The organism is Microcoleus sp. Pol12A5, assembly GCF_036701435.1.
Classification (GTDB): domain Bacteria; phylum Cyanobacteriota; class Cyanobacteriia; order Cyanobacteriales; family Microcoleaceae; genus Microcoleus.
This window is the reverse complement of record NZ_JAUBQU010000047.1, coordinates 1-46,810: the sequence shown is the minus strand read 5'-3', so window position 1 is coordinate 46,810 and position 46,810 is coordinate 1. Positions and strand designations below refer to the sequence as shown.

16 protein-coding genes and 1 pseudogene are annotated in these 46,810 nt (G+C 45.5%); 13 read left to right on the top strand and 4 right to left on the bottom strand.

Annotated features, from left to right (window positions below; all coding sequences use genetic code 11):
* The first annotated feature begins 1,231 nt into the window (after positions 1–1,231).
* The 8 genes from QUA45_RS14665 to QUA45_RS14630 all read left to right on the top strand — a co-directional run bounded on the left by QUA45_RS14665 (position 1,232) and on the right by QUA45_RS14630 (position 14,252).
* A complete protein-coding gene (locus tag QUA45_RS14665; protein ID WP_333221267.1) occupies positions 1,232–3,775 on the top strand; it encodes a CBS domain-containing protein in 2,544 nt (847 codons plus the stop codon).
* A gap of 59 nt (positions 3,776–3,834) precedes the next feature.
* Positions 3,835–4,233: a response regulator gene (locus QUA45_RS14660; protein ID WP_333100025.1), complete on the top strand. Its 399-nt coding sequence runs from the start codon at positions 3,835–3,837 to the stop codon at positions 4,231–4,233.
* Entirely contained in the window at positions 4,230–7,388 is a 3,159-nt protein-coding gene (locus QUA45_RS14655) for a PAS domain S-box protein (protein ID WP_333221265.1), read from the top strand. The genes QUA45_RS14660 and QUA45_RS14655 overlap by 4 nt, the downstream gene beginning before the upstream one ends.
* A 289-nt stretch (positions 7,389–7,677) precedes the next feature.
* Entirely contained in the window at positions 7,678–9,618 is a 1,941-nt protein-coding gene (locus QUA45_RS14650; RefSeq protein ID WP_333221263.1) for a response regulator, read from the top strand.
* Positions 9,619–11,526, top strand: a complete 1,908-nt coding sequence (locus QUA45_RS14645) for a PAS domain S-box protein (RefSeq protein WP_333221261.1) — start codon at positions 9,619–9,621, stop codon at positions 11,524–11,526.
* Between the two features lie 271 nt (positions 11,527–11,797).
* Entirely contained in the window at positions 11,798–12,016 is a 219-nt protein-coding gene (locus QUA45_RS14640; protein ID WP_333100029.1) for a hypothetical protein, read from the top strand.
* Complete coding sequence (locus QUA45_RS14635; RefSeq protein ID WP_333100030.1) at positions 12,013–12,465, top strand: response regulator; 453 nt, start codon at positions 12,013–12,015, stop codon at positions 12,463–12,465. Before QUA45_RS14640 ends, QUA45_RS14635 begins: the two co-directional genes overlap by 4 nt.
* Before the next feature lie 38 nt (positions 12,466–12,503).
* A complete protein-coding gene (locus QUA45_RS14630; protein WP_333221259.1) occupies positions 12,504–14,252 on the top strand; it encodes a diguanylate cyclase domain-containing protein in 1,749 nt (582 codons plus the stop codon).
* 42 nt (positions 14,253–14,294) lie between these two features.
* Here the strand turns inward: QUA45_RS14630 and QUA45_RS14625 are convergent.
* Positions 14,295–15,138: pseudogene (locus tag QUA45_RS14625) on the bottom strand (IS630 family transposase).
* Between the two features lie 288 nt (positions 15,139–15,426).
* Entirely contained in the window at positions 15,427–20,448 is a 5,022-nt protein-coding gene (locus tag QUA45_RS14620) for a PAS domain S-box protein (protein WP_333221257.1), read from the bottom strand.
* Positions 20,449–20,643: 195 nt separating this feature from the next.
* Between QUA45_RS14620 and QUA45_RS14615 the strand changes: the two genes are divergently transcribed.
* On the top strand, positions 20,644–20,796 hold the full coding sequence (locus QUA45_RS14615) for a hypothetical protein (protein ID WP_333100033.1): 153 nt from the start codon (positions 20,644–20,646) through the stop codon (positions 20,794–20,796).
* Between the two features lie 336 nt (positions 20,797–21,132).
* Here the strand turns inward: QUA45_RS14615 and QUA45_RS14610 are convergent, their stop codons facing one another.
* Together QUA45_RS14610 and QUA45_RS14605 are read right to left on the bottom strand one after the other, a co-directional pair.
* Positions 21,133–22,353, bottom strand: coding sequence for a hybrid sensor histidine kinase/response regulator (locus tag QUA45_RS14610; RefSeq protein WP_333100034.1), 1,221 nt, complete (start codon positions 22,351–22,353; stop codon positions 21,133–21,135).
* 248 nt (positions 22,354–22,601) lie between these two features.
* Entirely contained in the window at positions 22,602–29,099 is a 6,498-nt protein-coding gene (locus tag QUA45_RS14605) for a PAS domain S-box protein (RefSeq protein ID WP_333221255.1), read from the bottom strand.
* 1,030 nt (positions 29,100–30,129) lie between these two features.
* On the opposite strand from QUA45_RS14605, the gene ppsA reads away from it, so the two are divergent.
* From ppsA to QUA45_RS14585, 4 genes are all read left to right on the top strand, one after another.
* Positions 30,130–32,607, top strand: coding sequence for a phosphoenolpyruvate synthase (gene ppsA / locus QUA45_RS14600; protein ID WP_333221253.1), 2,478 nt, complete (start codon positions 30,130–30,132; stop codon positions 32,605–32,607).
* Between the two features lie 448 nt (positions 32,608–33,055).
* The gene (locus QUA45_RS14595) at positions 33,056–33,376 is read left to right on the top strand and encodes a DUF6464 family protein (RefSeq protein ID WP_333071646.1); all 321 of its coding nucleotides are present in this window, start codon (positions 33,056–33,058) and stop codon (positions 33,374–33,376) included.
* A 1,499-nt stretch (positions 33,377–34,875) separates the two neighbouring features.
* Positions 34,876–42,039 (top strand): DUF4347 domain-containing protein, encoded by a 7,164-nt coding sequence (locus QUA45_RS14590; protein WP_333221251.1) that lies wholly within the window; start codon positions 34,876–34,878, stop codon positions 42,037–42,039.
* Positions 42,040–42,695: 656 nt separating this feature from the next.
* Positions 42,696–46,810 (top strand): DUF4347 domain-containing protein (locus QUA45_RS14585; RefSeq protein ID WP_333221249.1); only part of this gene is annotated, 4,115 nt, incomplete at its 3' end.

The following is a 46,810-nucleotide window of genomic DNA, read 5'->3' as shown; positions in this document are numbered from 1 at the left end:
GTCTGACTGCTTTTTCTTTGAAGCATCTTCTCAAATCCCCTTGACAACTGCCATCCAAGCTTAACTTGTTACGAATGCGGGCACCGTGATTTTCTGGGCTGCTACTTACTGCAACACGTAGCTACAGTTATCGAGGTTAAATGCCCACAGCCTCTGAGGCAAGATATTATATTTAGTAGCAGCTTGTATAGCTCACAGCAAGTTTCATGTCAGGGAAACCCGGCCAGTGTTCCGAGAAAGCTATTAAAGTGCTCTCAAAAATGCTGAGTTTGAAGTTATCGGTTATTGTGCCAAAAATCTCAATATTCCTATTTTGTAGGGCAAGAACTTACAGAAATAAAACGCGAAATTGCTGAATATAGTAACCTACTTGCTCAACAGAAGCAATCCCTAAAGTTGCACGGCTATCACATATTTCATCAAAGGCTGCTTAAATGACTGATTCAGGCAGATATTCTCTGTCATTTGTTCACATATTGTCAACAAAATTTGCTAGAGAGCCATACAAGTAATTTTTAATTAAAAAAATTGATATAGCAAGTCTATTTGAGTCGTGAATGTAGAATAACCTGAAACGCTTGTGATGATTGAATCGATTATTTACAAATCCAATGGTTTTGCTATATAAATCTATGATAGTAGCAAACTGATTTCCCAAATTACTGACCCATTAAAACTATACTAACTTTTAATCAAAATAACTAAAATACTTAGTAAAACTTGTCATAAATTCTCAAATTCAACTGCCCCAATTGTTGTCGAGTCCAGACGAAGTAAAACAATTTTCGATAAATCTGAGGCACAATGCTTTACAAGCTATAGAGAATTGCCGATTTTTCAAAGTAGAGGTGAGAGCAGAAAATCCAAGCCTGTTCGTCAGTGGCAACTGAATAAGTCGGTAATTTGGCCACGAATATTTGAGCCGTTCTTTACCACCATACCCGCCGACTAAGGCAGCGGGTGGGAAAAGGAGATTGTTAAAAAAAGTGTGAAAAAACATTTGGGTAAAATAGAAGTAACATCAGTTATCGGCCAAAGGACGTGTATGGTATCAATTCCGATCGCCGTTTAGCGCGATCGCACTAAAAATCATACCAATGCGCTAGTAAAAATGCAACTCTAGACCGATGTCAAATCTCGATTGCGGTGAGCGTGCTGTGACTGTAAAATCGGAAATCTAAAATCGTATTAAGTGCCGGTTCCACCTGCATCTATCCCCCTTAATTTGCCCATGTCAACAATAATTTCTGATGCCCAAAGCTTGCTAGAACAGGCGATCGACCCCAAACCGCCGGTGCTGCCTCCAGACACACCCTTGAAAGTCGCAATTGCTGCCATGACGGAGGCGAGTGCCAGTTGCATTTTAATCGGGTTTGAGCAGCAATTGCTCGGAATTTTTACAGAACGCGATGTTGTGAAAATAACTGCTAGCGGTATTTCGCTAGCAGGGGTGGCAATTTCTGAGGTGATGACTGAAAACCCGATCGCTATTTCCCTCGATAAAGCGGGGAATATCTTCAAGGTATTAAATATATTGCACTCAAAAAGAATCCGTCATTTACCCCTCCTAGACGAAGGTGGCAACTTGCTAGGGGCTATCACCTGCGAAAGCATCCGTCAACTCCTCAAACCGGCAGACTTACTGAAAATGTGGCGCGCCGAAGAAATTATGACCGCACAAGTAATAGTTATCTCAAGCAGCGCCTCAGTTTTAGAAGTCGCAAAACAGATGATATCCCAGGGAAAAAGCTGCATAGTCATTGGCACTGACAGCGGCAACAAAAATCAGAAACCTGTGGGCATAATTACAGAACGCGACATTGTTAAATTCCAAGCTTCTGGACTAGATTTCGCAGGCACTCCCGTCACCGCCGCGATGAGTTTTCCGCTGATACAGTTGCAGGTAAAAGCCACTTTGTGGCAGGCTCATCAGTTAATGCAGCAGCACCGCATCCGGCGCTTGGTGGTAGTGGACGAAGAAGGATATTTAGCCGGAATTGTGACTGAAATTAGCCTGCTGCAAGCCTTAGATCCGGTAGAAATGCACGCAAATGTCGAGCTTTTGCAGGAAACAGTTGCACACAAAACTCAGGAGTTGAACAAAATGAACGAAGAATTGCAAAAAGAAGCGTTGCGGAGAACAGAAGTAGAGGAAAAATTGCGAACTTTAAATGATAATTTGGAAGAACAAATTAAACAACGAACTTTAGAATTAATTAATGCCAACAGTCAGTTAAAAAAGGAAATAGAAGACCGCACCACCGCTGAAGCTGAAGTTCGCCGCCTCAACACCGAACTCGAACAGCGAGTTCTAGACCGCACGGTTCAACTAGCAGCCAGTAACGAAGAATTGCAGCAACAAATTAGCGGTAGAAAATTGCTCGAAGAAAAATTACACTTTTCAGAAAAGAAAGTCCGCGCCGTTTTTGAAGCGATGACAGACATCGTTCTCGTGCTAGACAGTCAGCGGAATATAGAAGTTTTGCCAACGAATGTGGCAGCGGCTTCTGAGCCTGATTGTGATATAGTCAGCTTGACCATAGAACATTTTTTTGACGACGACAACCCGGATGATTGGTGGGTGTTAGTTCAGCAAGTGTTAGAAACACAACAAACTCTCAATTTTGACTACAGCTTAACAGTTTCTGGTCGCGAAATTTGGTTTTCCGCCTGCATTTCTCTGTTCTCAAAAGATGCAGTCATTTGGGTTGCCCGCAACATCAACGCCCGCAAAATAGCCGAGTCAGCCCTGTGCCAAAAAAATGCAGAGTTATCTCATACCTTAGAAGAACTGAAGCGGACTCAGAAAGAACTCATTCAATCAGAAAAAATGGCAGCCCTCGGACAGTTAATTGCCGGAGTTGCTCATGAAATCAATTCTCCTTTAGGGGCGATTCGCTCTTCTGTGCAGAACATCGCCGACTTCTGGACGGAACAATTGCAGCAGTTGCCGATATTTTTTCAACAACTATCCCCGGAACGGCGACAGGATTTCTTTGCTTTGCTACACAAGTCCAGCCAAGAAACAGATAGATTATCTAGTAAAGAAAAACGTCAGTTAAAAAAACTTTTGCAGGGGCAATTAGAATCAGAAAAAATTGACGACGCCGCCAGTCTTGCTTGTACATTATTAGATATCGGCATCGGCAATAATGTAGAACCTTTTTTACCTTTGTTGAAAGACAGCCAAAGTCGAAATATTGTACAAACCGCCTACCAATTTGCTACGGTACAAAAAAGCACTAAAAATATTGCTACTGCCACAGATCGGGCAGCCAAAATCGTTTTTGCTTTGAAAAGCTACTCTCGTTACGACCAGTCTGGTTCCAAAGTTATCGCTAATATTACCGACGGTATTGATACTGTTTTAACGCTTTACCACTACCAAATCAAACACGGTGTGGAAGTAGTCAGAAACTATGGTACTAATTTGCCCTCTGTGCTATGCTATCCTGATGAACTAAATCAAGTTTGGACAAATTTGATTCACAATGCTTTACAAGCGATGGGCAACAAAGGAGTGTTAAAAATTGATGTCAAACACCAAGCGAACGTAATATCAGTCAGTATTACTGACAGTGGTCCAGGGATTCCCCCAGAGATTATGCCGAGAATTTTTGAGCCGTTTTTCACAACTAAACCTCCAGGGGAAGGTAGTGGTTTGGGATTAGATATAGTTCAAAAAATCCTGGAAAAACACCAAGGTGAACTGAACGTAGAAAGCGTGCCTGGTCAAACAAAATTTACTATATTCTTGCCTATCGAAATTCCTTGAGAGCAATAAAAAAAAGAGGGGAATACCGAAGTTTTAAATTTTAATAGAAGTGAAGCTTTATGCCTAAACCAGTAATTTTGTGCGTTGACGATGAAGTTGTGGTCTTAAATAGTTTAAAAATTCAACTTAAAAAAGAATTTGGGGATGCTTACCTCTATGAAGTAGCAGAAAATGCAGATGAAGCTATGGAAATTATGGAGGAAATTCAAAAAGAAGATGAAAGTGATATTTTGGTCATAGTATCTGACTGGTTAATGCCAGGGATTAAAGGAGATGATTTTTTGATTATGGTTCACCAAAAATATCCTAAAATTGTGAAAGTCATGCTGACAGGGCAAGCCGACGAAGTAGCGATAGCACGGGTGAAAGAGCAAGCAAACTTGCACCGTTGTTTGTACAAGCCATGGGAGCGCAAAGAATTAGTAGAAACTATAAAATCTGGTTTGACAAAAATATGAATAATAAACCTGTGATTATTTGCGTGGATGACGAACCGATAATTCTTCAAAGTTTGAAAATTGAGTTAAAAAAAACCCTGGGGGAAGAACATTTATTAGAAACCGCTGAAGGCGGGGAAGATGCTTTAGAGTTAATCGAGGAATTACTGGCAGAGGGCTGCGAAATTGTAGCAGTAATTTCCGACTATCTGATGCCGAATATTAAAGGGGACGAATTGCTGAAGCAGATTCACAGAATTTCGCCAAAAACTATCAAAATTATGCTGACGGGGCAAGCAGACCTAGAAGCAGTGGCGAATACTATTAAATATGCTAAATTGTACCGATACATCTCGAAACCTTGGCAGTCGGAAGATTTGAAGTTGACGGTAAAAGAAGCGATTAACAGCTATTTTAGGGAGAAGCAATTAGCGGAACAAAATTCTCAACTCCAAAAGCTGAATCAAGAACTGGAAACTTTAGTCGAGGAGCGGACTGCACAACTGCGCTTGTCTGAGGAAAAGTTTGCTAAAGCTTTTCGTTCTTCTCCCAACCCGATTGCTATTACCAGACTTAATGACGGTCGTTATTTAGAAATTAATGAGGCTTTTTGCCAGAGCATCGGTTATTCAGCCGCAGAAATCCTCGATCGCACGGCGCTTGATTTGAATCTTTGGGAAAATATACAAGCCCGCGCCGAGTTGTTTAAAATGTTAGATGAAAAACAAATTATTCTCAACTACGAATTTGATTTTCGCACTAAAACAGGGGAACTCAGAACCGGGCTGTTGTCAGCAGAAATCATTGACATTCATGGCGAGACTTGCGTAATTTCTGTAATTCAAGATATTAGCGATCGCAAATTAGCCGAAGAAAAACTCCGAGCTGTAGCAGCTTCTTTAGCAGCAGCCCAAAGAATCGCCCGTGTCGGTAATTGGGAATGCGATTTCTCTGCCAACACAACTACTTGGTCGGAAGAGTTATCTCGGATTTTTGGGCTCGATCCAACCCAGCCTGCGCCAACACTAGCTGAGTTTTCGCAATACGTACATCCGGACGATCGACAAAAGTGGCAAACAACGATCGACACTGCTATTGCTAGCGGGCAATCTTACAGTTTGGAATATCGAATTCTGCGACCGGAAGCCCAAATTGCTGCGGATAATTCCCCGTCACAAATAAGTGAAGCCGGCTTTATCCGCTACATCGAAGCCAGAGGAGAAGTAGTTGTCAACCAACAAGGGCAAGTGACAAAACTCTTCACAACTTTGATGGACATTACCCCACGCAAGCTAGCAGAAATAGCCCTAGCAGAGAGCGAAGAAAAATACCGTCATTTAGTTGAAACTTCCCAAGATATTATCTGGTCTTGTGATGCTCAAGGACACATTACTTTTGTGAACCAAGCAGTTAAACAAATATACGGTTACGAGCCTGAAGAAATGCTCGGCTGTTCTTTTAACGATTTTTTAGCTCCAGGAGAAATAGACTGGAAATGGGAACTTCAGCAGCGCTTGCTAACGGGAAAAAATGTGTTTCAGTACGAAAATATAGTATTAGGAAAAGACGGCAGAAAGATTGATGTAAATACCAAGGCGATCGCGCGCATGGACGCTGAAGGAAACATCATCGGCACAACAGGAACTGCTAGCGATATTACCGAACGGAAGCAAGCTGAAATAGTTCTACGAAAAGCTAAAGAAGAAGCCGACAGAGCGAACAGAGCAAAAAGCGAGTTTCTCTCGAATATGAGCCACGAATTGCGAACTCCCCTCAACGCCATTCTCGGTTTCAGCCAACTGCTAGCCCGCGACCCAGACCTCGGTGCCGATCAACAGCAATACTTAGGAATTATTATTCAGAGCGGAGAACATTTGCTCGTTCTGATCAACAATATTCTGCAAATGTCAAAAATTGAAGTCGGCCTGGTCACACTTAATAACAGCACTTTCGACTTGCACAAAATGATAAAAAATACTGAACATATGCTGAAGCTGCAAGCCGAAAAAAAAGGTTTGCAGTTGATTTTTGATTGCCCACCAAATCTACCTCAATATATAGAAACTGATGAAAGTAAGTTGCGACAAGTATTGATAAATGTCGTCGGGAATGCTATTAAATTTACTGCGGAAGGTGGTGTTAATTTGAGAGTCAAACATGAGCTGCTAAAAAATAAAAGCTCTGCAGAAAATTCGCTAAGTGAGAGGTGCTCATTGCTATTTGAAGTGGAAGACACAGGTTCAGGAATTTCTGCGGAAGAAATGGAGAATTTGTTTAAACCTTTCGCGCAAACAGAAAGCGGGAAAAAAGCTCAAGAAGGAACCGGTTTAGGCTTGCCAATCAGCAAGCAGTTCGTTCAGTTAATGGGAGGGAAGATGACGGTAACAAGCACCCTCGGTCGCGGCAGCATTTTTAGATTTGATGTTAAAGTCTCGCTCCCTAATGCAGTGGAAATTCAGGTTGCTCAAACAGCTCGCCGAGTGGTTGGTCTCGAACCCGGACAGCGAGAATACCGGATTTTAGCTGTTGACGATCGCCTGGAAAGCCGCTTGCTGTTGGTCAGAATGCTGACATCGCTCGGCTTTGCGGTGCAGGAAGCTGAAAATGGCGTTCAAGCTGTGGAAATGTGGTCGAGTTGGGAACCTCATTTGATTTGGATGGATATGCGGATGCCGGTGATGGACGGTTACGAAGCTACTAAACAGATTAAAGCGCATTTGAAAGGTCAAGCAACGGTGATTATTGCTCTGACTGCAAGTGCTTTTGATGAGGAGCGATCGCTGATTTTGTCTGCTGGTTGCGATGATTTTGTAGCGAAGCCTTTTCGGGAGCAAGTGATTCTGGAAAAGATGGCTAAGTATCTGGGAGTCCGCTATGTTTACGATCGAGAAGCTTCACTAAGTTCTGATGCTGCGATGTCTGCGGAGGTTTCCACGGCCACTGAAACGGCTGATTTGGCTTTTACGCTCAATACTTCATTTTTGGAAGGTATGCCTGCTGAATGGGTTGATGAATTGTATTCTGCGGCGGATGCGGTTGATAACGAGGAGATTTTTCGGCTGTTGTTGTCGATTCCTCCTATTAATGCGAGTTTCCGCAGCGCGATCGCCGATTTGGCGAATAACTTCCGGTGTGATCGGATTATCGATTTGATTGAGGAGTTTAGAAATTGTTGAAGGATGAAAGAAGAAGGGATAATAGGGGCAGGTTCAGGATTATTGATGATGTAGGTCGATCGCCGATTTGTAAACTCGTCCGCAGGCGATCGGCTAATTTACTTGTAGCCAAGCTCCACACCCTGGTAATCATCAGTCATTCCCAATTCTTTAATCTCACATCTCAAATCTTAACTTGGATAAGTTCTGTAAATATAAAAGGAGTTGATTGAGGAGGGAGTGCTATAATGAATATTTAACCAGTTTTCATAATTTCAACAATTCTTAAATTAACAAAAAATAGCCAGCGATGACCAACAATCAAATAGAAGAAAATAAAGGAAACATATTAATTGTTGACGATACTCCAGAAAATTTGCAAGTTTTATCAGCAACGCTGTGCGATCGGGGCTACAAAGTCCGCGGCGTAATTAACGGCAAAATGGCAATCAGAGCCGCGCGCTCTGGTTCTCCCGATTTGATTTTGCTCGACATCAAAATGCCGGAAATGGACGGCTACGAAGTCTGCACACAGCTCAAAGAAGATCCGAATACTTCAGAAATTCCCGTTATTTTTATCAGTGCTTTAGATGAAGTATTGGACAAAGTAACCGCGTTTAAAGTTGGAGGGGTAGATTATGTCACAAAACCATTTCATGTAGCAGAAGTTTTAGCACGAATCGAACACCAACTGACTATCCAGAGACTGAAAAAACAATTGCTCGATCGCAATAAAGAACTGCAAGAAGAAATAATAGAACGCAAAAAAGCCGAAGAAGCAGCAGCCGCCGCATCGCTCGCAAAAAGTCAATTTGTTGCCAACATGAGCCACGAATTGCGGACGCCCCTGAACGCCATCCTGGGTTTTACCCAAGTCATGAGTCGCGACTCTTTGCTCAGCCACGAAAATCTTGAAAACCTCCGAATTATTAACCGCAGCGGTCAACATTTGCTGGAACTAATTAACGATGTTTTAGACTTGTCGAAAATAGAAGCAGGGATAATTGGCTTAGATGAACGCAGCTTTGACCTTTATCAACTCCTCGACACTCTCGAAGAAATGTTTCAAATCAAAGCTGAAACAAAAAAAATGCAACTGAGATTTTCCGTCCAGGCAAATGTTCCCCAATATATAAAAACTGACGAAAACAAGCTGCGCGTCTGCTTAATTAACCTGCTGGGAAATGCCATGAAATTTACTCACGACGGGGGCCGTATTTGGCTGCGCGTGAGCGTGGAAACCAACCAGCAGCAGCCGACAGAATCGGAAAGTCATCCTAACTCTACCTCAGTCGAACCCTTGTTAATTTTGTTTGAAGTTGAAGATACGGGAGTTGGCATAGCAGCAGCAGAAATTGATACTTTATTTGATGCTTTTGTGCAAACACAAGCGGGGAGAAAAGCGGCTGATGGTACGGGGTTGGGTTTGACAATTACTAAAAAATACGTGCAGATAATGGGTGGGGATATTTGGGTAAAAAGTGTTTTAGGTGAGGGAACAAGTTTTAAATTTAATATCCGAGTATTTGCCGCTATTTCGTCTGAAATAACAGTGGCGACATTGCAGCGCGTGATCGGGCTAGAAGCAGATCAACCGATTTATCGGATTTTAGCAGTTGACGACAATCAAGAAAATCGGCTGCTGCTGGTTAAAATGTTGCAACCAATTGGTTTTGAAGTCCGAGAAGCGGAAAATGGCTACCAAGCGGTTGAACTTTGGGAAAGTTGGCAGCCTCATTTAATTTGGCTGGATACGCGAATGCCGGTAATGGACGGTTTTGAAGCTGTCAGACAAATTAGAGCGAAAGAGAAACAAACTCAGTGGCGAACTGTAATTATTGCTCTGACTGCTAGCACTTTTGAGGAAAAAAAAGGCGAAATTATCGCCGCAGGTTGCGACGATTTTGTGCGAAAACCTTTTCAAGAACAAATCCTCTTTGATAAGATGGCTTGCTACTTGGAAGTGCGCTATCTTTATCAAGAGTTGCCCCGGCTCCCAGTCGGGGCTTTACGGCGTTATTGTGTGAACGAAAAACCCGATTCATTTTTCGGAGAGCTACTGGCTCAAATGCCTCAAAGCTGGGTGCAGGAACTCTACGAAGCAGCTAATGATGTTAATGAAGAGCTGGCGATTCAACTTGTCGATCGCATCTGGGAAAGTCATCCAACTTTAGCTGAGGCTTTAAAAGATTTGCTTGCCGATTACCGACTCGACAAGATAATGGATTTAACTCAATCGAGTTTAAAATAAATGGATAATAGCGAAATTAAAGTATTGGTGGTTGATGACCAACCAAGCAATCTGCGGTTTTTATCCAAACTGCTAACATCCCAGGGGTATCAAGTTTACCGAGCTATTTGCGGTCCACTGGCGTTGAATGTTGCGATCGGCCATTGCCCGGATTTAATTTTACTCGACATTAGAATGCCGGAAATGAACGGTTATGAAGTTTGTCGGAGACTGAAAGCGACACCGGAAACCGAACAAATCCCCGTGATATTTTTAAGCGTATTAGATGAAATGAACGATAAGTTACAAGCTTTTCGAGTAGGAGGTGCTGACTATATTACTAAACCATTTCAAGTAGAAGAAGTTTTAGCACGCATCGACAAGCAAGTCCGCTTGCAAAAACTGCAACAGCAATTAAAAGAACAAAATTATCAACTGCAACAGTCCCAGTCGCTGCTTTCTAGCATATTAAATAGTTCATTAGACTGTGTGGTGGCTTATTCTGCTGTCCGCAACAATGAGGGAAATATTGTAGATTTCCAGTGGCTCTTGATCAACCCGGCCGCTGAAAAATTTTATGGTCTGCTATTAAATGACATAGTTGGCAAAAATTTGTTAGCGAAAGTTTCCCAAGTTAGCCATAACGGGTTATTTGATTTGTATGTGTCTGTAGTAGAAACAGGAGAAACTGTAGACCAAGAATTTTATTACGAACAGGAGCGAGATACTATTGTTTGGCTGCACATTGTGGCTGTGAAATTAAACGATGGTCTGGCAGTAACATTTCGTAACATTACCGATCGCAAACGAGCAGAAATTGCCCTACGAGACAGCGAAGAACGCTTCCGCGCGATATTCGAGCAAGCTGCGGTCGGCATAGCTAAAACCGCGCTTTGCGGTAAATTTATGCGGGTAAATCCCGGCTTTTGTCAAATTGTCCGCTATGCACAATCCGAATTGTTACAGCAAAATTGGGAGGCAATTACTCACCCAGATGACAGAGAAGTGGACAGAGAATACCTGCGTTCACTGTTATCCGGGAAGATTCAAACTTTTTCTGTGGAAAAGCGTTTGCTATGCAAAGATGAGGCAGTGCGCTGGGCAAATGTTACTGTTTCGGCAATGCGCGATGTCAAGGGGACGCTGCAGTATTTGATTTGTGCGATCGAGGATATTTCCGAGCGCAAGCTGGTACAAGAATTGCTGCAAGAGAGTTTAGACACTCAAACCCGCTACGCTCAAGAATTAACTTGTTCTAATGCGGAACTAGAACAGTTTGCTTACGTGGCTTCTCACGATTTGCAAGCGCCTTTGAGTACGATTGCCGGCTACGCTCAACTATTAGAAAAACGCTTTACCAACCAACTTGATGCCCAAGGGAATAAATTCATCCGCAATATTGTTAATTCTTGCGAGCGGATGCAGGCGCTGATTGATGACTTGCTGGAGTATTCGCGGGTCGGCCGCAGTCAGAAACCTTTTGACATGATAGATTGCAATCGGGTTTTTGAGGATGCTTGTGCTAATTTGCATTTGGCTATCCGCGAGAATCAAGCTTCAGTTACTAAGGGGAATTTGCCAAGGGTAACAGGTGACTGTTTTCAACTGCTGCAACTGTTTCAAAATTTAATTGGTAACGCCATTAAGTACCGCAGCAGTGAGGCGCCGGTGGTGCAGGTGCAGGCTTCGCATCAGGGGGATAGCTGGGTTTTTTCAGTCCAGGATAATGGTATTGGGATTGCCTCACAGTACCATCCGCGAATTTTTCAGATTTTTCAGCGCTTGCACACACAAAAACAGTATTCGGGAACTGGTATCGGTTTAGCGATTTGTCAAAGAATTGTCGAGCGACACGGTGGCAGCCTGTGGGTAGAATCAGAACCCAATCGAGGCTCGACTTTTTATTTTTCTATTCCTATACCAAAGTGAAGTCAACATCCCGCCTGAAGGAGTTACTCGTCCTTTACTTAAGCTTTAATCATCTTTATGTTTTCTTTACAAAAATGCTTGTAAAGTGTAGCATATTCACTGATGACAGCGAGCTAAAAATGTATCAATATAAATCTATTAGCTTTATCCTTATACAACTTATAAATCAGCGGTGCGCGCAAGACTTGTTAATTTTTTTCAACAGTATCCAGAGCATCTTGCTTTGGGATGCAATAGTTTCCCTAGTAGTTCGCGGAGAAGGATTTGTAATATGTTTGCAGTTTGCCGGTTCTCGGACAGACTGGAAAGTGAAACAAGCATAATTCGCAAACCTTTGCAAATAGAGAAAAACGGGAAATGGCTGCAACATACTTTTAGTGTTCTCAGCCTGATTTACCGGATGATAGAAAGAGATGCTGTGCAGGTACTCAGACACGGCTCCAAATCACGCAACCTCACAAAGGACGTTCGTAGTGAGGCAAAGCGGTGAGTTATAAAAAGAAAAAATTTACTCTTTTAATAGCAAACGATGACGAGGATACGCGCTTTTTGATGGAGGAAGCACTGCGAGAAATTCGATTAGCAATTACGAGCGAATTTGTGGAAAATGGAGAACAGGTACTAGACTATTTATACCGCCGTGGTCAATATTTGGCTAGCAGCAATTGGCATCAGGCAGACTTGATACTTTTGGATTTGAATATGCCGAGGCTGGACGGGCGCGAAACACTAACTTCGATCAGAGCTGACCCCCATTTGCAACAAATTCCGGTTGTAATGCTCACAACTTCCCACCGCCGAGGAGATATCTTGCTTTGCTACCGCTTAGGAGCCAATTCTTTCATATCCAAACCAGTCACTTTTGAAGGATTGCTTGAAGTAATGAAGGCTGTATGTGAGTATTGGTTTGAAATCGTTTCACTGCCGCCGGATATGTAAACTTTAATGGAGGGCTAAATCCATAGTTTGAGTGTATAGTGAATTTGATAAGCCGAAATATTTGCCGATCGCAAGTATCGCTCTCAAAAAAAAGTTGCCTTCGACCCGCTCCGAACGCTATAGTTGTGTTAAAATGTAACCAATGTCTGAAAATTTTGTTGGTTGAGGATGACCTCGGAGCTCCGACAATGATCGAAGACCTTCTAGGGTCATTCAGCGAGTCTCTATTTCTTCTCCAAACTGTTAAATCTCTGGAGATAGGAGTTGGGCGTCTGGAAGTAGACAAGTTTGACGCCGTACTATTAGATTTGTCAGTGTCAGACAGCTTGAGAGGAAGCGAGGCGATCGCAGTTTTGAAAGGGCGATGGCCCACATTGCCAATTGTGGTGCTGACAGATATCAATGATGAAAATATAGCCCGGTCGGTATTGCGCTGGGGCGCTCAAGATTGTTTGGTAAAGGGAAGATTTCACAGAACTCTGCTGGTGCGGGCAATCCATTACGCGATCGAACGCCAGCAAATCGAAGAACAATTGCGACAGCAGGCTCTTCGACAGCGGCTGTTGGGCAAAATGATCGAACATATTCGATCGTCAATAGATCCGGCAAGCATTCTCCAATGTACGGTTGCAGAAGTGCGCCAATTCCTCCAAACAGATCGCGTTTTAATTTATCGCTGTCAGGATTGGGTGTCTCAATTGGATGGGGAAGAGCAAAAAGGTGCGATCGTCGCCGGTGACGGTTTGCCAGAAGGTTATATTGAAAACCAAAATATTAGTGCTGCTTTGGCGGTGTCATGCTTTGTTTTAGTCGAATCCCAGTCGGTACAAGCAATAGCAGATGTCAGCACTGCCCCCTTGGCTGGCAGTTGCAAAGAATTGCTGGCAGATTGTGAAATTGCAGCAGTTATCAGCGTGCCAATTTGGCAATCAGGCGACTGGGAAACGGCAAAAGAAACACAAGAAGCCACTGTTTGGGAAGTCGAGAAAAATCAAGATGCAGCGGAAAATTATATTTGGCATCAGGCGAGTGACAACCAGCAGGCGCAGGGTAAAAATTGGCCGGATACGATCGCAGAAAAGGGCAATAGTTTGTGGGGAATGTTGACAGCATACAATTGCTGCGGTGTCAGGGAATGGCAGCAGTGGGAAATTGATTTTTTACAGCACTTGGCAAATCAAGTGGCGATCGCGATCGAACAATCTCAACTTTACCGCAAGCTAGCAATAGCCAATCAAAAATTGCAGCAACTGGCAACTACTGACGGACTGACTGGCATTGCCAATCGCCGCCAGTTCGATCGCGTTTTGAGCTTAGAGTGGCGCCGATTGGCAAGAGAGGAACTTCCGCTGTCTTTAATTATGTTTGACCTCGACTTTTTTAAACTTTACAACGAGTTTTATGGGCATCTGGGCGGGGACGATTGTTTGCGCCAAGTTGCCGGGGCGATCGCCAGATCCACCAACCGGGCTGGGGATTTGACTGCCCGCTACGGTGGCGAAGAGTTTGCCCTAGTGCTGCCCAACACTAGCGCCGAAGGGGCAAACGCTGTCGCCCGGAAAATTTGCGACGGCATCGCCAGCTTGAAACTGCCCCACGCGCGATCGTCGATCGGCCCCTACGTTACCCTCAGTTGCGGCATTGCGACAGCGATTCCTTCTGCCCAGGAATCTCCCCACACCCTAATTCGCAGCGCTGACAGCGCCCTTTATCAAGCCAAAACCGAAGGCAAAAATCGCATTTGTCACGCCAGCAGTAACTCGGAATCTTCCCCGATTTTTATGTAAAAGTTGCAGGTATAGTCATTTCAAATAAGTATGAGACATTTTTCATGCACAATAAGCACGAATAACTTCATCAAGAGATGTGCCAGGAGACGCATACATTTTAGCTCTTTTTAATGCACTAAAATCATGCTCAATATCATTTAAGTCGGGAGAGTATTTTGGTAAAAATATTATCTGATGACCCGCATCCTCAACCAATAGTCTAATGACCGTCTTACGATGAATGGGTGCATTATCCATAATCAATATAGATGGACTTGTTAAATCTGGTAACAAATATAAAGATAACCATCCTTCAAATCCTTCTGCATTCAAACTACCCATAAAGAGCATTGGTGCAATTAAGTCCTTCTTTCCTTTTCTTTTTCCTGCTACTAAATTTTCTCTTTTTCCCCGTTTCCCTGGTCTTTCGCCATAGACTTTCTTTCCTCTTTTTCCCCAGGCATAGACAGAACCTTCAAATTCCTCAAATCCTGACTCATCAATGAATACAAGGCTTTTGCTGCCATAAACTTTAATTAATTCTCTGAGATTTCTGTAATATTTCATTCTTGATTCTCGATTTCTTTCTTGATAGCGAAGTTATTTTTTTTTCGGGTAATTTTCAGTTTTTTAAGGCATAACAGATGGCACTCGGTCTGACCGCAAAAGTTCTTGCTCTTTCTACTAATCTTGCTTCCGGATTTTTTTCAACATCTTTTTTGAGTGCTTCCCAATCTAGCTTTCGTTGACGGTGAGTGACCTGAGTTGGTCGAAGGTCTTCCCTACCTAGCCATCTATAAATTGTTGCTCTTTCTACCTTAAATATGGCGGCAGCTTTCGTTATACTCCCTCCATTTTCCACATAATTGACTACTTTTTGTCGATAGTCTAGACTGTAAGCCATTTTTTTAAATTAACTATTTTTATCGATTTTATCATGATCTTGCCTCTGTCTCACATTTATTTGAAATGAATATAATTGGTAATTAGTAAGATCGTGTTTTATTTTTCACTCACAACTCATATTGTTGACCTTAGTATGGTAATAATAATTTTATGACTGTACTGCCAGCGGAATGCGATCGAGTGACCCGGATCAAGGATAATGCTCGCTGGCAGGGTATAATTCCGATGTTACGGTATTTGATATTACCCTTTTCCGCTTCCCAATTTCCAATCACCAATTGCTAATTTATTTCCCCAAATTTGAATTACTACCTGTTAAATTCGATCGCACTGGAATTTCAATCAAAAACTCCGCTCCCTCTCCCGGTGTTGAAATACAGCTCAATCTGCCGCCGTGGCGATCGACGATAATCGAGTGAGAAATCGACAATCCCAAACCCGTGCCCTTGCCCACAGGTTTAGTCGTAAAAAACGGGTCAAACAGCCTCGGTCGCACTGACTCCGGTATCCCCCGCCCGTTATCCGCAATAGATACTGCTACGAAGCCGGCAGCAGCCTGATAACTGCGAATAACGATCGTGCTGGGATGTCGATCGCACTCCTCGATTGAACGCTGCTTGTCCCGTTCTTCCAAAGCATCGATCGCATTAATTAAAATGTTCATAAATACCTGATTCAACTCGCCAGGAAAACATTCAATTTGTGGCAATAGTTGGTAATCTTTAACTATCTTAATTTCTCCCGGGCTGCTGTGAGATTTTAACCGATTTTGCAAAATCATCAAAGTGCTATCAATTCCCTCGTGAATATTAACCGACTTCCCAGCAGACTCGTCCAATCGGGAAAAATTACGCAACGATTTCACAATCTCGACAATTCGCTCGGTTCCTACTTGCATCGAATTAAACAATCTCGGGAAATCCTCAGCAATATAATCCAAGTCTATTTCATTAATTTTATCCAAGACTTGGGCTGGAGGATTAGGACAGTAATCCTGGTAAACTTTAATCAATTCCAGCAAATCTAAAGTGTAATTGCGAGCCGGATTGATATTGCCGTGAATAAAGCTAACAGGGTTATTGATTTCGTGAGCAACACCAGCAACTAACTGACCCAAACTCACCATTTTTTCATTTTGAACGAGCTGAGCTTGAGTCGTTCGGAGTTTGTTAATAGCTGCTTCTAACTCTAGGGCTTTTGAACGTTCTCGCGCTTCCGATTCCTGCAAAGCTGACTCGGCTTGTTTGCGATCGGTAATTTCACTTTGTGCTTGCTCAAACAGCATTGATTGCTGGATCGCGATCGCCAACTGCACGCTAATTTGTTGGAGACACTCAACCTCAATTTCCAGCCAGTGGCGGGGACCCGCGCACTCGTGAGCAATCAATAGCCCCCACAACTTCGCGCCTTGCAAAACTGGCACTACCAAATTAGCTCGCACCTGAAATTGACTTAATAAATTAATGTAGCACTCGGAAAGATTGGCTTGGTAAATATCATCCACAGCTACAGTACGACCGTGTTCGTAAGCAGAAGCATAGCTGTCTTCAAAGCAGGAATCATCAATAGTGATTCCCTGAATAGCCAGCCAATTTTTGCCCACTGACTCGACATTTACAAAACCGCTCCAATCGGGATTAAACTGATAAATTACTGTCCGGTCTGTTTGTAAAAATTGCCGTACTTCAGCAACAGTTTTTGTCAAAATTTCTTCTAAATTGAGAGAAGAGCGAATGCGTTCCAGCATTCCTACCACCAGGCGTTCTCGCTTTAATTGCTGGCGCAAAATAGCCTCGGCAAGTTTGCGAGCGCTAATATCTTCAATCACACCAATTACATAGGTAGGTTCGCCAAACACCTCCCGCACTAAAGATACAGTCATATTAGTCCAAACTAATGAACCATCTTTGCGAATAAAGCGTTTCTCAATGGAATAATTAAAAATTTCCCCAGCTAACAGTCTGTCCCGCGACTCGACATCTGCTGCTATATCTTCGGGGTGAGAAATATCCCCAACATTTCGTGATTTCAGCTCCAATTCTGAGTATCCGACAATATTGCAAAACCCTTGATTGGCATTCAAAAGTTGACCGTCTGGCCACACTTTCACAATGCCAATCGCCGCTTGTTCAAATACAGCGCGAAATCGCTGTTCGCTTTCTTGTAAAGCAATTTCTGCTTTTTTGCGATGGCTAATGTCCATTGCCGTGCCAAACAGCCGCACCACCTGACCCAACTCATTTTTAACAGATTGTCCTTTAGCGTTAACGTGCCTGATTTCTCCTGATGAAAAATAGATGCGGTGGTCGATGTCGTAAGCTGTCCCTTCAGTCATTGCGTTTTGCACAACTTGTGAAAACCTTTCTTTGTCATCGCGATGAATTTGCTCTAAAAGTTCTTCCATGGTCGGCGGCCGATTCAATTCTCGACCGTAAACTCGAAACAGTTCTTCCGACCAAGTAATAATTCCTGCCTCCATGTCGAATTCCCAATTGCCGATGCGGGCTATTCTTTGTGCTGTTTGCAACTGTTCGGCACTTAGTTGGAGAGATGCGATTAACTGCGTTTTTTCGGCTTCTGCTGCAACGCGGGCGCTGATATCTTTGTGAGTACCTGTCATTCGCAACGGCGCACCCCATTCGTCGTACTCGACTATCTTGCCCATCGCCAGAATCCACTGCCAATTGCCCGCTTTGTTGAGCATCCGAAATTCAACTTCATAGATATTAGTCTCACCTTCCAAATATGAATTCAAAGATTTCATTACCTTCACTCGATCATCGGGATGCAGCAATTTTTCCCAACCTTTGAGGTTGTTTTCTATTTCTATTTCTGCGTAACCAAGCATTGATTTCCAATGAAAGTCGAAATAAGTTTCGCCAGTAGCTATATTCCAATCCCACAGCCCCAAAGAACTGCCTGAGACCGCCAACTGCAAGCGCTCTTGACTTAGTTTTAATGCCGATTCCGTGCGTTTTATTTCTGTGAGATCGGAAATTATGGCTATCATTCCTATCGGTTGACTAGCGCTATCTTTAATGCAGTTAGCTCGCAATAAACTTTCTATAATTTTGCCATTTTTAGTCTTGATTTCAATTTCAGTATCCCACGAAAAACCTTTCCGCAGCACCCTAAATAACTTCCTCAAATCTTGAGATTTGGGGTACATTACTGCTGGGCCGCCGGCATTATTGAGTTCCTCAACTGTATAGCCGTAGCGCTGAATAAATGCTAGATTGTGATAAACGGAATAACCGTCCAAATCTGCGATCGCGATCGCATCACTAGCACTTTCTACAGCTTGAGTTACCAGGCACAAAGTCAGTTCGGCTTGTTTGCGATCGGTAATGTCAAAAATCGCTCTGTCGAGCCATAAAACCAACCCTTCTAGATTGTAAGTTGGCCTACCTCTTTCTGACATCCACCGCACCGCGCCGTCAGGGCGAACAATCCGGTATTCTAGATTGTACGGCTGTTTCGACTCTACTGCTGCGCTGATTTGTCGATCGACCATTTCCTTGTCTGCCTCGTGGACAATGCTGGCAAAACTCAAGCCGTTATTGCCAATAAAATCCCCAGCAGGATAACCACTAATGACCTCAATTTCATCACTAATAAATACCATCGTCCACTCAGTATCGTATAAGCTGCGGCAGATAGCCCCCGGAATATTCTCAACGAGCGATCGAAATCTGGCTTCGCTCTCCCGCAAAGCTGCTTCGGTATGTTTTAAATCAGTAATATCCAGCACCATGCCTTCCCAAACTATATCCCCTTCCTGCCCTATTTCTGTGGGAAAATTAACTCGTTCCGGTCTCGAAACCCCTTGCAACCACTTTATTTTTCCCGACGGGAAAATCGCGCGCCATTCCTGGTACCAAAGCTGCATATTGGCCGCAGAAACAGCAATTGATTCTTCAAATTTTTGGCGGTCGTCTGGATGAATACAACTAAAAAGTAGTTGGGGATTTTGCTGAATATTTTCTGGTTCCAATTCATATAAATCGCGGCTAGCCGAAGAAATATAAGGAAAACTTTTTTCGCCGTCGGTGGATAGGCGAAATTGATAAATTATTCCCGGCAAATTGGCAGTAAGTTGCCGAAGTCTAGCTTCGCTTTCTTGCTGGGCTAATTGTTTTCGCCTATCCTGAGTGATATCTCGAATTATCCCCACGAGAATTTTACTGCCATCGGTATTTTCAAAGACAGTTTTTTTAGTAGACACAATGTGCTTTGCACCGTTGGTATCCGTAAATATTTCCTCACTCTCGTTTTCTTTCCCCGTCCTAAACACTTGTTCGTCAGTATGCCAAAAAATCTCCGCTTCTTGTTTTGGGAAAAAGTCATAATCCGATTTGCCCAGCAGTTCCTCGCGCTGCTTCCCGATCAGCTTGCAAAAAGCATCATTTAACAGTATCCAACGGTGCTGTTCATCCTTGACCAAAAGTGGATATGCAACTGCATCTATCGTAGAATTTAAAAAGTTTTTAGTAGCTTCTAGTTCGGAAATAGCTAAAATTTCATCTGTAATATCGTTGATAGTTCCTGTCGTACCCTGAGCCTCGCCGTTACAGCCAAAAATAAAAAATTCTTGCACTTCTACCCACCTAATCTCACCATTTTTGGTAACATATCGACTTTGGTAACAACAGGATATTTTTTGATTTGGTATCCGACCTCTAAACAAATTTAAATATTGGTGTTGATCCTCAGAATGAATGTAACTCAAACAGGAAGTCCCTAAGCTTTCATCAACGGTAAACCCGGTAATTTCCGTCCAAGCCGGATTGAGAAAAGTCCAATTGCCAGCAGTATTGGTCTCAAAAACGACTTCTTTGATATTGCCAACAACCTGCTGGTATTTTTCTTGACTTTTTTGCCATTCTGCTTGCCGTTTCTGGCGGGCGATCGCACACCTGAGCGTCCGTACCAGCAGCCGGCTGTCTAGCTGTCTTTTCACCAGATAATCTTGGGCGCCAGCGGCAATTAACTCAACAGCCCGTTCTTCGTCATCGGCCGCTGTCAGAATGACGATCGGAGTATTTATACCGCAATCTTGAAGGCGGAAAAAATTATTAAATTTGAGGCTGTCAGGAAGTGAAGTATCTAATAAAATTACATCAAAACTTTTGTCGCTTAAAATTTCTCTAGCTTCTCGGAGGCGAACTACATTGGTCAGATCAATTGATTGTCCTAGTTGGGAATCAGACAGTAATTCTTGAATGAGTTTTGCATCTTCGGCACAATCTTCTATTAAAAGAATTTTCAAACAAGCAGGCGTTAAAGTTGACTCAAAAATAGATGTCATACCCTTTTATATTTTATATTTTTGATTTGAGATTTGGAATGACTGATGACTATGACCATTTGGTTTTTGCATACAGTGGCATTTTTTTACTGCTATCCTTTTGCTATTTTTTAGTAATTATAAAATCTCAGCAGCGGATGCAGATACCTAGCTCATGATTGGGGAACTTGAACCGCACGATTGAGAGTGCGCTGTGTGCTTGCAGACCCCGCAGATTTATTGGTAGAATTGAGTTCTTCGCTGCAAGTTTTCCGCCTCGCCCCAAACCTAGTGGCTCCAAACTATTATACTCTTACCAATATTGCAACTCAACTCTCTTTTAATTTACAACCTTTGGCATGGGAATAGCAAGAGGCAAGTCAAAAAAGCGCGGAGTAATCAAAATTTGCCTGGCTAATAGCCTGTGAAACTTTAGATTTTAAATAGCCGTTTAAAGTTTGCCTAAAGTGGCATTATTCTTTTTCAAGAATGCTATTATTACCAAGGTACGAGAATTACCGTTGATTTACAAAATACGCTCTAAGATTGTGTTAGCTTAATTGCTTGCAGTTAGCGCATATTTGTATTGAGCAATGCAAGTCCTCTCTTGCTACAGTAACAAAGATTTGCATTGCTTGGTACAAACCTAATTACCAACTTAATTACCATTGTCTACCGGGCAACGATTTAACTCAGTTGAGTCGCTCAATTTTTCTGTGGCTTGGGCAGCACAACTGTAAACACGCTGCCTTGACCGAGATTGCTGCTAATAGCAATCTCACCATTAAAAGGTTTTAAAAGTTCAATACAAGTATAAAGTCCTAGGCCAGTACCTGTCGGTTCTCCTTCGGTTTTTTCCTCGCCTTTAGGCGGCTTGGATGTGTAAAAAGGGTCAAAAATTTTTGGCAGTTCTTCAGATGATATGCCGCATCCCGTATCTGCAATATCCATATATATGTTCGAGTCATCTTGCCGAGTCACGATAGTTATTTCTCTGCTTTTCTTTTCCCACATAGCATCCATTGCATTATTTATTAAATTATAAAATACTTGAGAAATATAGGAATAAATTAATGGAATGCTGGCAATTTCTTCGTCATAAAAGTATTTTTTTCTAATCTTGTTTTTAAAATACAGGTTGCCTTCCAATAGCTGAATTTCTCTCTGCACTAAATCGTTGATATTCACCGGGTGCAAATCTTGCTTTTGCTCGTTTCGGCTTTTCATCATCAGAGTATCCATGATCTGATTGATTTTTGTGACCGCTTGAAAAATATACTTACTATAATTAAACAGAGAGTCTTCTTGAATTTGTGTAGCTTTTGTTTCAATCAAATCGACGCTAGTCTGAATCACTTGCAGCGGACTTTTGAGGTTGTGAACCATTCCCTGGGTCAAACGTCCAATGATGGCTGTTTTTTCCTGGTTTATTAATTGCTTGGTTTTTTGTTCAACAAGTTTTTCCAGGTTTTGGTTGAGGTGGGCAAGTTCGAGGTTTTTTTCTTCAAGTTTTTTTTGCAAGCTGCGGATTGTCAAGTGGGTTTGAATCCGGCTCAAAACTTCTTCGTGCTGGAAAGGCTTAGTGATGTAGTCAACGGCTCCTGTCTGAAAGCCTTTTACTTTATCAGGCGTATCAGAAAGGGCGCTCATAAATATGATGGGAATATCTTGCGTTGACGAGTCTGCTTTCAAACGTCGGCAAGTTTCAAAACCGTCAATTCCTGGCATCATGATATCCAAAAGAATCAAGTCGGGATGGATGTAGTCAATTTGCTCGATCGCACTTTCGCCGTCTAGAGCTACTAATACTTTAAACCCATAATTCCTTAACAACTCGAAAAGTACGTCAAGATTTGTTTGGTTGTCATCGACAATTAGTATGATGCTTCTTTCGGAATTCTTATCGTTCATATTCAAGGCAAACATTCAAGTTTTTTACTTTTTAGTTGTGGGTTGTGAGTTTAAATCGGATTAAAGTGATTTTCTGCGGCTCTCGAAACCTGGTTGCTTCGTAGATGCCTTTATTTGCAATCACTCTTTCTTTTATGGGCGGGTAGGATGCCCATCCCACCAAAATTTCATTCTCTTTGGAACAGGCATCTTGCCTGTTGCTGACAAAAATGTAAGATGTGAGATTTAACAGATTTTGAGTTGTGTGTTAGCTACAGTCAATTTTAGGACAAATGTTGCTTCAAAAAATCTCTAATTTGCTTGAGCTGAAATCCTTTAGCAAGTTGGCGCAGGTGATGAACGAAAGGCACTAATGTCGGGTCAGAATGTTCGAGTTTAGCAGTTTCTTCCAGAATAGCTTCAATATCGCCCATTGCAGCCAATCTTAACAATCTCAAGACTGACTCAGAGGTAGGAGACACCATCGTTGAGTCAGCAGCAGCAATCTCAGAAGATGCTTTTGCAGTTTTATCTATCCGCTGTTTGGTATGCGATCTTTCTTCGTAAACCCATTCTAGTCTCAAATGCAGGCGCAATAATTCTAAAAGCTCGTTAGTTTGAATCGGCTTGGTGAGAAAATTATCGCAACCTGCAAGCCTGCTCTCTTGCTTGGTAGTCTCGTAAACGTTAGCGGACAAAGCAAGGATCACCGTATCTTTTAATTCCGGCAACCGTCGCAGCCGCCTGGTAGCTTCCCAACCATTCATTACGGGCATCAGGAAATCCATTAAAATTATATCCGGTAGAAATTCCTGTGCTTTATGCAAGCAGTCTTCGCCGTCTGTAGCTTCTGCAATCTCAAAGCCTAAATGAAAAAGCAGCCTGTGCAACATGGCGCGATTTACTTCGTGATCGTCTACTATTAGCACTTTCCGCTGAGGACCGGTAAAACCTACAAGCCGTTTTTTTTCTTGCCGGGAGGGAAGTTCCGAAGACTGGGCAACTGCAGGCAAGTCTAGATCCAACCAAAATATGCTGCCTTTGCCGGAGGTACTTTGGACGCGAATTTGGCTGCCCATCATTTTGACTAATTTTTGGCTGATGGAAAGTCCCAGTCCGGTACCTTCGACGAAATTGTTATGATCGCCCACTTGATGAAAAGGCAAAAATATGTCTTCTAATTTATTCTGCCCGATGCCTATGCCCGTATCTTCGATGTGAAAGCGAATTTTATGGGTAGGGACAGGGACACGGCCGATATTTTCTACTGTTGTCACCTCGCGCGCTTCTGTTGTTCCTAGTGGCTGGACCGACATTTGCTGCGCGTCTAAATTAGCGGTCAAATTGATCGTTTGAGTGGCAATTTCCGCTGTCAAATTAGAATTTTTCCAGTTGGTTTGAGGATCATTATCGGGGAAATTTTCTGCATAACCGACTTTGAATGTAACGCTGCCACTGTTCGTAAACTTAACGGCATTGCTGAGCAAATTAATCAAAACTTGACGCAACCTTTTTTCGTCTGCCAAAATCCCGTCTGGCAGCGCTGAAACTTGCTCGTAATTAAAGGCAATTCCTTTTTGAGCGGAGCGCATCTGGAACAAATCAATAATACTTTTAACAAAAGTAGGAAAATGCACGTTTGTCAGCGACAGCTCCATTTTACTAGCTTCGATTTTTGAGAGGTCTAAAACATCATTAATCAGCATCAGCAGGTGGTTGCCACACTGGTGAATGTTGTTAAGACTTTCCTGCTGATCTGCGGTCAAGTTTTTATCTACTTTTAGCAATTGAATGTATCCCAAAATCCCGTTCAAAGGCGTCCGCAATTCGTGGCTCATGTTGGCGAGAAAGTCGCTTTTAGCGCGGTTGGCAGATTCGGCGGCTTCTTTAGCTAATTGCAGGGCGGCTTCTGCAAGTTTGCGATCGGCAATTTCGGTTTGTGCTTGTTCAAATAGCACCGATTGCTGAATGGCGATCGCCAACTGCACCCCCAATTGTTTTAGGCAGTCTCCCTCCAATTGCTGCCAGGAACGCGGGCCCGTGCAGTGGTGGGCAATTAGCAGCCCCCACAAGTTTTCTCCTTGCAAAATCGGCACTACCAGATTCGCTCTCACATCGAGCCGAGTCAACAAAGCCAAGTGGCACTCGGCTAGGCCGGCATTGCGAACATCTTCTATGGCTCTAATTCTGCCGTCTTGGTAAAGAGGAACGTAGGCTGCCCCGAAACAGGGGTCATAAATTTCCATTCCTACAATTGGTAGGAAATTTTCGGCAACCGACTCGACAGCTATAAATCCGCTCCAATCAGGATTAAATTGGTAAATAACAGTGCGGTCTACTTGCAAAAAATGCCGCACTTCTTCGACGCTTTTGGTGAGAATCTCTTCGAGATTTAGAGAAGATCTAATGCGTTCCAGCATGGCTACCGCCAACTGTTCACGCTTTAACTTTTGGCGCAAAATCAATTCAGATTCTTTGCGTTTTGTGATATCGGTAATTACTGCAATTAAGCCGATGTAATTCTCATTAATATCTTGAATACTGTCGGCTCGCACCAGAGAAGTAACTGCTTCGCCACTCTTAGTTTGCAGCGCAACTTCGCCACACCAAGAGCGACCTTTGCGAAGGCTTTTATAGATTTGTTTGTAATTTTTATGCCGGACATAAAGCGCAGCCATATCGCCAATATCATTGAGTTCTTCCACCGTGTAGCCGTAGCGCTGAATGAAGGCTTGATTGTGGTAAATAGACCGCCCTTTCAAGTCGGCGATCACGATCGCGTCGCTGGTACTTTCGACGGCTTGAGTGACCTGCACTAAAGCTAATTCTGCTGCTTTGCGATCGCTAATATCCGTCATCGAACCCACCATCCGCAGAGGGTTTCCGGCTTCGTCCCAGACTGCTTGAGCGCGGGCGAGCACCCACTTATAGCTACCGTCTTTGCACTGCAAGCGGTATTCGGCAGCGTAATAGGGGGTTTGGCGATCGAGATAACCTTGGATCGCTGCTTGCACTCGTGAGCGATCGTCTGGATGGATGCGATCGATCCACGAGGTGTTGGTGTTTTCGATTTCGCCGTCTGTGTAACCGATAATTTCTTGCCAGCGGGCCGATCGAAAAGCTTCATTTGTTTGAAGATTCAGATCCCAAATTCCGTCTTGATTGCCTTTGAGAACTAACTGCCAGCGTTCTTCACTTTTACGCAATTCTTCTTCGGCTTGTTTGCGCTGAATATGATCGCCCAACTGAGTCGCTACAGCCTTGACCAATTCTACTATACGCGGTTCCATAATCGAGCGGTCGCGCTTGCAGAATACTAAAACTGCCAGCACCTTTGAGCTAGCGTGAATTGGCACTCCGAAACAAGCTTTTAATCCGAATGATACCGCCATTTGCGCTCGGGCAAAAAGATGATTTTTGGCTACAGAAATATCTTCAATCCATTCTACATTTCTGGTTGACCAAATCCGCCCAGGTACTGCCACTCCGGCGGCGAATCTAATTTTTTTACTTTCACGACCGAACATATCTAAATCGCGATCGCTAGCGTACCAAGTTTCGCTGTGTTCCAAAAAAGTACCGTTAGCACTCGGTATCCAAGCTTCCGCAAAATTCCAGCCGATCGCATTGCACAGCAACCGCAGGATATCTGGGAGGGCACTGTGAAAATCTGCAGACTGACTAATGGCTTGAGTTGCGGCCAGCAACAGCTTTATTTCATCTTCTGCTTGCTTGCTTTCTGTAATATCAGTTCCCGTGCCGAGAATTTGTTTTAACTTACCATCGGCTGTTTTCGCAAATACAGTATCTCGGCTAACCATCCAGCGCCAAGAACCATCCTTGTGCCTAATTCTGTATTCAATTTCAAAGATATCCCCTTCGCTGCCTGTTTCAACTTGCTGTAAATAATCAGGCATTTTTCTTAAATCTTCGGGATGAATTAAAGGTGACATCATCCACGGCCCCATTGCCTGAATCTCCTCTACTGTATAGCCAAGAATCTGGTATATAGAAGCGTTTCCATAGATATTTTTTTTTTCAATTAAGTCACAAACATACAAAATATTAGGACTTGCCCCTGCAATTTGTTGAATGAATCGCTGGCTCTCTCGCAGTGCTGCTTCTGCTTGTTTCCTTTGGGAAATATCGCGAACAATGCAAATAGTTTCTCCGCCGGCTAGCATTGTCAGCGATACATCTAAAGGAACCTTCGATCCGTCGCGGCGGCATCCTACTGCTTCGGTCATGTACCAACCTTTCTGCACTAAAGTAGGGGCAACTTCTTGCTCAAACCTTTGCAGTTCTGCACCTTCGTAGAATACTTTCCAACTTTTGCCTAACAGTTCTTCGAGAGAGTCGTAACCGTAGATTTTTAGTCGGGCTGCGTTGCAATAAATCAAAAGTCCGTCGGTATCGATTATGGCGATACCTTCGGAAGCGGCAGCCATTGCCGCTGCTTGCCTGTGGAGTTTTGACTCGAAACGTTTGCGATTGGTGATGTCGCGGACGATCGCGATAATTTCGTCATCGGTGCAAAAAACTATTCTCGCTTCAAAATCGTACAGTTCATCATTAACGGGCATTTGATATTCTACAACTTGAATCTCGCCCGTGGCGATCGCTTGTTGATTGCTCGACAAGATTTTTTCAGCAAAAGCAGCCGGCAATATGTCTTGTGCTTTTTTGCCAATTAGTGTTTTTTGTGGGATGATTTTCTCGAAATTTTTTGCAGGCTTGAAGTCTACAAAAGTGCCGTCTGCCCGACAGCGAAATATCATGTCTGGTATCGCATTTAAAAGAGCGCGGTTGGTGGCTTCACTCTTACGCAGTTCAGCTTCAGCTTGCTTGCTAAATGTAACGTCGCGAGCAACTGCATAAATCAAACCTTCTTCTGCAAACGGGGATGCTGTCCACGACAGCCATTTATAAGTACCATCTTGGCAAAGATAGCGGTTTTCTAAGCTAATAACGGGGTGGCTATTTTTAAGTTTTTCTAATTCCGCTACAGTAATTTCTAGGTCTTCTGGATGGACGAATTCTATCAAAGGTTTGGCTAAGATTTCATCACTGCTATAACCTAATACATTTGACCAAGCGGGGTTTAAGCGTTTGAAATAGCCATCAAAACCTGCAATGCAAAGTAAATCCAGCGAGAGATTAAAAAATCGATCGCGGTCTTGCTGGGTTTGTTTCAATTCGGTAACATCCATCACCAAACCGTCCCAAACTATATCGCCGTTGGCTTGCTTTTCTGGCTTCGACGCGCCTTGCAGCCATTTCACTCGATCTCCCATAACTTGCCGCCACTGGTGTTGCCAAGCTTGCTGAGTCGCGGCTGAAGTTGCCATCGATCGCTGCAAGCCTGAGATGTCGTCTGGGTGAACTGTTGCAAAAGCCAAAGTGGCATTTTCTTCTATTTGTTCGGGTTTTAAATTGTAGATATGCAAACTGCCAGAAGAAACGTAAGTAAAAGATGTTTTACCATCTACATCAAGCCGATATTGATAAATCATTCCAGGCACGTTGTCGGTCATTATTTGAAATCGAGCTTCGCTTTCCTGCAACGCAATTTGCTGGCGTTTGTATTCGGTCACATCTCGCATTGTTCCGACTAACATTTTAGTCCCATCGGCTTTTTTAAATACAGTTTTTTTAGTAGATATAATGCGTTCTTGACCGTCGCCATCGGTAAAAATTTCTTCTGTTTCCTGAGCCAGACTTCTTTGCAATACTTGCTCGTCTTGTTGCCAAAAAAAAGCCGCTTGTGCTGGGGGTAAAAAATCGTATCCTGACTTGCCAATCAGTTCCGATCGCCTTTTTCCTATCAAATTGCAAAAAGCATCGTTTAATACGATCCATCTGTGCAGCTCATCTTTGACAAAAATCGGGTCAGGAGTAGAATTAATCGTGTGATTTAAAAACTCTTCTGATGCTTTTAATTGAGCTTCGTAACGGTAGCGATCGCTCACGTCCAAGACTACTTTAATCAGGTGGTCGATCGAGCCGTCTAGGGCTCGGATACAGCGCAGGTAAACTCTCGTATAAACTGTATTTCCGTCTTTTCGGCGCCATCTTTGGTCTAAAACATAGCCTTCACTCTCCCCTGCCAAAATTTTATTGAACTGCTCTAAACTCGCCTGCAAGTCTTCAGGAAAACCCCACCTCTCCCAATTCTCATGCAAAAACTCTTGGCGAGAGTACCCCAGCAAATCACACAAAGCATCGTTGACTTCCAACCACTCGTATTTTTCTGGTGCTGAGGGGGATATCGGAGGAGCAAGAATGGCAATTCCGACGAGAGAATTCTCGACTACCGAGCGATATTTTTCTTCACTTTTTCGCAAAGCTTCTTGGTTGTGCTGTCGCTCGACTGCGTAACGAAGCGATCTAATTAACACTTCGCTGTCGATTTTTCGCTTGACTAGATAATCTTGAGCTCCGGCTTGGATTGACTGCACGGCAAGCTCTTCATCGTTGCGGGCAGTCAGTACGACAATCGGAGTATTTAGGCTATATTCTTGTATTTTGACAATTGTATTTAAGTCTTGGCTATCGGGCAGCGAAAGATCTAGTAAAATCACATCAAAATCTTCGCCGGTCAAAAGTTCCTGCGCTTTGCTGAGACAGTCTGTACAACTTACTGATAGCCTTTGGGGTTCGGCTCTACTAACATTTGTTTCTAATAATAATTCTTCGATCAGCTCGGCTTCTGCTTGATTGTCTTCGACCAGAAGAACTTTAAAGCCGTTTCGCTTTGCGGGTGGACTCAAAACTGATATCATATACCTTGTTTTTTGTCAGAAGGCAGTGTAGCCAACTATTATAGCATATAAAGAATTGTATAGCCACAAATCCCCCCGTTCCAGTTGAAAACTCTGTGGTGCAAGAATTACAAGGGAGTATCTCATATTTGTAAAAACACTTCTTTTCCCTCCTTCCTTCTTCCTCTTGCCTTCTGCCTCCTGCCTCAAAAATCCTATTTCTAGCTGGGGTGCAAAAGTAATATCATCCCATTTACAATGCACTCTATATCAGAGATTGGACTCTTCTCAAAAACTGGTTATTCTGCCCATTTCACAAAAAGTAAATTTTCTGGGTATGGGTTCTTTTAACCCGTCCTTAAAAGGCTTATTGAAAATGGTGCAATATCTGATATCTATGCGATTGTGTTTTTCCTCTAAGTAGGTCAAAGCCATCAGAGGGAAAATTTTTAGGTTTTTTAGAAGCTGGGTTTCAGGAGGAAACTAAGCTGCTGAGTATTTTTTTGGACCATCGCCCCTGTGACCAGATTTTAGATTTTAGATTTTAGACTTTAGATTTAGTCCACAGATGAATCGGCAAGGTTGAACTAGAATCTAAAATTTTGGGTGACTCACGACTCCTGTCGGAAAGTAAGTATCCATTTTTGGGCTGGTTCAGCCGATGATCGCGCGATCGCACCTCACCCTTTGTTGTCCTTGGATTCCGCTAGCAACAGCATCCAAGCGATATCCCCGCACCAATGAGCGCTCAACGCCAAAAAAGCGGTGGCAACTATCTTCGCTATTTATGTTTTTACCACTTCTTTTATCATACCTTACATAAACTGATTACTGCGATTTCTTTACTTTCTGCAATCAAATAAAATATCTCCACAGGCCTTGCTATTTAGCAAAAAAGTGATAATCTTGAATTAGAGGCAATCGAAAACTCGGTTGATACAGCCTAGCAAAAAACTTGATAATTTTAGTAACAAAATTACAATTCCGCATAACCTGTCTTTTGTTTACTGTCCTTTGACCGAAATGAGCTGAAGTTGAGAGGAAAAAAGCAATGCTCGACAATTTAGCAATTGAACAAAAACCCGGTTTAATCCCCAAAGAAAAAGCCTTAGTATTGTTGTTTGATGAAGTCGGCATCGCCGACATCCCATTAGTAGGCGGTAAAAATGCTTCTTTGGGCGAAATGATTCAACAGTTAACCGCCCAAGGAGTCAGAGTTCCCAACGGATTTGCAACTACAGCACACGCTTACCGGTACTTCATCCAGTCAGCGGGTTTAGAAGCTAAATTGCGCGAAATTTTTGCAGATTTAGACGTAGAAGATCTGCAGAACCTGCGACAAAAAGGCAAGCAAGCGCGGGCACTGATTCTTGACACACCATTTCCGCGAGAACTCCAAGCCGCGATCGCGGATGCTTACGAAAAATTGTGCGATCGCTACGGCGACAGTACAGACGTAGCAGTGCGTTCCTCCGCCACCGCCGAAGACTTACCAGACGCCAGTTTCGCGGGACAGCAAGAAACCTACCTCAACGTCCAAGCTTGCGCTGGCGTCCTGGAATGCTGTCACAAATGCTTTGCTTCCATATTCACCGATCGCGCGATTTCCTACCGCCAACAAAGGGGTTTCGACCACTTTGAAGTCGCCCTATCAGTCGGCGTCCAAAAAATGGTGCGATCGGACTTAGCATCATCCGGCGTCATGTTCAGCATCGACACCGAAACCGGATTCAAAAACGCCGTATTAGTCACCGCCGCCTACGGATTAGGCGAAAACATCGTCCAAGGAACCGTCAACCCCGACGAATACTTCGTCTTTAAACCAACCTTAAAACAAGGTTTTCGCCCGATTTTAGAGAAACGACTCGGCAGCAAAACCCTCAAAATGGTGTACGATATCGGCGGTTCTAAATACACCAAAAACGTCTCCGTCATCGCCGCCGAAAAAAATAAATTTGCCATCCAAGATGATGAAATTCTGCAACTAGCAAAATGGGCCGTAGTCATCGAAGAACACTACTCTAAAGTGCGCGGGACTTATACCCCGATGGACATTGAGTGGGCAAAAGACGGCAATACGGGCGAATTGTTTATTGTCCAAGCACGACCTGAAACAGTACAATCTCAAAAGTCTGCTAAAGTTTTGCGAAACTACAAATTGCAAGGCAGCAGCGCAGTTTTAGCAAAAGGACGCGCCGTTGGCGAATCAATCGGACAAGGCAAAGCCCGCGTAATTTTAGATGTGCACAGAATCGCTGAATTTCAATCAGGAGAAGTTTTAGTTACCAACAAAACAGACCCGGATTGGGAACCGATTATGAAAAAAGCAAGTGCGATCGTCACCAATTCCGGCGGCCGCACTTGTCACGCCGCCATCATCGCCAGAGAAATGGGAATTCCCGCCATTGTCGGCACCGGTGAGGCAACCCAAATCTTGAAAAACCATCAAGAAATCACTGTTTCTTGTTCCGAAGGAGATGAAGGGAAAGTTTATGCGGGTTTGCTTCCTTTTGAAATTCAAGAAACGGCGATCGAGAATTTGCCCCGCACCCGCACTCAAATTTTAATGAATGTCGGGAACCCAGAAGAAGCCTTTGGTTTATCAGCAATTCCCTGCGACGGCGTAGGCTTAGCGCGGTTGGAATTCATCATTGCCAATCACATTAAAGCACACCCGCTGGCACTGATTCACTTTGACGAATTGGTGGATGAATCAGTCAAGGAAGAAATTGCCGAACTCACAGCACTTTACCAACACAAACCAGATTTCTTCACCGACAAACTCGCCCACGGAATTGCCACAATTGCAGCCGCATTTTATCCAAATCCAGTTATCGTGCGGATGAGCGATTTCAAGAGCAACGAATATGCTAATCTTTTGGGTGGGCGGCAGTTTGAACCCAACGAAGAAAACCCGATGATCGGGTGGCGCGGCGCCTCTCGCTATTACGACCCAAATTACCGCGAAGCTTACGCTTTGGAATGCAAAGCATTAAAGCGAGTTCGCGACGAAATGGGCTTGACAAATGTGATTCCGATGATTCCATTTTGTCGCACCCCGGATGAAGGACGAAAAGTGTTAGCCGAGATGGCAAAACACGGTTTAGTTAAGGGCGAGAACGGCCTGCAAGTGTATGTGATGTGCGAATTACCGAGCAATGTCATATTTGCTGACGAATTTGCCCAAGTTTTTGACGGATTCTCGATCGGCTCTAACGATTTAACTCAGTTAACATTAGGATTAGACCGGGATTCTGCTTTAGTCGCACACATTTTTGACGAACGGAATGAAGCTGTCAAGCGCATGGTAGCAATTGCCATTAAAGCCGCCAAGAAGTACGATCGCAAGATTGGGATTTGCGGTCAAGCCCCCAGCGATTATCCTGAGTTTGCTCGTTTCTTGGTTGAGCTGGGAATTGATTCGATTAGTTTGAATCCCGATTCGGTTTTGAAGACTTTGTTGGATGTTGCTAAGGTGGAAGGCGCGGGTTCGTTGATGGATTTAGCCGGGGATATTGCTAAGGTTTAACCCTTTCAGGTTTTGAGAGAAACCGGGTTTCCTAAACAATAGCTAGCCCATGTTCTGACTTGCTTGTTTTTGAACCGATCCGGTTTCTCATATTTAGTCCTGTAAAATAACCGATTTTGCGTTTGTAGTGATTAATCCAAGTCCTCTGATTTTTATCAGGACTTGCATTCGTCACTACAAACCTATTTGATTGCTGATAATTGACCTGAAATAATATCACATCATATCTGCACTTCTGGCTTTTTTGGACCCGGACGATGCGCTTTACGAAAAAAGTGGCGTCAGCAGCGATCGCCCTCCTCAGCAGCCAGCTAACGGTTAACACACGGGCGGCATAGTTTGATAATTGATCGGGAACTTTTTTTATTTAAAACCGTCTTTTTGAGGATAATTTTCTGTTGCCGTAGCTTAAATTAAAGTAAATATTCTCCACATAAGCTCTGAAAAAGTGCTAACTGCTCTCCTGATTATTTTGATAGGTTTAGCTCCGTCGCTGCTGTCTTTGTGGGTGATGCGCTCTGCCCAGAGCCAAGCCCGCGACAGAATTGCAGCGGCCAGACTTGCGGTAGCGAATAGACCCATGCGAACTCAACTACCAACTGCCGATCGCACTTACATACAAAGCCTCGGTTATTCGATCGGGGATATCACTTGCGAGTATAACGCCCGCTCTAATTACATTCGCTGCGCTGTCAATCCTTCTGGGCCCTGTCAAGATTGTCGGTACTACCAAGCCAGAACTCTTGACGCTCGCGGTGAAAAGATATAGCTTATATTGGTGCTTGTATCTACGCCTATTTGCGGATGTAATAATCAATGAGTTAAGATGTACTTACGTGTAAGGATTATTGTTGGAGCTTGTTTTGGACGACCCACGCCCCAACTCAGCAATTAAAACCTAATCGAGCATTATTGCTTGGTTACAGTTGTCATAACAGGGGAATTGCGATCGGTGTTTTTCTAGTTGAGGATTTACGATCGGAAACAAAGTTGAGATGATAAATTTTGGTTGGGTGGCGAGAAATCTAGGAATAAATTGGGTTTCTAGTCTCTTAGACGTAACTCCTGCAGTTAAGAAAATTAGCCAACAAAAATCGTAAGTAGCTGAGGGGCAAATCTCCAAATCAGTTTCTTCAAACATGATGAAAAATTCTGCGCGAAACATTGTCCCGAGCATTGATCTTAAACAGAAACCAGCTCGAAGACTCTAAGTTGACAACTTGAGAAGTTGCTTGTGGGCGGCACTAATATGTTTTTGCTATCGTAGCGAAACAGTCTCAAATCTAGATTGCTATCTCCAGACTCCAAGTCATGAATTTTTAAGACACTTCGTCGATACAGGGTATGCCAATTTCAATTGAATCTCATATGTTGCACCATTTTCAAGAATAGGCTTTCTGGCCTGTTCCACAACAAGTGAATTTTTTTATGGGCTGGGCAGGAGAACCCCCCATAGAAGGGTTATTGAGAATGGTAAAAGATCTCAGTTGAATGACACTTCGGGCACGGTCGGCATAATTATGTGACGGCTATCACTCCCTCATTAATACCTGGTTGCTATTGTGAACAGGGCTTGCACACCAAAAGCAAAGAAACCGAGTTTTTTACCGGGAGCGAGGGCTGCAAAGAAGTCTTTTCGTCCCTCAAACCAGGTTTATACCTCTAGAAATAGTGAATTTTCTCTGCAAATAAAGTGCATTAGACGATGTACAGAAAACCTCATTAAGTAAATTTTTGAGAACTGGTGTTATTATCTACTGCGCGATGTAAGAGATAAGCGTGTAACAGATACACTCGCTAACAGAAAAGAAAAAAGTCGAACGCAAAATATCACCCGATAGAGAGATTATGGGGATTTTAAACCCCAAATCCTCTGCGCTTCTGCCGGCGATATTGGCAATGCTATTAAATATTAATATAGCAGTCATTTGTGCTGAGTAAAATTCGCTTTTTGCTTTTGATCCACCTCAAGCTACACCGCCTATTACTCTGCAATTAAACCTTTTCAAGAGGTGATAATGATCATCTGGAAATGGGTACATCATCTACAATTCGTGAGCCAATTTGACCATGCAAAGCATCTGCAACAAACCAATTTTTGTCACCACCAAAATATGTGACTCCACCGCAAGGATTGCCGGTCCAAAATCCCGAACAACCGCAACTTATCATCAGAAAAAAGCAATAAAAAAAGTAAAAACAGAGGAGTGTTTCCTGTCCCAGAAACTCCGTGGCGACAGGAAAATTGGGCATCCCCACAGAGAATTTTTGCGAGCAACCCAGTCTGTGGGCGCCCCGACTATAAAAAATGTACTGTTCCTCGATGCCAGAGTAGAAAACTTCGACAGCTTGGCAAGAGGAGGAACAGCCAATACAGAGGTATTTGTATTGGACTCGACGCGGGATGGAGTCGAGCAAATTACTAGAATTTTGGTTAATTACAGCGATTTAGACAGCCTTCAGATAGTTTCTCACGGTCGAGAAGCGGGGGTGCAGCTAGGGTCGATCGAACTTTGCAACGACAACTTACAAACCTACAACCATTTGTTAGAACAGTGGGGAAAAGCCCTCAGCGAGAGAGGAGATATCTTGTTATTCGGCTGCAGCGTCGCAGCGGGAGAAAGTGGCGAGGCCTTCGTGCGGCGGCTGAGCTTAATAGTCGGTGCAGATATTGCAGCTTCCGACAACTTGACGGGGAGTACGGCACTCGGTGGCGACTGGGAATTAAAATTTGCGACAGGGGAAATAAAAGCGAGAATCGCCATTGAAAAAGAAGTGCTCGCAGCCTACCCTTACGCCCTCGGCACATTAGTTAACGAAACTTTCAAAAACTCCACAGTTAGGGGGCCTTGGATTTACGGGGGAAACGACGGAGCACTGTTCAATCCCAGCAGCGGGGTTCCAGCAGCCAATCAACTTATCCCCGGCATTACCGGAGGCACGGTATCGGGCGTAATTCCGGCTTTGGGCGGTTCAAGTCCCGGCGATGGCGCTCTGCGATTAACTCCAGCAGTAAATCTTCGGGAAGCCTTCGTCATCTACAACAACCCCATTCCTTCAACCGACGGTATCAGAGTCCAGTTTGATTTTTATTCTTACGGTTCAAGCCAGCAATTTGAGGCTCCGCAACCCTCTATTAGTCCTCAGCCAGGGGACGGGCTGGGTTTCTTCTTGATAGACGGCACTGTTAGCCCAACCAGGACTGGGGGTTATGGCGGTTCTCTGGCTTACGCTCCACGAACGGGTATACCCGGTATTGAGGGAGGTTATTTAGGCATTGGGCTTGACGAGTTTGGCAATTTTTCAACATCCACAGAAGGGCGCTCCGGCCCGGAGCCACCTTCGATTCCCGGCTCCTCTATTGGTTCTTTCCGACCTGATTCAGTAACTGTTAGAGGAAATCAAGCAAACGGTTATCAGTTTTTAACAAATGCGATCGTTCCCTTCGGCATCGATAACATTCCTACCAGCATTGACTTTAGCGACCCTCAACCAGGCAGCAATTTTAACTTCAGCAATACGTTCACGAGCGATCGCAATTTAGCCAAAAGATCCGTTCAAATTACGCTGAATCCATCTAACGATCCGGTGAATCCCTCTCGCCTCACCGTTGCCTTCGATAAAAATTTCGACGGCATATACGAAACTACATTGATCGACATCCCCAACTTGGCGACCAAAAACGGCTCAGTACCGCCAATTTTCAAATTTGGTTTTGGCAGTTCCACAGGAAGCGCCAACAACATTCACGAACTTCAAAACCTGGTAGTTGAAACTATCAATCCTCCCAGTATCGCCGCAGAGGTTGCCACTATTAAGACCGGCCCGCAGTTTGTCAAATCCGAAGGCAGCATTACCTACACGATTACTACTGTAAACAGGGGACCAGCGCCTGCTACAAATGTTCTGATTCAAGACGAAATACCTTTAGAACTGCGTCCGGGCGGATTGCAGCCGGATCTGATTGCCTCCAACAACGGCACTTACGTGAACCAAACCAAGGCAGTCACCTGGCCGTTAATTCCGGTTCTCAATGCCGGCGAGACTGTGACTTACACCCTGACAATTGATTTGCCGCCCGGTTTAACCAGCGGTAGCAGTTTTGCCAACGTTGCATTCAGCACTAGCTCGACTTTCGACCCCGACCTCAGCAACAACAGCGGTGTACTCGCCCCAGGGCAAATCGAGGGACCTGGTGTCGTGTCTACCACAGTTGTCGATACAGTCGCGGATTTAGTTACTACCAAAAGCGGTCCTGTGACTACTTCGGCTGGGTCAATCGTCGCCTACACATTGACTACCACTAACATGGGGCCAGACCCCGCTGCCGATGTGACCATCAGTGACAGCATTATTCCGGGTTTAACAGGAGTCAGCGTATCGGACGGCGGTACTTACGACCCAGTTTCGGGCATTGTCACCTTCCCAGCACTGACAGCCCTGGCAAATGCTGCGACTGAGACTCGGACTATCAGTTTCACTGCCCCAGCCACCCTTACTGCCATCAGCAACACGGCGCGGAGCACCTCGGCGATTTTCGATCCGATCGCCACTAACAACAACGGCTCGACAACCAACAAAGACGGCACTCCCACTAACTCTACGGTTACGACAAGTATTGCGCCCAACGCGGATTTGGCAACCACCAAAACCGGCTCTACAAGTGCTACTGCCGGTAGTTCGGTCAGCTATACGATCGCTACAGTTAATTTAGGGCCGAGTCCTGCAGAAGCTGTAACCATCACTGACAGCATAGTTCCCGGATTAACCGGAGTCACGGCATCTAACGGCGGCGTTTACGATCCAGTGACGGGCATTGTCACCTTCGCACCTGTGGCAATTGCCAACGCGGAGACTGTCACCCGGACGATCGACTTCACAGTACCGCCCACCCTAACTTCCATCAGCAACACGGCCAGAAGTACCTCCATCACTCCTGACTCCACTCCGACCAACAACAACGGTACCAACCCCAACGCCACCGTCACCACCTCGATCGATGCTGTGGCCGATGTTGTCACCCAAAAAACGGCTCCGGCCAGCATCAACGCGGGCGAAACGCTACTTTATACAATTACTACTGCCAACAACGGGCCGAGTCCTGCGACCAACGTAGTCATCACCGACAGCCTGATTCCCGGCTTAACTAATGTCAGCGTGTCCGATGGCGGAACCTACAATCCTGCCACAGGGACGATCGAGTTCCCAGCGATCGCGACTTTAGCCAGCGGCACCAACCAGAGCCGCACCATCAGCTTTGTACCGCCGACTACCCTGACGAGCATCACCAATATTGTATTGAGCCGATCGGACACTTTTGACCCGGACTTAACAAACAATAACGGCTCGACAGTCGCAGTGCCCGGTGAGGCGGGGGGTCAAGTCATTACCTCGATCGAGGCTGTGGCCGATGTTGTCACCCAAAAAACGGCTCCCGCCAGCATCCAGGTGGGCGACACGCTACTTTATACAATTACTACTACCAACAACGGGCCGAGTCCTGCGACCAACGTAGTCATCACCGACAGCCTGATTCCCGGCTTAACTAATGTCCGCGTGTTCGATGGCGGAACCTACAACGCAACCACAGGGACGATCGAGTTTCCAGCGATCGCGACTTTAGCCAGCGGCAGCAGTGTCACCCGCCGCCTAATTTTTGTACCCCCGCCTACGCTGACGAGCATCACCAACATAGTATTGAGTCGATCGGACACTTTTGACCCGGACTTAACAAACAACAACGGCTCGACAGTCGCATTGCCCGGTGAGGCGGGGGGGCAAGTCATTACCTCGATCGATCCTGTTGCCGACCTGGTTACGTCCAAGAGCGGTCTCACATCTGCTCCTGCTGGTAGTTCCGTGACTTATACTATAACTACCGCCAACAATGGGCCGAATGCTGCTGAAAACGTAGTGATTACAGACAGCATCATTCCCGGTTTAACGGGAGTAAGCGCATCCGATAACGGCACTTACGACCCAGTGACAGGGGTTGTCACCTTCCCAACAATTCCCAGTTTAACGAGCGGCAGCAACATCAACCGCGAGGTAACAGTAGTCGTTCCAGCGACGGGCGCCCTTAGCAATACTTCCCAGAGCCGATCGACCACTTTTGACCCCAAGCCCAGCAATAACAACGGTTCCGAGTCCAGAGCCACTGTCACCACCGCTATTATTAGCGCGCAGCCCACACCCAACAAACTTCCATCAGCCTACAGCAGCAACGCTGCGCTAGGGCCCAACAGCGTTGTCCAAATTAGCGGACTCGGAGGCAGAGACTCAGACGGCACAGTGGTTACATTCACCATCAGCACCCTGCCACCGACAAATCAAGGCGTCCTGTTCTTGGGCGACCCCGCAACGGGGGGAGTCGCCGTCACGGCTGGTCAAACCCTGACAGCCGAGCAAATGACGCAGTTATTCTTCCAGTCGGCGGGCAATTTCACAGGAGCTAATTTTACCTACAGCAGCAAGGACAATCTCGGTGGCAGCAGTCCTGCCGCCACAGTTTCTCTGGTGTCGCTAGCGTTCAACTACCCGCCGGTACCCACAAACTTCAGCAAGACCCTGGCGCCAAACAGCACCGTCAACCTCACAGCGCTGACGGCAAAAGACCCCGACGACTCGATCGAATTCTTTACTATCAACACCCTACCGGCGACAAATCAAGGCGTCCTGTACTTGGGCGACCCCAGCCAGGGAATCCGGGTCACGGCAGGCCAAAGATTGAGTACAACTCAAATCAACCAGTTATTCTTCCAAGCAACCAGCGAATTCGCAGCCACAAACTTTACCTACAGCGCCACAGACCGCCGCGGCGCCATCAGTTCAGCCCCCGCTACAGCCTCCCTGCTAGCACTATTACCTCCCACCGACCAGCCACCGGTCGCCAACAACTCCAGCCTGGCTGTGTTGCTGGGAAGAACCGTGAACATCCCCGGACTCGGAGGAACCGACCCAGACGGGACGGTGGTTTCCTTTACCGTAAACACCTTGCCGCCCGCCAATGAGGGGACGCTGTTTTTGGGTGATCCCAGCCAGGGAGTGCGGGTCACGGCTGGTCAAACCCTAACAACCGAGCAAATTACCCAGTTGTTCTTCCAGGCGTCCGGCAATTTCACAGGGGCAAACTTCACCTACAGTGCTACAGACAACCTCGGCGCCACGAGTGCGGCAGTCGCCACTGTCTCTCTCATTCCCCTTAAGGAATCGATACCGGCGCCAACACCCGCGCCGATACCCGTGCCGACACCGGCGCCAACCCCAACACCAACAACACCGGCGCCAACTCCAACACCAACAACACCGGCGCCGATACCCGTGCCGACACCGGCGCCAACTCCAACACCAACAACACCGACACCCACACCCACACCAACAATACCGGCGCCAACTCCAACACCAACAATACCGACACCCACACCCACACCAACAATACCGACACCCACACCCACACCAACAATACCGGCACCCACACCCACACCTGCAGCGGAACCAGCGCCGACGCCCATACCCACGCCGACGCCCATACCCGCGCCTGCCCCGGAACCAACTGCAACTGCAACTCCAACTCCAACACCACCCATTCCCACACCAACACCAACACAAACACCGGAACCAAAACCAGCGCCAGAACCAACGCCTATATTAGGCCCAGTACCCGAACCCGATACCAGTTGCGGTTGCGACCCCTTGCCCCAGCCACCGAACATCACATTTATCCCACCCCAGCCTTCGCAAATACTCAACTTCGACTCCAACGCCGCACAACTCATCGACATCCAAAACACCATGAGAGGCACTCCTGGAAACGATTCCTTAACAGGAAACGAAACCAACCAACTGTTTCTCTCAAAAAGCGGCGACGACACAGTGTTAGGTGAAGCAGGCAGCGATATCGTTTACGGCGACCAACAGCGAGACTTCATAGCAGCAGGTAGAAGCAACGACATCGTTTACGGCGGCAAAGACCAGGATGTCGTATTTGGCGGGAAGGAAGAGGATCGCATTTTTGGCGATCGCAATGGAGACACAGTGTACGGAGATCGGGGTTCCGACACCATAGTCGGCGACAACGGCAACAACATCGACTTGACCGACAACGACAGCGACCTAATTTTCGGCGGGTCTTCAGGCGACGCCATTGCAGGCACTCAAGGCAACGACACCGTTTACTCCGGCAAAGGCCCTGACATCGCCTATGGTGGCATCGACAACGACCTGATCTGGGGCGACAAAGGCCAGGACACCCTTGACGGCGACAGCGGAGACGACTCTTTGTTCGGTGGCGTCCTCAACTCCCTAGACAGCGACCCCGACGGCTTCGATTTGCTGTTAGGAGGTGATGGCAACGACTTGATGAACGGTCAAGAACAAGACGATACCCTGGTGGGCGGCAACGGACGGGATTTGCTGTTTGCAGGCAAAGCGGGCGATCGCATTTTTGGCGAAACTGACTCGGATACTCTCTACGGCAATCAAGGTTCCGACACCATACTCGGTGACTACGGCACTCAGCAAGGCAGCACAATTGCCACATCTGAAGGCGACTTAATTTTTGGCAACGACACCGGCGATATCATCGGTGGCGGTAGCGGTAACGACAGCATTTTTGCCGGCAAAGGTAACGACTTCATTTACGGCGGCAAAGATAACGACCGGATTTGGGGCGAACTCGGTTCCGATACTATTGTCGGAGATGAGGGGGACGATTCGCTTTACGGCGGCTTGCAAAACCAATTAGTGTCGGATGTTGACGGCCGCGACTTGCTGTTTGGAGGCGATGGCAATGACCAACTCAACGGCGGTGAGAGTTCCGACTCTTTGAGTGGGGGTTTTGGTAACGATATTCTTCGTGGTGGCAAGGATGACGATGCAGTACAGGCAGATGCTGGTGATGACTTGATTTACGGTGATGATGGCAGCGATATTTTGTGTGGCGATCCGGGTAACGATACCATTTTTGGCGATCGCGGGCAAAATGACCGAGGCGCTGTGGGTGGAGACGGTCAGCAAGACTGTATCAACGGGGACAGCGGCGATGACTTTTTATACGCTAATGAAGGTCAAGATACTCTCAACGGAGGTGAGGGTAATGACACTATTTACGGAGGCAAAGATAACGATATTCTCAACGGAGGTGCAGGGGATGACTGGCTGTTTGGTGATGGGGGCGATGATACTTTGATTGGAGGTATTGGGAGCGATCGCTTTGTGTTAAGTGCTAATAGTGGTATGGATAATCTGTTCAATTTTGCCGTAGGAACTGATAAGTTTGTCCTGGCGGGTGGCTTGAGTTTTGAGGCTTTGCAAATTAACCCGATGGCGAATGCTACACTGCTGCAAGTTGCTGCGACTGGCGAGGTTTTGGCTCAGGTTTTTGGCGCTGATAATACTATTACTTCTCTCGATTTTCTCACTCTTTCGAGTTAAGATCAAAGCGCATTTAATTCGCTAAGTTTTTTCGATACTCTCCCAACTCGGTTTGTTACATAAGCCGGGTTTTTTATTTTCCACAATTACCCAAATCAAGCAAGTTCTTGAATTCTTTAGTTTGTCAACTTATCGAGAAGTCTAAAAGGGGTTTTAGTGAATAATTAAGAACCGGCAAAAGCCAACAAACGCAGTTTGTGACTACAAGATTTACTACCTTTTTTTTGAGGGAATAGATATCCTCTTATATCCTGCTGATTGACTATTATTAAATGATTTTTGATAATGAGTCACGTCCTACCAATAGTCATAAAAACTATATTATAAATAACCAATATAAAAGCGAACAATTATCAACTATTTTTGGGTAGAAAATAGCGCATTTTACAGCGTATGTGCGTACATTGTGTACGTTTTTTCCATGTAAAAATAATTTAGCGGTAACTCAGGTTTGGCTAAAAAAATGCCTGATTTCGCAGGTAAACACAGCGAACTGCTACTTTGGGAAGATGTCGATCAAAAAAAAATCGCAGTAAATAGAACTTGTTAACTATGCGAAACCGAGAAATTAGCAATTAACAATTTCTTATTAGCAATTAACAATACTATCTACCATTGAAGATGGACATTTTACAAGTCAAGGAGCTATGTAACTCATGAAAAATTTAGGGTGCAACTACTCTTCGCTAATTCACCAATCAAGTTGCGATCGCCGCGACAAAGAGTCCATAAAAGCTTCTTTGATTGGGACGCCCTTAGTCGGGGATGTGGAGATCGATGTTTCCTGTTTAGCAAAAGAGAGTTGCGGCGTCAAGACTAAACATAAAAAACATTTAGTTTGCATCGACCCAAGGGTAGAGAATTATCAGCATCTTACCAGCGGAGTAAAACCAGGGACAGAGATAATTGTCCTCGATCGAACCCTGGACGGAGTAGAACAAATTACCGAGATTCTAGCTAAACGCAGCTTAATTGCCAGCCTTCAAATAGTTGCTCACGGCAATGAAGCTTCGGTGCAACTGGGGTCAACTTTACTGAAGGATGAAAACTTGCAAAAGTACGATCGGCATTTTCAACAGTGGCGCAATGCCTTCAGGGAAAAAGCCGATATTTTATTATTAGCGTGTAAGGTTGGGGCTGGAAAATCCGGGATTGCTTTCGTGCGGAAGCTGAGAGAATTAACAGGCGCAAATATAGCTGCTTCTAACAATCTAATTGGCAGTGCAAAATTAGGAGGAAACTGGCAATTAAATGTTACAGCAGGACAAGTAAAAACCGCAATAGCCTTTGAAACAAAAAACCAGGAAACTTACAGCGCTGTCCTCATTAATTTAGTGGACGAAAGTTTTCAAGACGCACGTCTAATCGGGCCTTGGATCTCTGGGGTAACAGGCACGTCAGACGCTCCAGCTTTAACAGCAGGAACCGGAACCGAGAGTTTTCCGGGTTTGAACATAGATCCGGTCGGCAGCGGGGCGTTGAGATTAACTTCAAGAACTTTTGACCAATCTACTTTTGTTATCTATAACAGTCAGGTTCCAGTCAACAGCGGTCTTAACATTGTCTTCGACTTATTTGTCTACAACGGCACTGCGCGTCCGAATTTAGCAGGGCGGACAGGTGATGGCATAAGTTTCTTTTTAATTGACGGTACGGTGACGCCAACAGTAGCTGGAGGCTATGGAGGGTCTCTCGGCTACGCCCAAAATACAGATACAAATCAGCCCGGTTTACTGGGAGGTTATTTAGGAATTGGATTAGATGAATTCGGAAATTTTTCAACTACAACTCAAGGGCGTGTAGGTGGAATTCCGGGGGGGCGTAGAGCAGATTCGGTAACGCTTCGAGGTAGCGAAGCTACGCAATATAAGTTTTTAACTTCTACTTTTGTGCCGCAGGGAGTAGATAATATTCCAGATACCGTAAATCCTCTGCCTCCAAACGGGCCGATCAACGCACTTACTACCAGTCGCGAAGCAGCCAGAAGAAGAGTTCAAATTATTTTGCAACCACCCAATTCTGCAACGCCAAACCGTCTCACAGTTAACTTTGATCTCAACAATAATGGTTCGTTTACAGATCAGGGCGAGACTATTATCGACATTGCCAATTTAGAGGATATAAACGGGCCAATACCGGCAACATTCAAATTTGGTTTTGCTGGTTCAACGGGAGACGCAACAAATATTCACGACGTTCGCACTTTATCTATCCAAACTATAGACGTGCCGCTGACTACGGCAGATGTTGCCTCAAGGAAAACAGGCCCGGCCGCAGCGGCACCGGGTAGCAGCATTACTTACACAATTACGACAGTAAATAACGGCCCCAACGACGCCGAAAACGTGGTGATTGAAGATCAATTGCCCGTCGGGGCAGTATTTGCTAGTGCCGAGGGCGACGGCACTTTCAACGCGACAACGAGACTGGTAACCTGGCCAACTATTCCGAATTTACCTGTTGGGACTACCACCACGCGCACCGTAACTGTTACGACCCCAACTACACTTGGCTCTATTACCAACAGTGTATTCAGCAGCAGCAGTACGATCGATCCCGTACCCGGTAACAACAGCGGCAGCAGTCCGGAGGCGCGAGTCACGACCACTATTACGAACGATAGGGCTGATGTAGTGACGGTCAAAACCGGACCCGCGACTGCAGCAGCCGGCTCGACTGTCACCTACACAATTACGGCAGCCAACAGTGGGCCGAGTGTGGCAACCAATGTGGCGATCGCCGACAGCATTGTTCCGGGTTTAACAGGAGTCAGCGTCTCCGACGGCGGAACTTACAACGAAACTACAGGTATTGTGACTTGGACGGCGATCCCATCCCTAGCCAGCGCAGCCAGTACCAACAGAACCGTCAGTTTCACAGTTCCCGCCACCGGCGGCACCGTCGCCAACACTGCTAGCAGCACATCAAGTAGCCTAGACCCCAATCCCGACAACAACAACGGCAGCAGCCCCCAAGCGCGAATCACCACCACTATCACCGATAGGGCTGATGTAGTGACGGTCAAAACCGGACCCGCTACTGCAGCAGCCGGCTCGACTGTCACCTACACAATTACGGCAGCCAACAGTGGGCCGAGTGCGGCAACCAATGTGGCGATCGCCGACAGCATTGTTCCCGGTTTAACAGGAGTCAGCGTCTCCGACGGCGGAACTTACAACGAAACTACAGGTATTGTGACTTGGACGGCGATCCCATCCCTAGCCAGCGCAGCCAGTACCAACAGAACCGTCAGTTTCACAGTTCCCGCCACCGGCGGCACCGTCGCCAACACTGCTAGCAGCACATCAAGTAGCCTAGACCCCAATCCCGACAACAACAACGGCAGCAGCCCCCAAGCGCGAATCACCACCACTATCACCGATAGCGCTGATGTAGTTACGATCAAAACCGGGCCCGCTACGGCCACCCCTGGGTCAAATGTCACCTACACCATTCTCACTGAAAACAGAGGGCCCACTACCGCCACCAACATTACCGTTACAGATAGCATCATTCCCGGTTTAACGGGCGTTACAGCGTCCAGCGGCGGTATTTACGACCCAGCCACAGGCATTGTCAGCTTTCCGCCCATTGCCAGCTTAGCTGACGGCGTGACCGTCAGCCGGACTGTCAGATTCCCAGTCCCGGCAACCGGCACTGTCAGCAACACGGCAAGAAGTACCTCAAACACGAATGACCCGAATCCCGCCAACAATAACGGCAGCGATCCCGGCGCAACTGTTACCACCAGCATCGCCTCACCCCCGACTCCGACTCCGACTCCGACTCCCGCACCGACTCCGACTCCCGCCAACCAACCGCCGATAGCTAACAACGTCAACCTCGAAATCGCCCCCAGCAGCGCTGTGCCGATCGCAGGACTCGGAGGAAGCGACCCCGACGGCTCGATCGCATCCTTCACCATCAACACCGTCCCACCAGACAATGAAGGGCTGATATTTTTAGGCAATCCCGAGACGGGCGGCACGATTGTCACCGCCGGTCAAATTCTGACACCTGCTGACATTAACCAATTATTTTTCCAATCGACAGCCAACTTTACCACCGCCAATTTCACCTACAGCGCTACAGACAACCAGGGCGCTACCAGCCCCGCCAGCGCTACTGTATCGGCGCTGCCGCCATTGCCAAATCTACCGCCAGAAGCAGCCCCGGTCAACCTCGAAATCGCCCCCAGCAGCACTGTGGCGATCGCAGGACTTGGAGGAAGCGACCCCGACGGCTCGATCGCATCCTTCACCATCAACACCGTCCCACCAGCAAGTGAAGGGCTGATATTTTTAGGCAATCCCGATACTGGTGGCACGATTGTCACCGCCGGTCAAATTCTGACCCCTGCTGACATTAACCAATTATTTTTCCAATCGACAGCCAACTTTACCACCGCCAATTTCACCTACAGCGCTACAGACAACCAGGGCGCTACCAGCCCCGCCAGCGCTACTGTATCCGCGCTGCCGCCACAGCCAAACCTACCGCCGACAGCTAATAACGTCAACGTCGAGATCGCCCCCAGCAGCACTGTGGCGATCGCAGGACTCGGAGGAAGCGACCCCGACGGCTCGATCGCATCCTTCACCATCAACACCGTCCCACCAGACAATGAAGGGCTGATATTTTTAGGCAATCCCGAGACGGGCGGCACGATTGTCACCGCCGGTCAAATTCTGACACCTGCTGACATTAACCAATTATTTTTCCAATCGACAGCCAACTTTACCACCGCCAATTTCACCTACAGCGCTACAGA

Bases quoted from the DNA above. Each gene is read 5' to 3' on its own strand.
- QUA45_RS14655 (WP_333221265.1), top strand. From the start codon at position 4,230: ATGAATAATAAACCTGTGATTATTTGCGTGGATGACGAACCGATAATT.
- QUA45_RS14610 (WP_333100034.1), bottom strand. From the start codon at position 22,353: ATGTTTGCCTTGAATATGAACGATAAGAATTCCGAAAGAAGCATCATA.
- QUA45_RS14665 (WP_333221267.1), top strand. From the start codon at position 1,232: ATGTCAACAATAATTTCTGATGCCCAAAGCTTGCTAGAACAGGCGATC.
- ppsA (WP_333221253.1), top strand. From the start codon at position 30,130: ATGCTCGACAATTTAGCAATTGAACAAAAACCCGGTTTAATCCCCAAA.
- QUA45_RS14660 (WP_333100025.1), top strand. From the start codon at position 3,835: ATGCCTAAACCAGTAATTTTGTGCGTTGACGATGAAGTTGTGGTCTTA.
- QUA45_RS14650 (WP_333221263.1), top strand. From the start codon at position 7,678: ATGACCAACAATCAAATAGAAGAAAATAAAGGAAACATATTAATTGTT.
- QUA45_RS14605 (WP_333221255.1), bottom strand. From the start codon at position 29,099: ATGATATCAGTTTTGAGTCCACCCGCAAAGCGAAACGGCTTTAAAGTT.
- QUA45_RS14645 (WP_333221261.1), top strand. From the start codon at position 9,619: ATGGATAATAGCGAAATTAAAGTATTGGTGGTTGATGACCAACCAAGC.
- QUA45_RS14620 (WP_333221257.1), bottom strand. From the start codon at position 20,448: ATGACATCTATTTTTGAGTCAACTTTAACGCCTGCTTGTTTGAAAATT.
- QUA45_RS14640 (WP_333100029.1), top strand. From the start codon at position 11,798: ATGTTTGCAGTTTGCCGGTTCTCGGACAGACTGGAAAGTGAAACAAGC.